At 48.0% G+C, this 57671-nt stretch carries 50 protein-coding genes, 1 tRNA gene and 1 riboswitch (1 of these 52 running past the window's edge); of the genes, 30 read left to right on the plus strand and 21 right to left on the minus strand.

Translation table 11 applies throughout. The features are described from left to right. Nucleotides 1–109 precede the first annotated feature (109 nt). The 3 genes from COW15_RS16105 to COW15_RS16115 form a co-directional block, all read right to left on the minus strand. Nucleotides 110–520, minus strand: a complete 411-nt coding sequence (locus tag COW15_RS16105) for a GFA family protein (protein WP_293633673.1) — start codon at nucleotides 518–520, stop codon at nucleotides 110–112. A gap of 36 nt (nucleotides 521–556) precedes the next feature. Continuing rightward, the gene (locus tag COW15_RS16110) at nucleotides 557–2158 is read right to left on the minus strand and encodes a GMC family oxidoreductase (protein WP_293633675.1); all 1602 of its coding nucleotides are present in this window, start codon (nucleotides 2156–2158) and stop codon (nucleotides 557–559) included. A 69-nt stretch (nucleotides 2159–2227) separates the two neighbouring features. Then, on the minus strand, nucleotides 2228–2734 hold the full coding sequence (locus tag COW15_RS16115) for a TAT leader-containing periplasmic protein (RefSeq protein WP_293633677.1): 507 nt from the start codon (nucleotides 2732–2734) through the stop codon (nucleotides 2228–2230). 110 nt (nucleotides 2735–2844) lie between these two features. Here COW15_RS16115 and COW15_RS16120 point away from each other — a divergent pair, with 110 nt between their 5' ends. The 3 genes from COW15_RS16120 (at nucleotide 2845) to COW15_RS16130 (ending at nucleotide 5051) form a co-directional block, all read left to right on the plus strand. Continuing rightward, the gene (locus COW15_RS16120) at nucleotides 2845–3816 is read left to right on the plus strand and encodes a hydrolase (RefSeq protein ID WP_293633679.1); all 972 of its coding nucleotides are present in this window, start codon (nucleotides 2845–2847) and stop codon (nucleotides 3814–3816) included. Between the two features lie 12 nt (nucleotides 3817–3828). Continuing rightward, nucleotides 3829–4074, plus strand: a complete 246-nt coding sequence (locus COW15_RS16125; RefSeq protein ID WP_293633681.1) for a YheU family protein — start codon at nucleotides 3829–3831, stop codon at nucleotides 4072–4074. Between the two features lie 89 nt (nucleotides 4075–4163). After that, a complete protein-coding gene (locus tag COW15_RS16130; protein WP_293633683.1) occupies nucleotides 4164–5051 on the plus strand; it encodes a phosphoribulokinase in 888 nt (295 codons plus the stop codon). 503 nt (nucleotides 5052–5554) lie between these two features. Here the strand turns inward: COW15_RS16130 and COW15_RS16135 are convergent. Further along, the gene (locus COW15_RS16135) at nucleotides 5555–6064 is read right to left on the minus strand and encodes a GNAT family N-acetyltransferase (protein WP_293633685.1); all 510 of its coding nucleotides are present in this window, start codon (nucleotides 6062–6064) and stop codon (nucleotides 5555–5557) included. A 170-nt stretch (nucleotides 6065–6234) separates the two neighbouring features. Continuing rightward, entirely contained in the window at nucleotides 6235–7527 is a 1293-nt protein-coding gene (gene pepB, locus COW15_RS16140) for an aminopeptidase PepB (protein WP_293633687.1), read from the minus strand. Between the two features lie 179 nt (nucleotides 7528–7706). Between pepB and sfsA the strand changes: the two genes are divergently transcribed. The 8 genes from sfsA to COW15_RS16180 all read left to right on the plus strand — a co-directional run bounded on the left by sfsA (nucleotide 7707) and on the right by COW15_RS16180 (nucleotide 14620). Then, complete coding sequence (gene sfsA, locus COW15_RS16145; protein ID WP_293633689.1) at nucleotides 7707–8411, plus strand: DNA/RNA nuclease SfsA; 705 nt, start codon at nucleotides 7707–7709, stop codon at nucleotides 8409–8411. A 163-nt stretch (nucleotides 8412–8574) separates the two neighbouring features. Next, on the plus strand, nucleotides 8575–9018 hold the full coding sequence (dksA, locus tag COW15_RS16150) for an RNA polymerase-binding protein DksA (protein ID WP_007644947.1): 444 nt from the start codon (nucleotides 8575–8577) through the stop codon (nucleotides 9016–9018). Nucleotides 9019–9190: 172 nt separating this feature from the next. Continuing rightward, nucleotides 9191–10090: a tRNA glutamyl-Q(34) synthetase GluQRS gene (gene gluQRS / locus COW15_RS16155; protein WP_293633715.1), complete on the plus strand. Its 900-nt coding sequence runs from the start codon at nucleotides 9191–9193 to the stop codon at nucleotides 10088–10090. Nucleotides 10091–10109: 19 nt separating this feature from the next. After that, nucleotides 10110–11606: a polynucleotide adenylyltransferase PcnB gene (locus tag COW15_RS16160; protein WP_293633717.1), complete on the plus strand. Its 1497-nt coding sequence runs from the start codon at nucleotides 10110–10112 to the stop codon at nucleotides 11604–11606. After that, entirely contained in the window at nucleotides 11606–12094 is a 489-nt protein-coding gene (gene folK, locus COW15_RS16165) for a 2-amino-4-hydroxy-6-hydroxymethyldihydropteridine diphosphokinase (RefSeq protein ID WP_293633719.1), read from the plus strand. The genes COW15_RS16160 and folK overlap by 1 nt, the downstream gene beginning before the upstream one ends. Nucleotides 12095–12150: 56 nt before the next feature. Beyond that, nucleotides 12151–12948: a 3-methyl-2-oxobutanoate hydroxymethyltransferase gene (gene panB, locus COW15_RS16170; protein ID WP_293633721.1), complete on the plus strand. Its 798-nt coding sequence runs from the start codon at nucleotides 12151–12153 to the stop codon at nucleotides 12946–12948. A 24-nt stretch (nucleotides 12949–12972) separates the two neighbouring features. Next, nucleotides 12973–13818: a pantoate--beta-alanine ligase gene (panC, locus tag COW15_RS16175; protein ID WP_293633723.1), complete on the plus strand. Its 846-nt coding sequence runs from the start codon at nucleotides 12973–12975 to the stop codon at nucleotides 13816–13818. A 298-nt stretch (nucleotides 13819–14116) separates the two neighbouring features. Continuing rightward, entirely contained in the window at nucleotides 14117–14620 is a 504-nt protein-coding gene (locus tag COW15_RS16180) for a DUF4124 domain-containing protein (protein ID WP_293633725.1), read from the plus strand. A 53-nt stretch (nucleotides 14621–14673) separates the two neighbouring features. Here COW15_RS16180 and COW15_RS16185 read toward each other — a convergent pair whose 3' ends face one another. Further along, nucleotides 14674–17181, minus strand: a complete 2508-nt coding sequence (locus tag COW15_RS16185; protein WP_293633727.1) for a S8 family serine peptidase — start codon at nucleotides 17179–17181, stop codon at nucleotides 14674–14676. 409 nt (nucleotides 17182–17590) lie between these two features. On the opposite strand from COW15_RS16185, the gene COW15_RS16190 reads away from it, so the two are divergent. Continuing rightward, nucleotides 17591–18010: a curlin gene (locus tag COW15_RS16190; protein ID WP_293633729.1), complete on the plus strand. Its 420-nt coding sequence runs from the start codon at nucleotides 17591–17593 to the stop codon at nucleotides 18008–18010. Between the two features lie 14 nt (nucleotides 18011–18024). After that, on the plus strand, nucleotides 18025–19533 hold the full coding sequence (locus tag COW15_RS16195) for a curlin (protein WP_293633731.1): 1509 nt from the start codon (nucleotides 18025–18027) through the stop codon (nucleotides 19531–19533). A gap of 146 nt (nucleotides 19534–19679) precedes the next feature. Here COW15_RS16195 and COW15_RS16200 read toward each other — a convergent pair whose 3' ends face one another. Together COW15_RS16200 and COW15_RS16205 are read right to left on the minus strand one after the other, a co-directional pair. Beyond that, complete coding sequence (locus COW15_RS16200) at nucleotides 19680–20345, minus strand: LuxR C-terminal-related transcriptional regulator (RefSeq protein ID WP_293633733.1); 666 nt, start codon at nucleotides 20343–20345, stop codon at nucleotides 19680–19682. Nucleotides 20346–20717: 372 nt separating this feature from the next. Further along, nucleotides 20718–21326 (minus strand): DUF2238 domain-containing protein, encoded by a 609-nt coding sequence (locus COW15_RS16205; protein ID WP_293633735.1) that lies wholly within the window; start codon nucleotides 21324–21326, stop codon nucleotides 20718–20720. Nucleotides 21327–21480: 154 nt separating this feature from the next. Here COW15_RS16205 and serA point away from each other — a divergent pair, with 154 nt between their 5' ends. Both serA and ygfZ read left to right on the plus strand, forming a co-directional pair. Then, nucleotides 21481–22710 carry a phosphoglycerate dehydrogenase gene (serA, locus tag COW15_RS16210; RefSeq protein ID WP_293633737.1) on the plus strand — a complete coding sequence of 410 codons (1230 nt, stop codon included), beginning with the start codon at nucleotides 21481–21483 and terminating at the stop codon, nucleotides 22708–22710. Between the two features lie 137 nt (nucleotides 22711–22847). Next, complete coding sequence (gene ygfZ, locus COW15_RS16215; protein WP_293633739.1) at nucleotides 22848–23804, plus strand: tRNA-modifying protein YgfZ; 957 nt, start codon at nucleotides 22848–22850, stop codon at nucleotides 23802–23804. Between the two features lie 61 nt (nucleotides 23805–23865). Here ygfZ and COW15_RS16220 read toward each other — a convergent pair whose 3' ends face one another. The 3 genes from COW15_RS16220 to COW15_RS16230 all read right to left on the minus strand — a co-directional run bounded on the left by COW15_RS16220 (nucleotide 23866) and on the right by COW15_RS16230 (nucleotide 31749). Then, the gene (locus tag COW15_RS16220) at nucleotides 23866–24882 is read right to left on the minus strand and encodes a two-component system response regulator (protein WP_293633741.1); all 1017 of its coding nucleotides are present in this window, start codon (nucleotides 24880–24882) and stop codon (nucleotides 23866–23868) included. 66 nt (nucleotides 24883–24948) lie between these two features. Further along, a complete protein-coding gene (locus COW15_RS16225) occupies nucleotides 24949–30261 on the minus strand; it encodes a PAS domain S-box protein (RefSeq protein WP_293633742.1) in 5313 nt (1770 codons plus the stop codon). Nucleotides 30262–30390: 129 nt separating this feature from the next. After that, the gene (locus COW15_RS16230) at nucleotides 30391–31749 is read right to left on the minus strand and encodes a sodium:alanine symporter family protein (protein WP_293633743.1); all 1359 of its coding nucleotides are present in this window, start codon (nucleotides 31747–31749) and stop codon (nucleotides 30391–30393) included. Between the two features lie 250 nt (nucleotides 31750–31999). Further along, nucleotides 32000–32138: riboswitch (glycine riboswitch) on the minus strand. Between the two features lie 435 nt (nucleotides 32139–32573). Between COW15_RS16230 and COW15_RS16235 the strand changes: the two genes are divergently transcribed. The 5 genes from COW15_RS16235 (at nucleotide 32574) to COW15_RS16255 (ending at nucleotide 38533) form a co-directional block, all read left to right on the plus strand. Beyond that, nucleotides 32574–33266, plus strand: a complete 693-nt coding sequence (locus COW15_RS16235; protein ID WP_293633744.1) for an ABC transporter ATP-binding protein — start codon at nucleotides 32574–32576, stop codon at nucleotides 33264–33266. Next, complete coding sequence (locus COW15_RS16240; protein ID WP_293633746.1) at nucleotides 33256–35955, plus strand: ABC transporter permease; 2700 nt, start codon at nucleotides 33256–33258, stop codon at nucleotides 35953–35955. Before COW15_RS16235 ends, COW15_RS16240 begins: the two co-directional genes overlap by 11 nt. Further along, nucleotides 35955–37160, plus strand: a complete 1206-nt coding sequence (locus COW15_RS16245) for a lipocalin-like domain-containing protein (protein ID WP_293633748.1) — start codon at nucleotides 35955–35957, stop codon at nucleotides 37158–37160. Before COW15_RS16240 ends, COW15_RS16245 begins: the two co-directional genes overlap by 1 nt. A 232-nt stretch (nucleotides 37161–37392) precedes the next feature. Further along, nucleotides 37393–37623, plus strand: a complete 231-nt coding sequence (locus COW15_RS16250) for a hypothetical protein (RefSeq protein WP_293633750.1) — start codon at nucleotides 37393–37395, stop codon at nucleotides 37621–37623. 208 nt (nucleotides 37624–37831) lie between these two features. Next, nucleotides 37832–38533 carry a DUF3581 domain-containing protein gene (locus COW15_RS16255; RefSeq protein WP_293633752.1) on the plus strand — a complete coding sequence of 234 codons (702 nt, stop codon included), beginning with the start codon at nucleotides 37832–37834 and terminating at the stop codon, nucleotides 38531–38533. A gap of 160 nt (nucleotides 38534–38693) precedes the next feature. Here the strand turns inward: COW15_RS16255 and COW15_RS16260 are convergent, their stop codons facing one another. Further along, on the minus strand, nucleotides 38694–39740 hold the full coding sequence (locus COW15_RS16260; protein WP_293633754.1) for a porin: 1047 nt from the start codon (nucleotides 39738–39740) through the stop codon (nucleotides 38694–38696). Between the two features lie 431 nt (nucleotides 39741–40171). After that, nucleotides 40172–41236 (minus strand): porin, encoded by a 1065-nt coding sequence (locus tag COW15_RS16265; RefSeq protein WP_293633756.1) that lies wholly within the window; start codon nucleotides 41234–41236, stop codon nucleotides 40172–40174. 427 nt (nucleotides 41237–41663) lie between these two features. On the opposite strand from COW15_RS16265, the gene tcdA reads away from it, so the two are divergent. Next, nucleotides 41664–42470 carry a tRNA cyclic N6-threonylcarbamoyladenosine(37) synthase TcdA gene (gene tcdA, locus COW15_RS16270; protein WP_293633758.1) on the plus strand — a complete coding sequence of 269 codons (807 nt, stop codon included), beginning with the start codon at nucleotides 41664–41666 and terminating at the stop codon, nucleotides 42468–42470. Nucleotides 42471–42582: 112 nt separating this feature from the next. On the opposite strand, the gene COW15_RS16275 is transcribed toward tcdA, so the two are convergent. After that, entirely contained in the window at nucleotides 42583–44196 is a 1614-nt protein-coding gene (locus COW15_RS16275; protein WP_293633760.1) for an ATP-binding protein, read from the minus strand. Nucleotides 44197–44365: 169 nt separating this feature from the next. Between COW15_RS16275 and COW15_RS16280 the strand changes: the two genes are divergently transcribed. Continuing rightward, nucleotides 44366–44977 (plus strand): superinfection exclusion B family protein, encoded by a 612-nt coding sequence (locus tag COW15_RS16280; protein WP_293633762.1) that lies wholly within the window; start codon nucleotides 44366–44368, stop codon nucleotides 44975–44977. Nucleotides 44978–45101: 124 nt separating this feature from the next. Here COW15_RS16280 and COW15_RS16285 read toward each other — a convergent pair whose 3' ends face one another. Beyond that, nucleotides 45102–45233: a DUF3149 domain-containing protein gene (locus COW15_RS16285; RefSeq protein WP_007644900.1), complete on the minus strand. Its 132-nt coding sequence runs from the start codon at nucleotides 45231–45233 to the stop codon at nucleotides 45102–45104. A 284-nt stretch (nucleotides 45234–45517) separates the two neighbouring features. Here COW15_RS16285 and COW15_RS16290 point away from each other — a divergent pair, with 284 nt between their 5' ends. Together COW15_RS16290 and COW15_RS16295 are read left to right on the plus strand one after the other, a co-directional pair. After that, the gene (locus COW15_RS16290) at nucleotides 45518–47107 is read left to right on the plus strand and encodes a bacteriohemerythrin (protein ID WP_293633764.1); all 1590 of its coding nucleotides are present in this window, start codon (nucleotides 45518–45520) and stop codon (nucleotides 47105–47107) included. A gap of 147 nt (nucleotides 47108–47254) precedes the next feature. Continuing rightward, nucleotides 47255–47341 (plus strand) — tRNA-Leu (locus COW15_RS16295). Between the two features lie 265 nt (nucleotides 47342–47606). On the opposite strand, the gene COW15_RS16300 is transcribed toward COW15_RS16295, so the two are convergent. From COW15_RS16300 to COW15_RS16315, 4 genes are all read right to left on the minus strand, one after another. Then, nucleotides 47607–48248, minus strand: a complete 642-nt coding sequence (locus COW15_RS16300; RefSeq protein WP_293633766.1) for a response regulator transcription factor — start codon at nucleotides 48246–48248, stop codon at nucleotides 47607–47609. Then, nucleotides 48241–49302 (minus strand): PAS domain S-box protein, encoded by a 1062-nt coding sequence (locus tag COW15_RS16305; RefSeq protein ID WP_293633768.1) that lies wholly within the window; start codon nucleotides 49300–49302, stop codon nucleotides 48241–48243. The genes COW15_RS16300 and COW15_RS16305 overlap by 8 nt, the downstream gene beginning before the upstream one ends. 327 nt (nucleotides 49303–49629) lie before the next feature. Then, a complete protein-coding gene (locus COW15_RS16310; protein ID WP_293633770.1) occupies nucleotides 49630–50079 on the minus strand; it encodes an Hsp20/alpha crystallin family protein in 450 nt (149 codons plus the stop codon). A gap of 28 nt (nucleotides 50080–50107) precedes the next feature. Continuing rightward, nucleotides 50108–50578 carry a CBS domain-containing protein gene (locus COW15_RS16315; protein ID WP_293633772.1) on the minus strand — a complete coding sequence of 157 codons (471 nt, stop codon included), beginning with the start codon at nucleotides 50576–50578 and terminating at the stop codon, nucleotides 50108–50110. A gap of 334 nt (nucleotides 50579–50912) precedes the next feature. Here COW15_RS16315 and COW15_RS16320 point away from each other — a divergent pair, with 334 nt between their 5' ends. From COW15_RS16320 to napB, 5 genes are read left to right on the plus strand one after another with little or no spacing between them, the layout of a single operon-like run. Further along, nucleotides 50913–51197 carry a chaperone NapD gene (locus COW15_RS16320; protein WP_293633774.1) on the plus strand — a complete coding sequence of 95 codons (285 nt, stop codon included), beginning with the start codon at nucleotides 50913–50915 and terminating at the stop codon, nucleotides 51195–51197. Beyond that, nucleotides 51194–53674: a nitrate reductase catalytic subunit NapA gene (napA, locus tag COW15_RS16325; RefSeq protein ID WP_293633776.1), complete on the plus strand. Its 2481-nt coding sequence runs from the start codon at nucleotides 51194–51196 to the stop codon at nucleotides 53672–53674. Before COW15_RS16320 ends, napA begins: the two co-directional genes overlap by 4 nt. A 50-nt stretch (nucleotides 53675–53724) precedes the next feature. Further along, nucleotides 53725–54459, plus strand: coding sequence for a ferredoxin-type protein NapG (napG, locus tag COW15_RS16330; protein WP_293633778.1), 735 nt, complete (start codon nucleotides 53725–53727; stop codon nucleotides 54457–54459). Nucleotides 54460–54470: 11 nt separating this feature from the next. Next, on the plus strand, nucleotides 54471–55445 hold the full coding sequence (gene napH, locus COW15_RS16335) for a quinol dehydrogenase ferredoxin subunit NapH (protein WP_293633780.1): 975 nt from the start codon (nucleotides 54471–54473) through the stop codon (nucleotides 55443–55445). Further along, a complete protein-coding gene (napB, locus tag COW15_RS16340; protein ID WP_293633782.1) occupies nucleotides 55442–55873 on the plus strand; it encodes a nitrate reductase cytochrome c-type subunit NapB in 432 nt (143 codons plus the stop codon). The genes napH and napB overlap by 4 nt, the downstream gene beginning before the upstream one ends. Nucleotides 55874–56048: 175 nt before the next feature. Here the strand turns inward: napB and COW15_RS16345 are convergent, their stop codons facing one another. Continuing rightward, entirely contained in the window at nucleotides 56049–56201 is a 153-nt protein-coding gene (locus COW15_RS16345; RefSeq protein WP_293633784.1) for a hypothetical protein, read from the minus strand. Nucleotides 56202–56295: 94 nt separating this feature from the next. Here COW15_RS16345 and COW15_RS16350 point away from each other — a divergent pair, with 94 nt between their 5' ends. After that, a complete protein-coding gene (locus tag COW15_RS16350; RefSeq protein WP_293633786.1) occupies nucleotides 56296–57177 on the plus strand; it encodes a LysR family transcriptional regulator in 882 nt (293 codons plus the stop codon). 130 nt (nucleotides 57178–57307) lie between these two features. Here the strand turns inward: COW15_RS16350 and fusA are convergent, their stop codons facing one another. Continuing rightward, nucleotides 57308–57671: the 3' portion of an elongation factor G gene (fusA, locus tag COW15_RS16355; protein WP_293633788.1), read on the minus strand. Its footprint extends 1703 nt past the window's final position; 364 of the gene's 2067 nt are visible here — the last part of the coding sequence; its start codon lies beyond the right edge, outside the window; the stop codon is at nucleotides 57308–57310.

The following is a 57671-nucleotide window of genomic DNA, read 5'->3' on the forward strand; positions in this document are numbered from 1 at the left end:
TGAGTTATCTAAGTTTATTTGGGCTGAGTGAAGGGGATGTGAAGCAACTCGGCCTGATCATCCCTTAGCTCGACACTTCTTGCGGTATATAGCACTCGCAATCCCAAGGTCAGGTGCTGCGGCCTTGGGGATAGCGTTTGCAGTCATCCTCAATCGTTAACCAACTCACCTGATTATCGGTATAAATATGGTAATTCGGCTTAATACTGCTCGGATTATCTAGGCTGGCAATAGTTAAAGTTAAATAGTCTGGATATTGGGTATGCCTGTAGGTGAGCGAGCAGCCACATTGCTGGCAAAATCCCCGCCTGACACAATCAGAGGAAGCAAACTCAGTCACTTTCCCCTTAAGCCAGATCACCTGCGGCACCTTAAAATCCATCCAGGCACCAAACACGGCGCCGGTGCTCTTTTGGCACATACGACAATGGCAATAATCGGCATCGAAGGGCGCGCCGTCAATCCGATAACGAATGGCACCACATAAACAGCCACCTTCTAAATCATGCTCTTGTTGCATATGTGCCTCTGCTGATTTATCTATGTTCTTCTTTAGTTATTTGTGCTCTCGACCGTCGGTTAGCCTTTGCGCCAATGCGGTGGCATTACGTGCCGTGATGCCGTAAATCGACAGTTGCGGGTTAGCGCCAAGGCTGGTGGGGAAAATAGAGCCATCCATCACCGACAGATTTTCAAGATAATGCGACTGGCCGTAACTATTAACCATAGAAAGCTTTTCATCTTCGCCAAAGGGACAACCGCCCATCACATGGGCCGAGGCAACTACGGTACGCAGTGGCGCCAGTGACATCTGGGCGATACTTTCCTTGGCATTCTGCCAAGAGGTGAGATACGGCATACCATCGCTGATCGGCAAGACTTTTAAGGCACCCGCAGAAAATTGTAATTCCGCCATGCTGGCATAGGCGCGCCGCGCCGCGCGCCAAAACGCATCGGTCAGTGGGTAATCCAAGGCAAAACCCGTCGAAGTCAAATGCACTTGTCCACCTTGGCTGTCGGGGTGATAGCCATCTCTCACTAAGGCAATAGTGACCTGCAATTGGTTAAATTGCGACATTAACTCGGCGTGGCTCGTGCCATAGCCCAAGGTTTTGGAAGCGATTAAGATGGGATGCACGGGTGGAACTTCGAGTTTGTACCCCAGTTCCCCCTCGGCGCCATCCCGCCATACAAATTCATCTGAGTAGATAGACTGGGGAGCGCCACTATGGGCGTTTATCGCATCGGCAAACACTCCACCAGATAACAAAGTAGGATGTAAGAAGGTGCGTTTGCCCAATAAACTATGGGGATCGGGCACTTGGGAGCGCATCATCAAGGTCGGTGTGTGAATCGCCCCAGCACTCAAAATATAATGCTTAGCTTTAAAAAGCAGCTCAACGTCAGTGGGCCTTAAATTCACATCCAGCGCCTGCGCCTTTAACGCAAATACTTGGCCATTATGGTGTTCAATCTTGACGACTCTTGCCCGACTGATCAGCTGCGCACCTTTATCCAATGCCGCCGGAATGGTGGTGATTAACATAGACTGTTTCGCATTGACTGGGCAGCCCATGCCGCAATATCCCGTATTCCAGCACCCCGCCACATTGCGTTTGATAACAGTGTAATCCCAACCTAGATTGATGCAGCCTTGTTTCAGTGCCCCGTTATTGCGGTTAGGTTCGTAATTCCACTCATGGATATTAAGTCGCTGCTCCATCTGCTCAAACCAGGGATCTAAACTCTCACGATTTAATCCTGTGACCGACTTATGTTGTTCCCAAAAGGCCAAAGCCTCAGTCGGGGTACGAATCGAGGTCGTCCAATTCACCGTTGTCGAACCACCCACGGCGCGGCCCTGAAAAATACCAATGGCCTTGTCGGCGGTTTTCATCGCCGCGGCTTGCTGGTACAAATTGGGATAGGCGGTTCGCTCTTCCATATTAAAATCGCTGGAGGATTTTAGCGGCCCCGCCTCAATCATGATCACGCTAAGCCCGGCTTGGGTGAGAATTTCCACCGCCACACCACCGCCAGCCCCGGTACCGACAATGATGATATCAGCTTCAAAACTTTGATTTTCTTGTAGTTGACTGGCATCGGTATGTAACCAACCCGAATTTAAACCATTCACTATGGGATCTATGATTGCCAAGTTTTGTGCTCCACTGTCGCGGGTAAGATGCTTATTCTTCGGTATTTGATTCTGTTAAAAACGGACTCGCTATTTAAACAGTTCTGGCTTGGCATAATGCAGACGACTCCAATGTTCGGGGCAAGCGTAATAACTTGCCATCACCAGTTCCCTCAAACCTAAATAAGCCGTTTGCAAGAGGGCAAAATAGCTGTGACGCCAACTTTCGAGCATTTGGGTTAACTCGGCAGGTGAGCGCAGCAGCAGTGGCGTCATACTCGAGGTCAACACCAATAGCCCCAAACGATTCTCGAGCATAGCTAAGAGTTCAAATAACTCGGCCTGCTGCTCATCCGGCAGCACAGCAATCGATTGGTTGATGGCATCTAAGGTACGGTTTTGCGCCGCCAGTTTGTGAGTCGCCACATCGGGGAGTGCCCCTTCAAGCATCACAGGCAAGAGCACGCTAAATAACAGACGATAATCTTTAGCCTCATCCTCATCGGGCACACTAAACTCCGGAGAATAGAGGTTGACCCCTAGGGCTAATGCCGCCGTTCCGGCAAACGTGCCCAATAAAAAGGTACGTCTATTCATCTCGTTCTCCTAAAACGTTTAGTGATAAACAATTGTGCTACAATAGCCGCGGATCTAAATTAAACATACGTTTTAATTTTCAGCAATAGTCGATACCAAGATAAAATCCCATGTTAAATACCTTTATGCCGCCTTGGTGGGCCAAGAGTCCCCATATACAAACGATTTTGCCCGTATTCACTAAAGTGGCCAAACCTGTGCTGCAAAGGCAACGCCTAGAGCTACCCGATGGGGATTTTATCGATCTAGATTGGCAAGGATCCCCACAGGAAGGCGCGCCAATTGTGGTGATCATCCATGGTTTAGAGGGAAGTTCCCAGTCACATTATGCCAGACGCATACTCCTCGCCTGCAAGGAGAAACAACTCACCGCGGTAGTGCATCACCATAGAAGTTGTTCCGGTGAAAGCAATCGCCTCGCCCGCAGTTACCACAGCGGAGATACGGATGATTTGCAGTTTAGCCTATTGAAACTGCAACAAACCTATCCGCAGTCACCTTTACTCGCCGTAGGTTACAGCTTAGGTGGCAATGTATTGACTAAATACCAGGGCGAATATCGAGACGATAGCCTATTGACCCGAGCCGTCGTCGTCTCGGCGCCGCTACAATTATCGGCCTGCGCCAAACGCTTAGAGAATGGCTTTTCAAAAGTGTACCAAAGCCATTTAATCAAACAGTTACAACACAAGATCAGTCAAAAATTAGCAGACCCAGATTTAGCCAGTACCCTTCCCCTAAGCCAGATGCAAGTCGCCCAACTGCATACCTTTTATGACTTCGACGACAAAGTCACCGCGCCGCTACACGGTTTTGCGGGTGTTGATGACTACTATGCCCGCGCCAGTGGTTTGCCCTTTGTTAGCCATATCACAAAACCCACACTGATACTGCATGCCAAGGACGATCCCTTTATGACAGACGATGTCATTCCGCATCCTAGTCAAGTGTCTGAACAGGTTGAATATGAATTACACGCCTATGGTGGCCATGTCGGCTTTATCGAAGGTGGCACCCCATGGAAACCCCGTTATTATCTCGAACGGCGCATTTTAGATTTTTTAATTGGCGATGGTCATTAACAAGGAAGCCCTATGCTTGTTCCCTATGAAACCCTTTTACAACTGCCAAATGAAACATTGATCAATTTGATCCGTGAATATCTGTTTGGCCAAGTGGAGGATGGCAGCTTTGCCAGCCTCGATGAGCAGGAATTATCCCAAGCGATAGTCCAATGTCAACAAGCACTTAAGCTAAGAAAGTTAGTGTTAGAATACAGTGAGGATGACGAATCCTTTGCGATACGCCCCGCTGATCAAATTACCAAGCGGCAAGATTGACCCACACTGCCACTGTACCGTATAAATAGAACTCGTGGTTTTATCGCTTGCCATAAGCGGCTCTTTTGGTTCCCAGCTAGGTAGAAAAAATGTCAGCAAAACATCCCATTATTGCAGTGACCGGCTCGTCCGGTGCTGGAACCACTACAACGACAACGGCCTTTAGCCATATTTTTCGCCAACTCGGGATCAATGCCGCCTTTGTCGAAGGGGACAGTTTTCACCATTACACCCGCGCCGAAATGGAAGTGATGATCCGTAAATCCCAGGCCGAAAATCGCAACCTCAGTTACTTCGGCCCTGAGGCCAATAACTTTGCCCGTTTAGAACAATGCTTTCGCGATTATAGCGCCACAGGCCAAGGTGAAACCCGCAGCTATTTACACACCTTTGACGAGGCGGTGCCCTTTAATCAAATGCCCGGCACTTTTACCCAATGGCGGCCGCTCCCAGAAAATACCGATATGCTCTATTACGAAGGTCTACACGGCGGCGTAGTGACGGCGGATGCCAATGTCGCCCAACATGTGGATTTGCTTATCGGCATGGTGCCCATAGTTAACTTAGAGTGGATCCAGAAGATCATTCGCGACACGTCGGAACGCGGCCATAGCCGCGAAAAGGTCATGGGCTCGATTGTCCGCAGTATGGACGATTATATTAAACACATGACGCCACAGTTCTCGCGCACCCATATCAACTTCCAACGGGTGCCGACGGTGGATACCTCTAACCCTTTCAGTGCAAAAGATATTCCTAGCCTAGACGAGAGCTTTGTGGTGATCCGTTTCCGCGGTATCAACAATGTCGATTTCCCCTATTACCTCAGTATGATCCAAGGCTCCTTTATGTCGCGGGTTAACACCTTAGTCGTCCCCGGCGGCAAAATGTCCCTCGCCATGGAGTTGATCCTCACACCTTTGATTAAGGATTTGATGGAGAAACGCCAACAACTCAACACCCCTGAAGCAAACTAAGGCCGTGGGGATTGTAGGTTGAGTTTGACTAAAGGCTAATGAAATAAAGTCTTTTTTAGCAATTGATTAAGCTTGATTTAAGCCATAGCAGCTAATCTTATCGGCATCGGGATTTCAGGCGAAAGAACGATAGTTGGCATACTCTTGGGAGTTAATTCCCCCATCTTGATCTGTTGATTCCCTTGAGTATGTCAGCAACCTTCAAAACAATTTTTAGCAGTTAATTCCACATCCATGCTTGATCTCTTGATTCCCTTGAGTATGTCAGCAACCTTCAAAACAATTTTTAGCAGTTAATTCCACTTCCATGCTTGATCTGTTGATTCCCTTGGGTATGTCAGCAACCTCCCACAAAATAGGTTCTAGGAAAACAGAACGTTCGTAAACTCACTCACAGAACGCTGCGCTCACCGTAAGGGCAAAGCCCATTCAGTAAACCGTGAGTCACAAAGTGACGTTCTGTAGCCGCAAAGCGGCGTGCCGTTATCCGTAGGCGCGGCGTTTTAGCAGGCCGAAGACCGTCCTAAATTCTTATACATCACCCAACACTCTAAGGCTATGCCTCGGGGTGAGCAGTAGATTGACTCCTCCTCCAAACCTTCACCACCAAAACCACAGTGGCGATAGAAATCCACCGCATTCAAGGTCGATTCTAATCTCAGCTGGGCAATACCTTGATTAAAAGCCATAGTTTCAATAAATTGCAGCAGCACTTTACCGACACCTAACCCCATAGCATCGGGGGAGACAAAAAGTGCTTCTAACTGGGCGTAGGGTTCATCTAACATGACCATACCGACCACTCTCTTAAGCGGCGGCTCGTCACTGGCGTGTTCTGCCACATAAAAATGCGCATCGACGATACGACTAAATTGCTCGGTCAGTTCGCCTGCGGTCCAAATATGCAGATCGCCCGCAGCATAGAATCCGGCGCAGCCTTTATTGATGGCGGCATTGCGGATATCCCAGCAGGCCTGAGCATCGGCTTTAGTCGCTTTTCGTATTGTTATCATCACGTTTCCTGATAAAACATCTCTGCCGTAACATGCCATGAAGCCGTATAAACGCCAAGTAAACGATTGGACTAGTATTTCTCCCAATAAAAAACCGCCCGTAGGCGGTTTTAATCCCGTCAGCAAAAACTTAATGGGCCTTAGCTAACACGCTAGGCCCAAAGCTAGGCTTAGCCTTTAATCAATTCACTAATGGTCAATACGCCGTGGGTGGTGGCGCCAGCGCCCCACAGTGCTGAAGCCGAATCTTCAAAAGCACCCGCTAAATCGACATGTAGCCATTGAGCTTCGGGTGACACGAAACGCCATAGGAAACCGGCGGCATTAGAAGCTCCGCCCGCACCGCCGCCTTTCATTGCGCGGCTGTTGGCTGTGTCAGCATAGGCAGATGGACACATTTCTTTGTGCCAAGGATCCAGCGGCAGCGGCCATACACGCTCGGCAACGCTAGTGGCCTTTTGCTGAGCCAGTTGCAACACATCAGTCTGTGGCGAGAAAATCGCGTTGTAGTTAGAACCCACCGCCATCACAGCGGCACCTGTCAGGGTCGCTGCATCGATAATAAAAGGTGCGCCCGTGGCAGAGGCCGCTTGTAGACCATCGGCCAACACTAAGCGCCCTTCCGCATCTGTGTTCACCACTTCAACTGTTACACCATTTTTGTAGGTCAGAATATCACCCAACTTATAGGCGCGGCCGCTGATCAAGTTTTCAGCACAACATAAGAAGAGTTTAACGCGTTTGTTGAGGCCAGATTTGATCGCTAAACCAAGTGCTGCGGTCACAGTCGCCGCGCCGCCCATATCGCATTTCATGCCTAACATGCCTTCGGAGGCTTTGATGCTGTAACCGCCGGAATCGAAGGTAATGCCTTTACCCACTAAGGCTACAGACACGGGTGCATCGGCGGCTAATGGGTTGAAGTCTAATTCTAACATTGCTGGTGGACGCTCACTGCCGCGGCCCACGGCATGGATACCAATCCACTGTTCTTCGAGCAGTGCTTCGCCTTCGACGATACGATAGCTCACCTGGTTACCACCGACTTCGGCCAACCATTTGGCCGCTTGTTGGGCCAGTTTCACTGGCGATAGGTTTTCAGGCGTATCGTTGATCAGTTGACGGGCAAAGGTGGCCACATCCAGTCGGCGCTGTAATTCGGCTTGTACAGACTCATCACCACACCAATGGATTTGATAGCCTGTTTTGGCCGTCGCGAAACCTTGGGCAAACACCCATTGACTGTTGAGATCCCAAAGTTGTCCTTCCAATGCAACGCTGCTAATACCTTGGCTACGCAGCTTACGCGCCGCCATTTGAATTTGGCGCAGCTCATCGCCGCCCGCTAAATGAATTTGCGCACCATCGACGCTAAAAGTCACATCGGCCTTGCCCCAGTGGGCTGCGGCGGTTTCTTTTGTGAGTCGCACTTTCATTATGTCGGTCACTTTTAGTTCACTCATTAGGGATCCTTATTTTTCGATTCGTTTTAGCACTATTTAGAACAAACTTTATCGCCGCAGTGTACTGCTAGCCGCCTGTGACGCAAAGCGATTGGCGAAAGTTACTCAGGTAAAATCTGTAAACATTTGCGAAATTTGCTAGTCTTTGGGGCTAATGGTTATCGAGATAGGTTAAGGGCATGCGCTTTACTCCAGCACTAGAGCAGGGAAAATTACTCAGGCGTTACAAGCGCTTTCTCGCCGATGTTCAACTTGAAAACGGAGATGAAATCACCGTCCACTGCCCCAATACGGGCTCGATGCGCAATTGCCTCTTTCCCGGCGAGCCAGTCTGGTTCTCCACCTCCGCCAATCCTAAACGCAAATATGCCCACACCTGGGAGCTGATGGGCACCCCAGAGGGTGGGCTCATTGGCATACATTCGGGGAATGCCAATGCGTTGGTGGAGGAAGCGATTAAAAAGGACATGATTAGCGAACTCTCGGGCTATGACAGCCTAAGGCGTGAAGTCAAATATGGTGATGAAAATAGTCGCATCGATCTCTTGCTCGAAGCTGCTCAAAAACCCACCTGTTATATAGAAGTCAAAAGTTGTACTTTGCTCGAAGGGGAACAGGGTTATTTCCCCGATGCGGTGAGCCTACGCGGCCAAAAACATTTGCGGGAATTGATGCAAATGGCCAGTCTTGGGCACAGAGCCGTGTTGCTTTTTGTGGTACAACACACTCAGATCGACAGTGTCGCCCCCGCGGAGCATATCGATCCTGAATATGCTAAGCTACTGAAAATGGCGGTTTTTGCAGGAGTTGAAATCTTGGCCTATCGCTGCGAAATATCCCCTACAGAGATACACCTAGCCCAAGCATGCACAGTCCGAGTATGATGTTAAGATCCAGTAAATTTAAAATTAAATTCAATTAGCGAACATAGTCATAAATTTCAGTGAAGGCGAACCGAAAAATTTGCCTCGTTGTAAAGATTCTGATATAGATAGCGGCCGTTCTTAAGGACGCCCTACAAACGCAAATGATTACAGGAGATGCGTTATGCCTGAAGGCACCAAAAAACTTGGCGTACTCGCTATCGCAGGTGTAAGTCCCTACCAGGAAAAGCCGGGTGAGGAGTATATGAACGCTAAGCAACTGGGTCACTTCAAGACAATTCTTGAAGCTTGGCGCAATCAGTTGCGTGAAGAGGTCGATCGTACTCTGAGTCACATGCAGGATGAGGCAGCAAACTTTCCCGATCCTGTTGACCGTGCAGCGCAGGAAGAAGAGTTCAGTCTCGAACTTCGTGCCCGCGACAGAGAACGTAAGCTGATCAAGAAGATCGAAAAAACACTGCAAAAAATCGAAGAAGACGATTTCGGCTTCTGTGATTCCTGTGGTATCGAAATCGGCATCCGCCGTCTCGAAGCGCGTCCAACGGCCGATCAATGTATCGACTGTAAAACCCTTGCAGAGATCAAAGAGAAACAAATGGCGGGTTAAGCTGCCGAACTGGGCGGGGACTCCCCGCCTACTTGTTGTTTCTAAAGACTAGGTCATTCATCTAGTTAAGCCACGTTCACTTCATTTTATTCCATAATTCGCTTTTATCTTTGTCTCCCTCTAAAATACCCGCACTTTTGCTAGCGCGATTCCGACACTCAGCCTAGATGTTATGCCTATGCCATTAACGCTTAATACTTCTAACCGACCCTATGTCGGCCGTTTTGCGCCCTCTCCCTCGGGTGCACTGCATTTTGGCTCACTGATCGCCGCCCTTGGTAGCTATTTACGGGCCCGTTCCCTCGGTGGCCAATGGCTTATTCGTATCGAAGATATTGATCCCCCACGGGAGATCAAAGGCGCTGCGGACGATATTTTACGCACCTTAGAAGCCTATGGTTTGGAATGGGATGGCGCCGTGCTATATCAAAGCCAGCGCACCGAAGCCTATCAAGCGCAAATCGATTCGCTGCTTGCCCAGAATAAAGCCTATTTCTGCCAATGTAGCCGCAAACAAATTCAAGCCATGGGCGGTATCTACGATGGCCGTTGTCACCGATTGCTACAAGCCCACACATTCGGCGCAGTGCGGATAGTCAATACGGCGCAAGTGCAAGAATTTGATGACAATCTAATGGGTCATATCTGTGTCGATACCCCATTTGCCGCGGAGGATTTTATCATTAAGCGCAGCGATGGCTTGTATGCCTATCAGCTCGCAGTAGTGCTAGATGACGCCTATCAAGGGATCACCGAAGTGGTGCGCGGATGTGATTTAATCGAGGCCAGTTGCCGCCAATTGAGCCTATATCAGACCTTTGGTTTAACGGCGCCCGAGTGGCTACACTTGCCACTCGCCTGCCTCACACCTGGATTTAAACTTTCAAAACAAAACCATGCACAGGCCATAGATAAACAACATCCCCAAGCCAGTCTAAATGCGGCGCTGGCATTTTTAGGGCAAAGGCGCGTTGAACAGCATGCTTGTGCGGCAAAAATGCTTGAGCAAGCCGTGGATCAGTTTCAATTATCCACTATACCGCAACAATCTGAGATACTGATCGAGCCCTGATATACTCATTAGGCCGCATTTGGTATATGATAGCCGCCAGATTTTTAATCACATAACAGATCACATTTCGAGGTGTCCCATTTTTCGCCGTATCAGCCAATTCTGCAAGCAGCTATTTGAAGACGCGCCTAAAACGACCGCTCCGACTCCAGCTCAGATTGAACCCCAAATCCCTGAAGTTTCTTCCGGTACCTTAAGCTTGGAGTTAGTGCCAAGAGATGCTCATTCCATCTCCCGCAAACAAATTAGCGAAAATGCACTTAAAGTATTGTACAGACTAAATAAATCTGGCTTTCAAGCCTATTTAGTCGGTGGCGGTGTGCGTGATTTACTCCTCGGGCTCGAGCCAAAGGATTTCGACGTTGTGACTAATGCAACGCCAGAGGAAATCAAAAAACTGTTTCGCAATTGCCGCGTCGTTGGCCGTCGTTTCCGCCTTGCCCATATCGTCTTTGGCCGCGATGTCATCGAAGTAGCGACTTTCCGTGGTCACCATGGCGAAAGTAATGAAAAAGTCTCTAAGGCCAATGCCGAAGGACGTTTGCTGCGGGATAACGTCTATGGCGAAATCGACGAAGATGCCGAGCGCCGCGACTTTACCGTCAATGCGCTCTATTACGATATCAGCGATTATTCGATTCGCAGCTACGGTGGTGGGATAAGCGATCTCAAAGAGGGCACATTAAGATTAATTGGCGATCCAGAAACCCGTTACCGTGAGGATCCCGTGCGTATGCTAAGGGCGGTGCGTTTCGCCACTAAACTCAGCATGGGTATCGAAGATGTGACCGCTAAGCCCATCAGACAGTTGGCCCCGCTGTTAAAGGACATTCCCGCCGCACGCATGTATGAAGAAGTGCTCAAGCTCTTCTTTGCAGGTAAAGCCCTGGCAAACTTCGACATGATGCAGGAATACAAGCTATTCGCACCGCTGTTTCCACAGGTCGATGCGGTACTCAAAGAAGATCCAAAGGGTCCAGCGATGAAGATGGTGCAGGCCATCATGAAGAGCACTGACACACGGGTAAACGAAGATAAACCCGTCACCCCCTCCTTCTTCTATGCCGCCATTCTCTGGTATCCACTGCGCCAACGCGCCGAAGATATTGCCGTTGAAAGCGGCCTGACGTTATACGATGCCTTTTTCGCCGCCATGGGCGATGTGATGGAGCAGCAATGCCAAACCATCAGTATTCCGCGCCGTTTTAGTACGCCAGCGAAAGACATTTGGCAGTTGCAGTTACGCTTTGAACGCAGCCAAGGCACTCGCGCCTTTAAATTGATGGAACATCCCAAATTTAGGGCCGCCTATGACTTGCTACTACTTAGGGGCGAAGCCGAGGGCGGTAATATCGCTAAGAGCGCCGCCTGGTGGCAACTGTTTGTCGAAGCCGATGAAACCGAGCGTTTAACCATTGCGCGCAGCGGTAACAAGGCGCCAGGGAATCGTAATCGTAACGCTACTCAGCGCCGTCGCCGTCGACCCAGCACACCTAAAGCGAAAGCCGCAGAATAATGACCCGAGTGTTTGTCGCCCTAGGGGCTAATCTTGAGGATCCCAAGACGCAATTGGACAACGCCACCGCTGCCTTGTCCGCCCTTGCACTGGGAAATAGCCTAAAGGTTTCCCCCTATTATCGCTCGGCGCCCATGGGGGATGTCGTCCAACCCGACTATGTCAATGCGGTCGCCAGTTTTGAAACGGATCTCGCACCGTTGGCCCTACTCGATGCCCTACAACAGATTGAAAACACACAGGGACGAGTGCGTAAGGAACGCTGGGGGCCGAGAACCTTAGATCTCGACTTACTATTATATGGCGATGAAATCATCGATGAGCCTAGGCTTAAAGTCCCCCATTACGGTATGAAGGAACGCAGTTTTGTGCTGGTTCCACTGGCCGCAATCGCTCCCGATCTTATCCTGCCCTGTAAGACGCCCCTTGCCAGTCTTATCAGTGAAAATATCTTGGCCGAGTTACAACAACTGGGCATTGATCATTGAAGTCCGTCCCCAGTTAGCTTATAACACCACTTCTATTTGGTTTGAAGATCATCCATATGTCTAAAATTACTAGCTCAACCCTGTTGAAGTACAAACAGGAAGGTAGAAAATTCACGGCACTGACAGCCTATGATGCCAGTTTTGCCAGCGCCTTCGATAGCGAAGGTGTCGATGTGCTGCTGGTCGGCGATTCTTTGGGAATGGTTCTCCAAGGCCATGATGATACCCTGCCCGTGACCACTGCCGATATCGCCTACCATACTCGCTGTGTTCGTCGCGGTATCGAACGTGCCCTGCTGATCGCCGATATGCCGTTTATGAGTTACGCCACACCAGAGCAAGCTATGGTGAACGCCACCGAGTTGATGCAAGCGGGCGCCAATATGGTCAAAGTCGAAGGTGGACACTGGTTACTCGAAACCGTCACTAAGCTCACCGAACGCGGTATTCCCGTGTGTGCTCACTTAGGCTTAACGCCTCAGTCAGTCCATGTGTTTGGTGGTTTTAAAGTCCAAGGCCGCGACGCCGAAAATGCCCAGCGCATCCTCGATGAAGCAAAAGCGTTAGAAGCGGCCGGTGCTCAACTTTTGGTTGTGGAATGCATTCCCGCGCCACTCGCCGCGGCGATCACTCAAGCCTTAACGATTCCTGTTATTGGGATTGGTGCCGGTGCATCGACCGATGGGCAAATTTTAGTGATGCATGATGTGTTAGGTATTTCAAGTGGTTATATTCCACGTTTCTCGAAAAACTACCTAAAACAAACCGGTGAAATTCGTTCGGCCGTGCGCGCCTATATCGACGAAGTTGCCCAAGGAACTTTTCCTGGCGAAGAACACACTTTTAACAAATAACCGATTTATGCAAGGTAAGGCTCAATGATCACTAGCACCCATATTGATGATATTCGCACCCAAGTGCGTGCATGGCGTGCCAAGGGCGAAACCGTCGCCTTCGTGCCCACCATGGGCAATCTCCATCAGGGACATATCACCTTAGTGAAGCAAGCGGCACAAAAGTGTGACCATGTGGTGGTATCGATTTTTGTCAATCCAATGCAATTTGGCCAGAACGAAGATCTCGATGCCTACCCACGCACACTGGAAGCCGACAGCCAAGCACTCAGCGCTGCGGGAGCGAAGCTGCTCTTCACGCCGACGCCTGCCATTATCTATCCCAAGGGATTGGCACAACAAACCTATGTCGAAGTACCAGGTATTTCCGATGTGCTCTGCGGCGCGAGTCGTCCTGGGCATTTCCGCGGTGTTGCCACTATCGTCTGTAAACTGTTTAACATAGTGCAGCCCGATGTGGCGCTATTCGGTAATAAAGATTATCAACAACTCTTGGTCATCAAAACTATGGTTGAGGATTTATCATTACCGATTGAAATCATAGGGGTTGATACCATACGGGAAGATTCTGGCCTCGCCATGAGTTCGCGCAATGGTTATTTAACCGCCGAAGAAAAAGCCGCTGCGCCCGCGCTTAAGAAAGCCATAGATACCATGGCGCAGGGGATTTTACAGGGTGAGACTATCGAGCATGTCATTAGCCTAGCGAAAGCCAGTCTAGTCGCGGCAGGCTTTACGCCGGATTACTTGGAAGTGCGCCACGCCGATACCTTAGCCAAAGCAGAACCCCAGGATAAAGCGCTGGTGATCTTAGCGGCAGCTTATTTAGGTAAGGCTCGCCTTATCGATAACTTAAGATTTGACCGTTAATGGTACAAACCCAGTGAAAAGGAGCTTCGGCTCCTTTTTTTATGCCTAAGCGCTGCATCCCAATTGGGTGCTCAATAAGGCTAACGTCAAAAAATATCCATAGTCAAAAAACTGGTGTTATTTTTAAACTTACGCCATAGTAATGGCAGATGTTAACACTAAGTAACAACTAAACCTGCTGTTATAGGCTCACGCCAACTATAGTGTTTCTTATAGTACAACGGCTCAAATTCCATCAACCACCATGCCGATACGATAAGTGAAGCTATCACCCAATATACAAAGGATTTGTAGTCGAATGGCTAGACTCATATTGACCCTTATTTGCGTAATGCTACCGACAGTGGCCCAGGCCAATACTGTCTATAAATGCCGTAAAGACGACAAGATTGTCTTTAGCCAAACCGCCTGCCCGCAGGAATATAGCCAACACAAACTTGAGTACCAGCTGGGTATAGTCACAGAAATCGATTCAGACAAACAAGAAAAGCCAGTCGTTCCGCTGCAAGCCCTGCTCAATAATCAAACCCTCTCCAGGGAAAAACTACTGCAATTACTCGACGGAGAACTCTATCGTCTTAAGCAGGAAAACAGCTACTTCGAGATACTTAAGATTAGCGAACTACAAAAGCTAGAGCGTCAACGCTATTGGCGTAACAAAGCAAAAGATGATCCGGACTATCTCAGCCAAGTGAATAATATTAATGACCACTTCAATGGCCTGATCCTCAACAACGATACAGTGATGCAACAATTATCCGCCCGGAAAACCCAAATCCTTACCGAGACGGAGCCCGAATAATCCCTGTAATAGAAAAGGCGACCCTAAGGTCGCCTTGCATTCAAAATTTGCCCTTAGAATTGAGCCACGATAGGGGCAGAACACAAAGTCCCTTCCGTTTCGCACACTTGGTAAGTCACACTGCTTGCTGTGGTTGTGAAACGATCGCGGTAGTTACCATCATTTTCAGTGGTCGCCACCCGTTCACCATCACGATAAATCGCAACGGTTTCACCTAAGGCACTGTCCCATACTATATCGACCATAGCGCTGCCACGGCGTGAGACTAACGCACGCGTGACCTCAGCATTGATGCTGTGTGCATAGACTTGCACTTCCATGGTGACAGTGTTGCTGTGCTCTTGCGCATCCGTCACAGTTAAAGCGACTGTGTAAGTGCCCGCTGCGGCAAACACATGGCTTGGATTCGTTTCTGTTGAACTTGAGCCATCACCAAAGTTCCAGCTATAACCCACGATGTCATCGTTTGCATCGGTACTAGTGTTAGTAAAACCAACGCTTAACCCTTCGACGGCAAACTCAAAACCTGCAACGGGTGCGGCAGGCGAAGCTTCGCCTAAACCACTGATAACAAGGCCCCAATTGTTGAGTGTTCCGGTATCGGCACCAGCATTATCATCCACAGCTAAGGACCAAGTCCCCTGTGCATTCTCACCGTCAAATGCACTTAAGTCCCAACTCTTAACGATATTGTCGGCACTACCACCATCACGGTTATGTAACACTACTTCAGTTCCCGCTGGAGAGGTTAACACCACTCGTAGATCACCAATCCATGTATGGCTGATATTCACATCGGCGGTGACAGCAAAAATCTGCACATCATCGGCCACTTCAATGGTGCTGACAATGCCATTGCTGTTGTTATCCGGAATGGCGACAGAGTTCTCATTGCCATAACTAAAGTCATTTAAGCCTTGCGGGAAGACGTTGAGGGAAACCACTTTAGATTTCTCAACCGTACCGTCATTGCCCGTTACCGTAATACTGTAATCACCCCAAGCCGTTTGTGCGCTTGTCGCAACGTCTAAGGTAAATGAACCACCCGCAGAAACGGTTGATGTCGATAAAGACACACCTTCGAGTGCAGGTGAAACACTGACAGTCAATGCAACGTTACCATCCCAACCGGCCACACTGCCCACACTGAAGTTGTAGCTTGCAGCGCTCCCCGCTTCGACCGATTGTGATGCCGGTGACACGGTAAACTTATAACTTGGTGAGGGATTAGCCTGCTCGAGGGCATTCGCCACATTGAGACGGGTTCCGGCGACGGTTTTACCGGTTAAATCGGCGTTGGCATCGCCGGAGGCCATCAACAGTGCTTTCATCTCCACTGGCGTTAAATCGGGGTTGAGTGACCACACGAGTGCCGCGGCACCAGTTACATGAGGCGTCGCCATGGATGTGCCTGAATAGGTAGCGTAAGCACCACCAGGAACCGTCGACAGGATCGCCGAGCCGGGCGCGCCCATATCCACACTCGTTAATCCCCACTGGGAGAAATCAGACATATGATCGTTGCGATCGGTACTGGCGATCGACAGCACAACATCGGAATCATAACTTGAGGGATAGTGTGGGCTTGCATCATTATCGACGGCATCGTTACCCGCCGCCGCCACGAACAGAATGCCCGCCTCACCGCCAGCATCGATGGCATCCTTCAAGGCTTGGCTAAAGCCGCCGCCACCCCAAGAGTTGTTGGTGGCTTTAATATCGACCCCATGATTCACTTTAAGATTGGTAAAATAATCAATACAAGCAATCGCTCCGGCAGTCGATCCAGAACCGCCCGCATCGAGGAATTGACAGGCGGCAATCTTGACGTCCCAGTTCACCCCCACCACACCGACACCGTTATTCCCCTTAGCACCAATAGTACCGGATACATGGGTGCCGTGGCCGTTGCCGTCCATGGGATTACCGTTATCATTCACGGCGCTGTAACCGTGAATATCATCAATCACACCGTTGCCGTCGTCATCCACGCCATTGCCTGCAATTTCGCCCATATTGACCCACATATTGGCTTGCAGATCTGTGTGGTTATAATCCACACCCGTGTCGATCACACCGACTACCACATCGGCACTCCCAGTGGTGATATCCCATGCTTCCACCGCATCGATATCGGCATCGGCGCTGCCACCACTCTGGCCGCTATTATTCATGCCCCAGAGGCTCGCAAAATTCGGGTCATCTGGGGTACCAATCGCCTTGAGAATGTAGTTAGGTTCGGCATATTTCACTGCGGGATGGCGGCTTATCACCTTAATGGCATCTTCAATATTGGCACCTTTACGCAGTGCCAAACGGGCCAATTTTCCGTTTAATAGGTGGCTGAACTTATCATCCACACCATCGGCATTAGCGTCGGTTAAGGTGCCGCGAATTAATCGCTGGGCAGCGGTTCGCTCCGCCTTGGTGGCATTGTCTTTGTACACCACAAGAATTGAGTCTTTTTCGTAGACAGGGGCATCCTTAGCCATCGCGGGTAACGCTGAAAACGTCATCGCACCCGCAATTGCTAGGGCCAGTGGTGAGAGTTTTATCGACATAACAAATTTCCTATAGTCCTTTACTTTGAGGTTCCGGCACCACAATCCCGCAGCGTCCTCCAATAACGTTAGGAAAAAGAGGGCTGACAGGGTAATAACCGATGTGTTTGCCCGTAAATTGTTGCCATAATGTTTCAACTTAAAAAAGACGCAGCTGAGTAAATACGACTTAACTACTAGACCTAGTTGGCTAGATAAAATCCCAAATCCCACCACAAACCCTACACAAATAATTTTAGATTCAATTGATTAGCCAGAGATAATCCCGCTGAGATTTAACTCTCACTTAGGTAAATAAATACCCTTTCGGCCGATTGTCTCTCCCCACTGGGGCTCGTACCTTGGTGCCTGAGTTGAAGGGGTTATATTCGACCCCTTCCCAACCACCTATGCATACAAGGGGTCTTTTGTGCCAAATCCATTTTCACGCTTTTTGGTACTGCTCATCTTGTTATGTAGTTGTATGACATTGTCCCATGCAACCGATGTCAGCGAATTGCCTATCACTCTACAAGCTCTTCTGGAACGTTCTGGACGCGATAATCTTATCGACCTAGTACAGCAAGGAACGGCTAATCAGAGTTTACTGTTCCAATCCGGCAGCGATAACGCTGCCTATGTGACACAAGTAGGCATAGATAACCATGCACTTGTGACTCAGATTGGTTCAAATAATGAAGTCCAACTACTGCAAGTCGGCACTCAAAATACGGCTTCGATTACCCAGATTGGCAACGACAATCTAGTGCAATTGAACCAACTAGGAAGCGGCAATTTTTCGATCGAGCAGATTGCAGACGGTGCTGCAATCACAATTACTCAATATTAAACAGGGAGAGTCACATGAAATCACAAGCTAAAAAGTCATTAATTGCTTTAGCGATCACGGCAGGTTTAAGCGGTCATGCACTGGCAGCGAGTGTCGTCAGCGACATAGGTGTTACCCAAACAGGCCAAAGCCAAGAGGCACTCGTCGCTCAAACGGGTCTGCTCAATGCCACTACAGTTGTACAAACCGGTAACGACCAAACTGCAACAGTGCTGCAGGATGGGGTATGGCATGAAGCCCAAGTTAACTCAACGGGCGATGCGAACGATGTGACTGTTAGCCAACAAACCGATTGGCATGTGGCAAGTGTTAATGTCACTGGCAATAACAACGAAGCCGAAGTGACCCAGGATGGTTTCTATAACCAAAGCAGCAACGATGTAACGGGTAGCGATAACCTCATTTCAGTAAGCCAATTAGGTGAAGTCAACGAAAGTTATGTTGAAATCACTGGCAACGAAAATAGTGCCTTTGTTGAGCAAGAGGGGGATACCAACTTAGCCGTATTCCGCGTTGAGGGTAATAACAACGACGGCGACATCAAGCAATACGGTGACAATAACCAAGCGGGTTTAATTGCACTCGATCTGACTGCTAACGTTGGCAACAACAACGATGTTTCCGTTGAACAGATTGGTAACAGCAACTTTGGCGCGGCTAAAGGGGTTGCGGGTAATAATAACAGTATCGATATCTACCAAAAGGGTGACAGCCATGTGGGCTTCGTTTACGCCCTCGCAGGCAGTGACAACGATATCACCATGAAACAAGAAGGTAACAGCAATACGGCTTACCTATCAATGACGACGGGGGATGATAACAGTGTCGATATCGCCCAAGACGGCGACAGCAATACCGTAGGCGATACCTTAGTGGCCGATATTCAAGGTAATGATAACGATATCAGCATCAAACAAAAGGGTGATAGCAACGGTACTGAGTTCCAAGTATGGGGTGATAGCAACGACGTTGACTTAAAACAGCGCGGCGATACTAACTTCGCCACCTTTGGTGCTTATGGCACCGACAACGACTTCGACTTATCTTCTAAGGGTGATAACAACGAACTCGTTGCCTTCGCAACCGGTGAAGACAACAGCATTGAAATCAGCCAAGAAGGCGATGTCAACTTTGCCTATGTCGATGCAACGGGTAACGACAACGAAGTCGATGTGGAGCAGGATGGCGGTCAAAACGAAACTATTATCACTGTGGCAGGTAACAACAATGCCGATGTGACCGCACTGCAACACAATGGCGATCTGAACCTTATCGATTTAATTATCGAAGGCGATGAAAACTCAGCGCAAATCACTCAATCAGGCAGTGGTAACTGGGTGGGTGGCGATAGCGGTAGTTCATTCGCGGCCAGCTCATTTGCAGTGAGTGGCGATAACAACAGCCTACTCATCAGCCAAACGGGTAATGACAACTTAGTGTTAGGCTCTCAAGCGGGAGATAACAACAGCATCAGCGTGACCCAATCGGGTGATATGAACGTTGCGACTATCGTGCAATACTAATCTTTATCGATAAACCGCCTTTACGTTAAAGGCGGTCAATAAAAATGGGAACATTTATAATGTTCCCATTTTTATTTATGTATGAGTTAATCGCTTATCTTTTAACTATAACTGCGGGATTATGCCCATAACGGCAAAAGCTCGTCCTAACTGCAAAACTCAAAATGGGTTTGATAGGTCTGCGCCCAACGTAACAACTCAACACGGTTACGGGATTGGGTCTTGCGGAAAATAGAAGAGATATGCGCTTTCACTGTATGTTCGCTAATGCACAATCTGTGGGCGATTTCTTTATTTCTTGCTCCACTGGAAACGAATTGAATAATGGTCCGCTCACGGGATGTTAGCATTTGCAGCATAGCCACAGTATCGGCGGGCATCTCATTGTTACCATCTAACTTTTGTACGACGCGGCGAAACATTTTGCTCAGTAGGGTTCTATCGTACCAAAGCTCATCGGCCACCATTTTACGTAGCCCTGTCAACATCAAATCCATCCGCTGATCAGCAAATAAAAGACCGCGAATGCCGAGTAACATCGCAGACTCTTGATCTAAGGAATTGCGCTCAACTTGATAGAGTGCAACGGGAAAATGGGGGACTAAGCGGGACGCCAACAGAGGAATACCTTTGTTGTCTAATGCAGCCCCTTTTTGCGCGATAAGGCAAAAACTGTGTGGGCTCTGCTCTAAATTCAATTCAGCAGCGTGTTTAACTATCCGTGTTTTTAGTCCCATGGACTCTGCAAGTATCGCTAAATGGCAAGGTGCAGCCACTTGATGTAAGAAAACCAACTCATTGATTGTGCTCACTTTACTCTTCTCCCTGAAAAGTACTTATTTCTCTTTTGCATGAGACTTATTGAAATTGCCTGCAACGCATCATTAAACATTTCATTAACCTAGCCATTCTGACTAGTTACCCAATGAATGCCATAGCCCAAATGTACTAATAATCACTATTTATATGTAGTACGTTCGACTAACTCACTAAGATATACAGCCTATAGAGTGATAAATACTAAACCGTGACAAAGAAGATATCAGCCACTACACCTTAGTCTATATAAACACCACTCGAAAGTTGACACAAAACTTTAACATTGAGTTTTGTAATCTGGAGGATGAAAATGCCCTTAACGTCAGCGCTTTGAGGGCATTGATTCCCATATTAGCAATATCTTTTTAGGAGTGTGCCAAAATCCTTGCGATTTGCTTATCCTGCTGGCGAGATAACAGCAGCAACGCCACTACCGCACCTATTAATGCTAAAAACATATCGGATTGGGTATCCCATATATAACCTTGGGTGCCTAAAAAGGCCTCGGCGCCCTCACCCGTTGCTGCTGCGACCCACCATTCGATCAACTCATAGAAAGCTGAAAATGCTAATACAAAACAAGTCACCAAAAATGCACACCAAGCACCAGGCTTAACAGCTTGATTACGTAGCATAATTTCACGCGCCAACAGTGCAGGGATAAAGCCTTGGGCAAAATGACCTACCTTGTCGTAATTATTGCGCTCCGATCCCATCCACTGGGCAATAGTGTCGAATAAAGGCACCTCGGCATAGGTGTAATGGGCGCCCACAAATAAAACACTGCAATGTACTAGGATTAGAAAATAGACTAAGGGTGTGAGTGGAAAGCGTTTACGAGTAAAAAATAAAATGGGTACTGCCACTAATGCGGGCAAGGCTTCGAGCCACCAGGTAAAAGGATCTGCGGGTTTGATCGCCGACCAGACAAGAACTGAGAGGTAAATACCGCACCAAGCAATTTTGTTATTCAATGTTTTTTCCTCTTATGCGATATTGTTCTAAATTTAGAATATTAACTTTAGCCATCTAGCCCTCCACACTGAGCAAAAAAAGTGCTACTTTGGTGGCGGAAGGCTGTCAGCATATCATAAGAAACATTTCTATTAATTAGAGGGTACCCATATCATGGCGAAACATTCGCTGGACAAGGATAAGATCAAGATCCTGCTGTTGGAAGGCGTCCACCAATCTGCGGTCGATGTACTTGAGCGTGCGGGATACACCAACATCGAATACCACAAAGCCTCATTAGGTGATGAAGCATTGATTGAATCCATCAAGGATGCGCATTTCGTGGGACTTCGTTCGCGTACCCAATTAACTGCCGAAGTGCTAAAACGTGCCGAGAAGTTAATCGCGATTGGCTGCTTCTGTATTGGTACTAACCAAGTTGATCTTGCCACTGCCGAATCCCTGGGTATCCCAGTGTTTAACGCACCATTTTCTAACACTCGCAGTGTTGCCGAGTTAGTGATTGGCGAGATCATTATGCTGATGCGTGGGATCCCTGAGCGTAACGCCATCGCCCACCGCGGCGGCTGGATGAAGACCGCCGCGGGCAGCTACGAAGTACGTGGTAAAACCTTAGGTGTGATTGGCTACGGCCATATCGGTACTCAACTGGGTATTCTGGCTGAGACTTTGGGCATGCGCGTGGTGTTCTTCGATATCGAAGATAAGTTGCCGCTGGGTAATGCCCAGCAAATCCATTCCATGGAACAACTACTCGCGCAGGCTGACGTCGTGAGCTTACACGTACCTGAAACCCCACAAACTAAAGACATGATAGGTGCAGCCGAATTTGCGGCTATGCGTAAGGGCAGTATCTTTATCAATGCCTCACGGGGTACTGTGGTCGATATCGATGCCTTAACGGTCGCCTTAAAAGAGCATCACCTCTCGGGCGCCGCAATTGATGTATTCCCCGTAGAGCCGCAATCGAATGACGATGAATTTATCAGCCCACTGCGCGGCTTAGATAATGTGCTGCTGACACCGCATGTGGGTGGTAGTACTGCTGAAGCCCAAGAAAACATTGGTATCGAAGTCGCAGGCAAGTTAGCTAAATATTCAGACAACGGTTCGACCGTATCAGCGGTTAACTTCCCTGAAGTATCACTGCCTATGCATAAAGGTACCTCTCGCTTACTGCATATTCACCAAAACCGCCCAGGCGTGCTGATCAAAATTAACCAAGCCTTCTCGGAAAAAGGCATCAACATTGCCGCACAATATCTGCAAACCACCGCAGAGATTGGTTATGTGGTGATGGAAGTCGACACTCATCAAGCAGAAGAGGCCTTGGTAGAGTTGAAGGCCATTGAAGGCACATTGCGTACCCGCGTGCTTTTCTAACGCGTAACCTCGCTCGCAACTAGGTTCACCTAAGGCGCACATTTCATTCTAAGATATGTGCGCCTTATGCTTTTGAGCCAACTGGAATTCCGTTACAATCTAGCCTCTCACATCGTCTTCATTTTCAGGATCTCGCTATGACTATTTCAGTTTCTACACCCCATTGGGATCTGGACGCTTCTTTGCCTCCACTCATACTTGCCAACCTATCCCATATGGGCCTTATCAGAGTGGTTGGGGAACAGGGCCGCAGTTTTATCCATGGCCAAGTGACCACAGATATCAGCTCATTAGCCGCTGACCAATGGCGCTGGGGCGCCCATTGCGACCCTAAGGGTAAAATGCTGGCCAGTTTCAGAACCTTTGCCATCCAAGATGCACTCTTTATGCTGATGCCAAGGGATGCCATCGAAGTCGATTTACCCCAGTTACAAAAATATGCCGTATTTAGCAAGGCGACCTTAAGTAATGCATCCGCTGAATGGACTCTGCTCGGTGTTGCTGGCGAACAGGCAAGCCAATTTGTAAGCGAGCATTTTGGTGAGGTGACCCAAGAGCTGACCTTGGTGGAGCAGGGGGCGATATTAAAAGACGCTGATCGTTTTATCTTAGTATTAACCCCAGAAGCCGCAAACGCCCTCGTTGCCGAACACACAGTATTTGATGCCAGTGCTTGGCAGGCGTTAGAAATCGTCGCGGGCTATCCAAATATTACCGCTAGCCATGCCAGCCAATACGTACCACAGATGTGCAATCTACAAGCGGTCAACGGTATTAGCTTCAACAAGGGCTGTTACATGGGGCAAGAAACCATAGCGCGGATGAAGTATCGCGGTGGTAATAAACGCGCCCTGTATATCTTGCGTGGCCATACTGATCAGCAAATCAGCCTAGAGTCGGGCCTTGAAATCGCGATGGAAGAGGGTTTTCGCCGTGGCGGCCAGATTATCGAATTTGTACAACGTGGCAACCAAGTCCTATTGACCGCAGTGCTCGCCAACGACACAGAGAATACCGCTAAGTTGCGTTTTGCCGATGATGAAGAGTCCAGCTTAACAATCCAAGCCTTACCCTATTCATTAGATGAAGCCTAATGCTTTAAGATGCGCATTATCCCCATAATAAAGGCGCCAACGGCGCCTTTATTATGGGGTGTTAGTGTTCAAGATAAGTATTTCTAATTGCGATCACCTCTGGCAAGATTTGCTTAAACTCCTCCACCAACTTAGGGTCAAAATGCAGCCCTGCTTGGCTTTCAAGCAATTCCATTGTCGCTTCGATCGTCCAAGGTTGTTTGTAGGGCCGCTGGGATGTGAGCGCATCAAACACATCCGCGATAGCGATGATACGTCCCTCAATGGGGATCTCCTCCCCCACTAACCCATCGGGATAACCTGAACCATCCCACTTTTCATGGTGCGTCAAGGCGATACGGCGGGCCATTTGTAATAAGGGATCGCTGTGCTCACCGATGATTTCAGCACCTATGGCCGCATGTTGCTGCATAATTTTCCATTCTTCCCCATCCAGCTTACCGGGCTTTTTAAGCACCGCATCTGGGGTGCCGATTTTGCCAATATCGTGCATCGGCGCCGCATTATAAAGTATGTCGCAGAAGGTGCTCGGCAGGCCCAGTTTGATGGCGAGTAAACGTGCATAGTGACTCATGCGTACCACATGTAGACCTGTCTCGTTATCTTTATACTCGGCGGCGCGACCTAAACGGCGAATAATCTCGAATCGAGTATCCTCCAGCTCCTGGGTGCGTTCTTTTACCTGTTGTTCAAGAAGACGTTTTTGATCGTACAGTGCAAGATGGGTTTTCACCCTTGCCTTCACTATTGGAGCACTCACAGGCTTAGTGATGTAGTCCACTGCGCCCAATGCAAAGCCTTGGGTTTCGTCAGCTGTCTCGGATAGGGCGGTCACAAAAATCACTGGTATATGGCAGGTCAGCGGCTCCTGTTTCAACCGTTTGCACACCTCGTAGCCATTCATTCCCGGCATCATGACATCGAGTAATATCAGATCCGGCTGTGCTTTTGCCACCAACGCCAACGCCCTTGGCCCATCGATAGCTACTTTGACTTTATAGTCGTCCCCGAGTATTCCCACTAAGATATCGATGTTCTCAGGGGTATCATCGACGACTAAGATCGTTGCCTTTTCCATGTTCAACTTCACCTCACTCTACGTTCCTATCAAGACCCATGTGCTGCAGGCTTCATCCGTAAACAGCTACTCTAATTCAGCGATAACCTCATCAATCAAATCGACCGCTTCATCGAACTGATATTGATTGATCATAGTCAGTGCTGGGCTTAATTGCCGCCATAACTGGGTACTCACTTGGGGCTTTAATGCATCAATTTGCACTACGGCCTGCGCATCCGCATCCTCTAAACTCTGGCGCAATCGTTTTAGCGCCGCGATCAAAGACGCTTGAGGTAAGAGATCCGTTTCGCCCGTTGCCGTATCTTGAGACTCAGAATCTGACTTCACTTTCTCTATGGCCTCACAAATCGATGCCACGAGTACTTGAATTTGCTCAAGCTCGGCCTGATATGGGCTAGCTTCACTCAGATGCAATTCTAATTGACGGGCAAGATCGGCTAATTTAGTCGAACTTAAATTGCCGGCTAATCCTTTAAGGGTATGGGCAATCCTAACGGCCTCTTCGGGTTTATTGGCGGCAATTGCCCTGTTAATCGCCTCGACGACATGACGTTGCCCGCTCAAAAATCGTTCAAAAATCCGTTGATACAAACGACTGGAGTTTTGTACTAACTGTAATCCCCTATCGATATCCAATTCGGGATGCTCTGGCCACTTCACTACTGATGCTAAGTCGGTATTGATGGCTTTAGCTTCGCCTCCCTGTACTTGGGTATCAGCGATAACGGCGGGGCTATCCACCGCCAGATACTTAAGCAGAGTCTGGTAGAGAATGTTCACTTCGATAGGTTTGGCGATATGATCGTTCATTCCAGAACGAATGCACATTTCCCTGTCACCCGCCATCGCGTTTGCCGTCATAGCAATCACGGGCAGTTTGGCCAGTTCAGGGCGTTGTCTCAATGCCTTAGTAGCCTGATAACCGTCCATAACGGGCATTTGGCAGTCCATCAGCACTAAATCAAAACTCTGCTGTGCTAATTTGTCTAAGGCAATTTGACCATTGGTTGCTATGGATAAAATAATCCCGACCTGTTCCAAGAACTCAGTCGCCACCTCGAGATTCATCTCATTATCTTCGACCAAGAGGATACGCTTACCCTTAAGCGGCAATAGGATATGAGGATCGAGCGCCTCATTGTGCCGCCTGACTGGCAGAATTCCAGCACGACCGAGTGCGTTCATAATGCCATCGAGCAGTCGTGAGGCGCTAATAGGCTTGCTGATATATCCCGCTAAACCAAGCTGCTCTATCTGGGTTAAAAACTCTTGATTCGCATGGGCTGAAACCATCAAGATCCGAGGCGGTGTTTTTGGCTGTTGTAGGATTTGCCGAGCCGTATCTAAACCATCTAAATGCGGCATTTTCCAGTCGATTAACGCCACCGCATAGTCCTGTTGAGCACAGCGATTAACGGCTTCTTCCCCCGAGCGCACTGTGTCCACCAAAAAGCCCATCCCCTCGAGGGTGGTACGCATTATGTCCCTTGCGGTGGCATTATCGTCGACCACCAGCACAGACATACCTTCAAGCTCTTGACCTACAGCTAATTTTTGACCGCTCGAGATTTGTAATTTCACCGTGAAGTAGAAGGTGCTGCCATGTCCAAACTGACTCTCAATCCCAATACTGCCTCCCATCAACTCGACTAACTGCTTGCAGATGGCCAAACCTAGGCCCGTACCACCGTATTTACGCGTAGTGGAAGTATCCGCTTGGGTAAAAGATTGAAATAATTTTGCTTGCTGCTCAGCGGTTAAACCTATCCCGCTATCCCGTACACTAAAGCGCAGGGTCACATCGTCGTTTTGCTGCTCGACTAAGTTTAACGACAGCAACACTTCGCCACGCTCAGTAAACTTAATGGCATTACTCATCAAGTTAATCAGTACTTGACCTAAACGTAGTGAGTCACCAAAGAGGTGCCGTGGCACATTGGGGGCGACGGCAAACAACAACTCCAGCTGCTTATTGGCAGCTTTTTCGGAAAACATATCACTGAGATCCTCCAGCATAGTGTCGAGCTGGAATGGCACAGATTCTATATCGAGCTTACCCGCTTCTATCTTAGAGAAATCCAGAATATCATTGATAATCGACAATAAAGATTTCGAAGCCCGCTCGATTTTTTCCACATAATTTTTCTGTTTTTTATCTAATTCGGTCTGCAAGCAAAGCTGGGACATGCCAATAATGGCATTCATGGGTGTGCGAATTTCGTGGGACATATTGGCAAGGAAATCCCCCTTCGCCTTACTCGCCGCATCGGCCTCCTCCTTAGCGATAAGTAATTCGTCCGACAGCAATTTAAGCTCAGTCATATCGACCATGCTCATGACCGCAGAACCAAACTGGCCCTGACGATCCAAGAGTGCCGACACATTGACCGTCATCCATAAAGGTTTACCCGAGGGATGAATAAAACGGCGTTCACCACGGTAATGATCTATCTTGCCCTCTGCCAACGTCTTAAACTGAGCCTTAGCAATCTCTTTGTCCTGTGGATCCAACACCTCGAAAATAGGCGTATTACGCAACTCATCTCGGCTTTGGCCTATATCCTCACAGAATTGATCATTGCAATCGAGGATCACGCCTTTAGCATTCACGTTTACTATGCCAATGGTCGCCCCATCGAACAGCGCCTTAAAGTGCGCCTCACTGACAGCAAGCTCTTCTTCAATCGTTTTACGCTCGGTAATGTCCATCAAATAACCATTCCAGATGATGGTTCCATCATCTGTCATATGGCCGCTAGCCCCCGCTTCCATCCAACGGGTACTGCCATTAGGGTGACGATAGCGAAACTCACGTAACCATTGCAGCTTATCGTCACTCTTTCCCGCCAGTGCCCGCACAACATCGGGACGCTCTTCATCAAAGATCCGCTCGGCGATAATATCGAAGTCATTCATCAAATCATCGCGATGCAGCCCCAACATATGGATAGCGGCGGCGGACAGAAAGGTAAATGCGCGGTCCGACGGCGAACTCCACCGCAGTTGGTACACAGTGCAAGGAATAGACTCAGTGATGTTGGTCAGTTGCTGACGCGATGCTTCGAGTTCGACTAAGGCGAGTTTACTCTCGGTAATATCATCGATACTGCCGTCAAACCAAAGGGGAAAGCCGTCTTCGGTATAACTCGCCTTACCTTTCTCATGCACCCAACGGATGCTGCCATCGCGGTGGCGAATACGGTATTCCACCTCGAAGGTTTCCTGTTGTGCCAGCGCCCTGTCGATATGGCTATGGCATAGGGCAAGATCTTCCTCCAAAATCAGCGAAGCAAAGCTGCGTTGGCGATTCTCAATAAATTGATTTGCAGCGTAACCGGTAATCTCGGCGATATTGTCGCTGATATATTCCATGACCCATACATCCCCGATACGAGTCCGATAAACGGCGCCGGGAATATTAGCCACTAGCCCACGAAAACGCTGTTCGCTATCACGGATCTTCTGCTCAACGGCCAGTTTTTGTGTCATATCGCGTATTGAAGCCGCGACTTGCCTTTGTCCATCAAAGGCGGTGGGAAGAATACTCAGCGCGATTTCCGCAATAAATTCATTACCATCGGCCTTTAGCGCCCGCACATGACGGGCATTTGCCATACTTCTATCACGGCCTTCGCGCAGGAAGGTTTGCCGCTCAAGTACATGCCCGTTTCCTAACTCTTGCGGCAATAACGCCTCAACCTGCAAGCCCAGCATAGCGCCCGTTTCGTATCCAAAGAGCTGCTGACAGCGACTGTTAGTGAACACGATTTGCCCTAGCTCATCGACAATTAGCATGGCCTCGGGTGCGGCTTCTAGTACGGCATTTGACCAGACCGCCGCCGAAAACTGCTCTGTCACATCGGTAAATAACATCTCCACCGACATTAACTCATCGGTGTCAGACATTAATGGCTGCATAAACACATCGAGCCTTCTTAAATGCCCTCGATCATCCAGCATTTCCACTTGATGCGAAGGCACATTTTGGCCTTTCAATGCTAAATCGGTGTATTGCCAGTTTTGCTCATTGAGGGGATTGGCGGAAAAAAGTCGTTGGTACTTACGCTTAAGTAAGTCCGGTGTAATACCCAGCACCTTAGTCACGCCTTCGCTTACTTGCGCCAGTTGGCCATCGGGATCGAGGGAACAATAGAAAGACTTATCGCTCATGCCATCGATCAGACGAGCAAAACGATTACCACGGGAATCGAGTATTGTCTGTTCGCGTTCGGCGAGTAATTCCGCCATTTGGTTAAAGGTGCGACTCAAAGTCACTATTTCACTGACGGCGCCAGAGGGAATAACAAGCTGCTGCGCTTTACCTTGTCCAAAGGCCAAGATACCGGATTCAAGCAACTCTAATGGGCGGGTCAGGCGTTTGGCAGCAATATAACAGGTCAATAAAAGTAACAGCGTTAACAGGCTGAGGTTAAGAATGATAGAGGCGATATTATCGTGCAGGGAGGTAAATAATTCCTGCTGCGGCACCATAACGAGCACATGCCATTGAAGCTTAGGCACAGTAGCCAGACTGGCAAGGTAGACTATGCCTTTGTCATCAATAAAGCTTGCTTGCCCATTGAGGCTTTTTTCCAGCAGTGTCCAAAACTCTTTATTTTCCTTAGCGTTCTTATCGAGCCAGCGAGCCGATGTGGCCTCAAGGATTTTATCCTTATCCATATGGAAAACCAGTCGATTTTGCTCGTCGAATACCACAAGTCTCTCGGGTGCAATCCCTAACTGGTTGGGCAGATGATCTAGGGCTAAATCGACCGTTACGACCCCAGAATAATCCTCTGCATTCCCGAAGGGGGTCGAGTAAGTTACCATCAGGGTATTTCCTGCACCCTCATCGAAATACGCCTTTGACCAGTGGCCCGCCGTTTGATTGATGGCATCGTTCCACCAGTCCCAAGTGCCATCGGTATAATCGTAACCCTCGGCGCCAATATCGAGATAATGCAGCTCACTGCTATCACTGGTGTCGCGGTAAACATAGGGAGCAAAGAGTTTTCGGTTAGAAAAAGTATTAGGTTTAAACGCGACGGCAGTTCCGAAGAAATCAGGGTTATGCTCCAATCGTTTCATCAATACCTGTTTTAATCTTTCAGCATCGTTAATTTCATCTTTACTCGATAAAAACCCAATAAAATCAGACAAACTCTGAGTGTTGGCTTGAGCGTGCTCCAGCAGAAACTGCAGGCGATAAGCTAAATGATCCGCTTCCTGCTTCAGATTTCCGTAGAGGTGCCTTTCAGCTGAAACATAATTAAACCAAGCGCTTACACCATATACCGCCGTCATGATTAAAATCAAAGGCAAGGCAATATGCGATAAGATTTTGCTGCGAAAGGTACGAAGTTTACTTCTGTCCATGGCGTCGCCCTAAAGTCCTCGATTTTATATGCACTATTTTTTAAATAGTGCATATAAAGTAAACGAAGAATCCAGTGACGACAATGTCAAAGTTAAAATAATGTGTAGTAATTTATTGTTTTAACAACACTAATAAGCCGTCTCTAAGGTTTGATTCGGTAACAGACGGGCAAAATAGCTTTGGGTTTCGGCAATAATGATATGCCTCAAACCCACAATCGCGATCAAGTTTGGAATCGCCATCAAGCCATTAACCGTGTCCGCAAGCAGCCAAATCATATCGAGCTTAATAAAAGCGCCACCCGCGATCAACACCAAAAACACCACTTGATACAAGCGTAAACCGCGCTCGCCGACTAAGTAGTACCAACAGCGCTCGCCGTAATAATGCCAGCCTAGAATCGTCGTGAATGCAAAACACACCAGCGCAATGGTCACCAGATACTGGCCCACAACCGCAGAACCACCGAGGGCGAACGCCGCACTCGTCATCGCCGCGCCCGCGGTTTCACCACTCCATACTCCTGTGATGATCAGCACTAAGCCCGTCATAGTACAGATGATAATGGTATCGAAGAAGGTGCCCGTCATGCTGACCAAACCTTGCTCAACGGGTTCATTGGTCTTAGCGGCGGCCGCGGCAATGGGTGCGCTACCCAGGCCAGACTCATTGGAGAACACCCCGCGGGCGATACCGATTTGAATCGCCTGGGCAACCGTCGCACCTAAAAAACCTCCCACTGCCGAGAGTGGCGTAAAGGCCGATTCAATCACTAGACCCAAGGCGGGTAAAATTTGCTCAAAAAATCCCACTAAGATCCATGCACAGGCCAGCACATAACCAATCGACATGGCAGGCACGAGCTTTTGCGCCACATTCGAAATGCGCTTAACGCCACCCAGAGTGACGGCGGCAACGAGCACTGTTAACACGGTCGCGGTCAACCAAGTCGGCACCTCAAAGGCAATCGTCAGCGCATCGCTGATGGCGTTAACCTGCGCAAAAGTACCAATACCGAAAAAGGCCACACCAACCCCGAAGAGAGCGAACAATTTCGCCATCCAAGGCAGACCTAAGCCGCGCTCGATATAGTACATAGGGCCACCGGCAATCTGCCCGCGGGCATCGGTGGTGCGGTATTTTACCGCGAGCATACACTCGGCATATTTAGTCGCCATACCGAAAAACGCCGCCAACCACATCCAAAATAACGCCCCAGGGCCACCCATTTTGATCGCGGTCGCCACGCCGACAATATTGCCCGTACCTATGGTGGCGGACAGCGCAGTACAGAGCGCGACGAAGGAAGATAAATCCCCATGACCTTTTGCCGGTTTGAATAGCAATCCCAGCGCCATAGGCAGACGGATAACTTGGATAAGCTTGAGACGCGCGGTGAGATAAATCCCTGTGCCCACCAGCAAACAGAGGGTGATTGGGCCCCAGACGATGCCATTGATGCTGGCAAGTAAAGCTTGAAAACTCATGATATTCCTCGAATATTAAACAACAAAATTAATAAACGGAGGAGGAAAAGAAATGGCTGTGACGCGCCGCAGTCGGACGCGATGACAAACTATTTCTAGCCTGTTCTCGACTGAGACTCGCCCAAGCTGAACGCGAAATACGTAGCAAGCGAATACTCTATACGAGTGCTTTCGATAGATGCAAAAGTGCGCCATCTTAAGCAAAGGGTAAAAATAGCCCACGACGACAAACGACAGGGACTGTGCAGTCATCCTCTCCTCTGTCCTTTTGCCTGAGCGTTTCGCGTCGCTTCAATAACACCACGACACTTTCGCCTTCGGCGCCACCTGATCACACTTTAAGTTAAATTAAGTTAAGTGCAATTGGCAGTCTCTCCAGAGGCTCGTCCAGTAACAGTCCACGCCTTACGGCACCTGAAAGAGTGCTTTGTTTTTATGGGAAGATTCGATTCAATAAAACCGTCGCTTCACTAAAACCAAAGTTGCCTCGTCGGTGTGAGGTTAAATCCCCACTCTCCTGCTACCTTCATCCGAACGGATTGCTAGCTTGAGACTGACTCCCAAGCTAACAGGACGCACAGAATGCAATAAACGCGGCGTCAGCTCAAGCCGTTTGCTCACAGTTCATGAAGGATTTCATTCAATTGATGTTTTTTGCAACAGATGCTGGGCTGTGTTTTGCTATCTCCTTAATGATCCCATTCGGAATGAAATCAGTATCTCTATGAATAAAAAATGCTTTATCTTAGGCATTCGGTGACAGCCACTCAATTTGGCTTAGTCAACATGCCACTAGTTACCAATGGATATAAAGGAGTTGCTCAATGGTCGACGTCGCCACACTAAATCCTGTCGCTAAGCTTAACCAAGTCAGCAAGGGCTTTCGCGATGGCGAGCAATATCATCGAGTGCTGCAAACGGTCGATCTGCAGATCCATAGGGGCGAAACCGTCGCGCTCACGGGTCCCAGCGGCAGCGGTAAGAGCACCTTGCTCAATCTCATTGCCGGTTTTGAAATGCCAGACTCGGGCGAAATCCTACTAGAACAAGCATCCACCTCAACTTGGCAAGATAAAGAGTGGAGCCGTTTCAGGCGCAATGCCTTAGGCGTCGTGTTCCAGCAATTTAACTTACTCACGCCACTCAACGTGAAAGACAATATCGCCTTCTCCTTAAGTTTAACCGCGCAGCCGTGGTCAGCTTGGTGTGACTATCTGGTTGAAAAACTTGGGCTGATGCCACTACTTCACCGCCCAGTTGAAGCCCTGTCCGGCGGTCAACAACAGCGGGTTGCCATCGCCCGCGCCTTGGCCCATAAACCGACCTTACTGCTGGCCGACGAACCTACGGGTAATTTAGATGATGTGTCGGGTAAGCAAGTCATGGCATTACTGTGCGAACTGGCAAGGGAAAGCCAAACCAGTATCTTGATGGTCACCCACAGCGAAGAATGCGCTGCCTTTATGCAAAAACGTTGGCACTTATCCCAAGGTGCAGTCGCTATCTATGAACAATAAACCGCTCACTAAGGCGACACCCACAACGCTTAAACAAACAGAACTTAAGCCAACAGAACTGAAGCAGACGGGACTTAAACAAACTGGGCATAAGTTAACTTGGCTGAGGCTGGCGTGGCTTAGGTTAACGTGGATCAGCCTAAAGGTGTTTATCGCCCATTATCGCCATGCGCCCATACAAGCAGGTGCCATCCTGCTCGGTATCGCCTTGGCCGTGACGCTACTGATTGGGGTTAAAGCGACCAACGACAATGCCGTGCGCAGTTATAGCGATGCCACTGAGCTTTTGAGCCAGCGCGCCGATGTGTTACTCACGCCGCCCCTTGGACAAAACACCTTAGATGAATCTGTCTATTTCGCCTTAAGACGAGCCGGATTGAGTCAGAGTCTCGCCGTGGTGAATGGCAAAATCTCCGGTAAGAATGGTCAGTTTTGGCAACTGGAAGGCAGCGATCTGATTGCCGCATTAACGCTACAAAAATCGAGACATAGCGATTCGAGTAACACGCAGTCAGCCACCTCGCCGCAGATGAAAGACCTGCCGCTTGCGGATCTGCTCAGCGGTGCAGCCACAGTAATAATGAGCCGCAGCCTAGCCGCCAAAGTGGCACCTGACGGTAAACTTGTTTTAGAAAATAGCACCTTAGATGTTATTGCAATTGATGACAGTTTTGGCCTCGGCAGCGCCATCTTGGCCGATATTTCCCTCGCCCAGCAATTGCTGAATATGCAGGGTCGATTAAGCTATATCGCCATATTCAGCGAGCGGGAAAACTTACCTAAGCTAAAATCCCAACTCGGCACTCTGGGTATCACGCCGCAAAAGGCCAGCTTTAGTCAGCAGGATCAAGGTCAAGCGCTAATAGCGTTGACCCGCAGTTTTCACCTTAATCTCAATGCCATGAGCATGTTAGCCTTCGTTGTCGGCCTCTTTATCGCCTATAACGGTGTGCGTTACAGCCTGATGAAACGGCAAAAACTGTTAGTGCAATTATTACAACAGGGAATCGAGCGCCGCGCCTTGATGACAGCGCTGATGTTCGAATTAATCTTGCTGGTGATCATAGGCTCAAGTCTGGGCTTTATCAGTGGTTTACAACTCAGCCACTGGCTGCAACCTATGGTTGCCATGACCCTAGAGCAAATGTATGGCGCCCACTTGCTCCCCGGAATTTGGCAATGGACTTGGCTTTTTGAGGCGATAGCTCTCACCTTAATCGCCGCGCTCGGGGCTTGCTTGCCCTTGTATTTAGATCTTACCCGCCAAGCATTGGCCCAAGGGGCGAATCGTTATCAGCAAATGCAGGCGCACCGCAAAACCCATAATATTCAATTTGCCTTAGCCTGCGGCTTATTGGCCTTAGCGGCGCTGCTGTTTCCCTTCAGCCAAAGCTATAACATCAGCCTAGTGTTGCTCGGTATCGTCGCCATCGCGATTCCCTTGTTGTTGCCGCAATTATTGCATTGGGGCGTCAGTGCCTTAATGCCCTTGGCGCGTCCCGGACTTTGGCAATATCTGCTCGCCGAAACCCGCGAGCTTATCGCACCACTCTCCCTCGCTATGATGGCGATCTTACTGGCACTCAGTGCCAATGTGTCGATGAACACCCTAGTGGGGAGCTTCGAGCAAACCCTGCGCACTTGGCTAGAAACCCGCTTGCATGCCGATCTCTATATTCGCCCACCGAGCCAGCGCATCGACACGATTCAAACCCAGCTGATGCAGGATCCGAGAGTCAGCGGTCTTTATCAGCAGTGGCAGATTGAAGCCCAGCTTTCACTCCCAGCATCGACGGATAATCCGAGCGAACAGGCGATTCCAATAAGCCTACTCAGCCGTGATGACTATTCGATTCGCCACACCAGTGTACTGAAGGAAAGCCTGCCTACTCTGTGGCAATCCTACTTTAATGCGCCCGTTATCTTAGTGAGCGAACCCCTCGCCATCAAATATCAATTGCAACTTGGCGATAGCGTGTCCTTGGATGTGCTAGAAAAAACGGGTAACAACCAAGCTATCATCGGTGGCATTTATTATGACCACGGCAATACCCGCAACGAGGTGATTATCAGTCAACCGCTATGGCAACAAGCACAATTACCTGTGCTGCCAGTCAGCTTGGCGGCGAGTTTTCATGGTGACGCGCAGGGCAGCAAGATAAGTGAAGCACAGCTCGATGAACTGCAAATCCAACTGGCAAGCGAATTAGGTTTATCCCAAGCGCAAATCTACAGCCAAACTAAGATTAAAACCCAAGCTATCGCCATGTTTAAGCGGACTTTTTCGATTACCTTAGTGTTAAATAGTTTGACGCTGATTGTCGCCGCGATTGGCCTCTTTAGTGCCTGTTTAATGTTGACTCAGGCAAGGCAGGCGCCACTGGCACGGCTGTATTCCCTAGGTGTGAGTCGTAATGCGCTGCGCGGCATGGTGTTTATGCAGATGCTGATTGTGGTGCTGATCACTTGCCTGCTCGCTATGCCAACGGGCGCGCTGCTAGGTTACCTGCTCATCAACAAGATCACCTTGCAAGCCTTTGGCTGGACGATAAAAATGATTTGGGATTGGCAAGCTTACGGTAATGCCATACTGATTGCCTTAATCACCTGCACCTTAGCCGTGCTTTTGCCGCTATATTGGCAAACCCGTAAACCTCTGGTCGCCAGTCTGCAGCAGGAGACACTGTGATGAAAACATTCAATCTGAACAGTATTATGTGGGCAGTGGTGGGCTTAATGCTTCTCGGCGGCTGCGATAAAACGCCATCGACCCAAAATACTCAATCCAAATCTATGGCTAATGTGGTGGGGAAAACCTCTACTAATCAAGATGATTTGGCCTTTGCCCCTGTTGTTCCCGGTTATCGATTTACATTCCCACGGGATCACTTAGCGCACAATCACTTTCGTCAAGAATGGTGGTATCTGACCGCCAATTTAACCACAGAAACAGGTGAGCAACTCGGCGCCCAGTGGACGCAGTTTAGAGTTGCCCTTAATCCCACAGATTTGCAAACAATAGTTCCGCAAACAACTGCTGCAACGCCCAAAAGTGAATCCAGTTGGGCGACTCAGCAGCTTTATTTGGCCCACAGCGCATTAACCTCGAGTAATGCTCACCTCGCCCACGAAAAATGGTCGCGCCGCCATAGCGAGTTTGCCGAGGTTAAGTTAAACCCCTATCAAATCCGCCTCGATAACTGGCGCTGGCAGAGCGAAACCAATGCCCTCTTTCCCGCCACCTTAACGGTGGAGAACCCTGATTTTAGCTACCGGCTTAAGCTGAATAGCCAAGCGCCACTTCAATACCAAGGCGTTAACGGCTATAGCCTTAAAAGTCGCGATGGCCAAGTGGCCTCCTACTATTACAGCCAACCCTTTATTGAAATCTCAGGTGAAATCAACCGTAATGGCAAAGTGGAGCGAGTCACAGGCCAAGGCTGGCTCGACAGGGAATGGAGTTCGCAATTTCTCACTAAAACGCAACAGGGGTGGGATTGGTTCGCCCTCAGGTTAAACGATAGCTCGACGCTGATGTTATTTCAGTTACGGGATCAGTCGCCAGCAGAGTCCACAAAGAATACGCCTATCTCGGCCTTTTATAGCGCCAGAAGAATGTTTGCCGATGGCACGGGGCGTAATATCAGTTCCACTGGCAATTTCCATGACAAGCCCAATGGCATTCAGATGATGCCTCTTAAATGGCAACACACAGTCAATGGCGACTATCCCGTCAGCTGGCAAGTTAAGATCCCCAGCGAGAATATCGATCTCACTATCACCCCGCTCAATCCAAATAGCGCCATGCCATTATCGACGCCCTACTGGGAAGGCCCAGTGCAACTCTCTGGCAGCCATACTGGTACGGGTTATATGGAGCTAACTGGATATTAATGTCTGCTATCAAATACATTTTACCCATTCGCGCTCGACTAATAAGATGTCTGTATTGTGAGTGTTATCCGTAAAACCAACTGGCAAGGTATTGGAGAGGGAAATGCTTAGCCAAACCTAGTGACTTTTGTCACTGGTGGATTAACCTTAACTTAAGCATACTTATTTCCATGCTCTGATTGTCATTCAGACTCAGCGATAACAACGACCTAATAAATAAAGGAACCCTATTATGAATCCAGGAACGCTTGCCTTACTTATTCCCATACTCGCCATTGTCGGTGGCTATATAGTGGCAATTATGAAAATTCGTGAGAAGCAAAGCATCGCAAATAGTGCGCAAGCCGTAGAAAACCAAGTATTAAGGGCCGAGTTAGAAAACCTACGTCGTCGAGTTGAAGTGCTAGAACAATTAGTGACGGACGATGGTTTTCAATTGAAGCGTGAATTCAATAGGGTTTAGAAACGCCCCTTGCGGCACTGCCTAGTGGTGATATGAAGGGGAATAAACGGAACCTATACCCGATTAGCTTTACAAATATCACCATAATGTTACTTTGTACGGCCTCCTTGTGCTCAAGTCATCGGGTGAGTTAAATACCTAAATTAAGGTAGACTCGTGATAAAATTGTTATCACCCCTTATATTGAGCCATTCAAAATAGAGTTTATATGTTTCTAGCGCCTTATTTTTCCAAGCAAAATCAAGCTATTTCCGTTTCAGCCCAACAAGCCAGTGACTTCGCGAAGAAAATTGCGCAGGACTTTAATCCCATTCACGACGTAGGCGCTAAGCGTTTTTGTGTTCCGGGTGATTTGTTGTTTGCCTTAGTGTTAACCCAGTATGGCTTAAGCCAAAGCATGAAATTTAGCTTTGCGGGCATGGTAGGGGATGGTGTCGAGCTACAATTCCCAGAACAAGTGAATGGGCATTTTTCGATTTGTGATAGCCGAGAGAAAACCTATCTCAATGTGACCCGACAAGGTGATGTCAGCTGCTGCGATGCGCAGACCGAATCCTTTATCCGCAGTTATGTGGCGTTTTCTGGGCACAACTTTATCGATATCTTGATCCCCCTGATGAAACAACATCAAGTGATGATCAATCCAGAACGTCCCTTAGTGATTTACGAAAGCATGTCCTTCGACCTCAGCACCCTCGATTTTGTAGAAGTCACCCTCTCCCTCGTAGGCCAAGATCTGCAGATCGATGGCAAACGTGGTGATGTGACTCTGCACTTTGAATTGCACAGTGGTGATACCTTAGTAGGTACAGGCATTAAGACATTAGTGATGAGCGGCCTACGCCCCTATGATGAGGTTCTGGCTCAGCAAATGTGTGCAACCTATGAAGGTCGTAAGACTGAATTCTAATTGCGCAGGATTAAGCTAGGTTCTTTCAGCAAGACTCTTCCAGTAAGTTACTTTTAATAACTCACTTCCGATCAAAAACAACCCATAAAAATGCCATTCGCCCTTAAGCGAATGGCATAACATCAATATTGGTTTACTTCTATCAATGTCCTAGGGGACATTAGAAGTCGTAACGTACACCGAAAGAAACTACGTTGTCGTCTTTCAGATCAACAGTTGCGCCGCCCACATCTTTATAATCGCCTGTATACATAGCGTATTGGCCATAGACCATAGTTGATTTAGATAAACGGTAGTCAGCACCGATGTTGAAGTTTTGAACGTTGATGTCATCGGCACCCTTTACGCCACCGAGGTTTTTGTAGTAGCTACCAAAACCAGCTTCGTCAACACCGTATTCGGCCTTCAAATTTACACCGTTTAGATCATAGGCAACGTTCACGAAGTAAGTATTGCCGTCAATGTCATTGTTAACGATGTCTTCAGATTGTTGAAATAAACCGCCGACTTTAAATTGGCCGAATTTAACTTGAGCCACACCACGGTAGGCATCAACGCCTGCAATGCCTTTGTTATAGGCTACTGCAACATAGTAGTTTTGATCTTTAAAGCCTTTATCACCTAATGTCGCACTTAATGCATATAAGCTTTCAGAGGTTTTTGCAGTAGTGTCGTTATCATCGAATAGATAAGTCGCGTTCAGTGTGACTAAGCCTGCGATTTTTGGTGAGTAGTACCATACGCCGTCAGCGCTACGGGTTTGTGCACTAACTAGACGGTCGATATCGGCGTTGGTATTGCCGAATAAATCGACGTTACCTTCGGCTTGTTTAAATACGGTATCGTTACGGCCGACTAACACAGTACCTGCGTTAGTTTTTAAGCCTAAATAAGTATTACGGGCTTTGAAAACATCGCCAGTACCTGAAGTGTTTTCAACTTGGAATTCCATTTGATAGATAGCTTCGAAGCCATCGGCAATTTTTTCTGTGCCTTTAACACCTAATAGAGAAAAGTTGTTTTCTAAATAAGTGCCGCTTTCGCCCAGATCAACACCGTTAGTACCACCTTGTAGAGTCGCACCGGTTTCAGTATTGGTGACAGCAAGCTCTAAACGACCATAGAAGCTTGGGCCTTCGGCTAGCGCACCGAATGAAGCCAATGCCAGTACTGATGCAACTGATGCAGAGATGAATGTCTTTTTCATGTTTTGTGCTCCCTCGAACCTAAGTTCTTATCCATTTTTCATGGTTTTTGTGTGGTTTAAAACATTTGCTACTGAAATCGGTAACAAAGTTGCCGCCGATTTTTACAGTTTTACGACTCGCAGGCTGTGGTGCAGATCATATTTTTGGCTCTCCTTGTCCGCATTCGGGCTTTTTTAGGATATTTCCGTATATCTCGACCGCAAATTGACGTGAAAGTGGTAAAACGGCGTGTTTCACTTACTACTAAAGAGGTAGATAAGGCGCCAAGGCCCAAGTGAGTCGGCGAGGCTAACTGTAGCATATACTAATGTTGTAGCAAGTTTGCCATATAGGGGCTCAATGAGTGGGATTTGCAAAGCTGCGCATAAAAAAAAGCGGCATAAGCCGCTTTTTTATCAAAATTTATTTCGGTTTAAACTAATTAATCTATTTAAAAATCAACACGTAAACCAACAGTGAAGATATTGTCATCTAAGTCTTGCAAAGTACCATCTAACATAAGGTCACCATCAAAGCGAGTGTAATGACCATAGACCATAGTCTTAGTGCTAAGTCGATAATCGGCACCCACACTGAACTGTTGCAGGTCAACATCACTCACTTGTTCTAATCCTGCATTGTTCTGATCGCCCACATAACGACTCACATATTTACCTAAACCAGAGTCATCTTTGCCGTACATCATTTTCAATTTAAGGTCGCCAATCAGGTAGGCAGCGTTAACAAAGTAGGTGTCACCGGACAGATTAGCGAATTTATCATCCACATGTTCACTGTGCTGATATAACGCCCCTAAGATCAAATCACCAAACTTGACTTGAGCGACTCCGCGATAGGCTTCTACGTTCTCAATGCCATCATTGTATGCGGCGGCAACATAGTAGTTTTGTGTTTTAAGACTTTTATCCCCTAAAGTGGCGCTCAGGGCGTACATTTGATCTTTGCTGTAGACATCATTGCCATTGCTATCTACTTGATCATAGTTATCACTCATCAGATAAGTCGCGTTTAGGGTGATCAAGTCGGCAATTTGGGGAGAGTAGTAAGAAATGCCATCGGCCGAACGTGTTTGACCTGCAACCAACAAATCGATATCGGCATTGGTGTTACCGAAAAGATCGAAGCTACCTTCCGCCGCCTTAAAGACTGTGTCATTACGGCCGACTAACGCCGTACCCGCTACGCTTCTTACCCCGAGGAAAGTATTACGAGCATTAAAGGTTTTATTTGAGTTATCAAAGTTTTCAACACCAAACTCCATTTGGTAAATGATGTCAAAATACGGGCTTAGGGTTTCGGCCCCCCTTACACCTACCCAGGAGAAGTTGTTTTCAAGCACAGTGCCATCTTTTTGATTTTGAGTGGCATAACCCTTTTCTGAGTCGGTAATACTCAAATCGGCATGGCCATAAAACTCTGGACCGTCTGCGAGCGCAGTGAATGAGCAAAATGCGAGGCAAGAGGTGATGGCTGTCGTGAGCAGATTCTTTTTCATCTTCAGTTTCCTGTTCTTATGTCGCTGTTTTATGCGCGGTTAAACCAGGTTATCCGCAGCAAGTGGTTGAGCTTTTGTGCTGCGAAGTGTGCACAGGCTTTTGAATGAAAAGTGTGATCAAGATCAACTTCCACAAAAAGACGGTGTATTTCAACATATTGTTTTACAAAGAAAAAACAATGAAATAATGATTTTTCACTAGAATAACCCGAGTGCTATGCAGCCTATCTTCATTTATTACATTTGCGCGGTATTCGTATCGCTATGCATCTTTAGTGTGGATTTGGGAGATTGATTTCGATTTTCACGCTAAATCGTTTAGAATTCACGGCGCTTTTTAGTGTGCCCTAGTGTTTTTAGGTCCTAGCCCCAAGGTGAGTAAGAGTGGGTTTCTTTGCTGTTGTTGGTCGATATAAGGTACGCATTTATGACTGAAGCCTATCAAAATCGCTTTAGTGGAATTGGCCGTTTGTACGGGCAAAAGGCGTTAGCAAAATTTGCCCAGTCCCATGTAGTAGTGATTGGTATCGGTGGTGTAGGTACTTGGGCCACTGAAGCCTTAGCGCGTAGCGGCATAGGTCAACTGACTCTGATTGATTTAGATGATATTTGTGTCACTAATACCAATCGTCAAATCCATGCGCTGACTTCAACCATTGGTGAATCGAAAGTGGCTGTGATGGCGCAGCGGATCCGAGAGATCAACCCAGATTGTCAAGTCAATGAAATTGAAGATTTTATTACCATAGACAACCTAGGTGACTATTTGCTCGGCACCAAGGCGGGGGGCAATATTGATTATGTTGTTGACTGCATTGATGCGGTTAAACAAAAAGCAGCACTGATCGCTTGGTGCAAGCGTCAAAAAATTAAAATCGTTACCGTTGGCGGTGCGGGCGGCCAAACGGATCCCACCCAAATCCAGCTAACCGATCTTGCTAAAACCTATCAAGATCCATTGCTTGCAAAAGTTCGCAATATTCTACGCCGCGAATATAATTTTTCAAAAAATGTGCAGCGCCGTTTCGCCGTCGATGCCGTATTTTCCAGTGAACAATTAGTGTATCCCCAAGCCGACGGAACTGTGTGTAGCACTAAGGCGACGGCCGATGGCACTATGCGTATGGACTGCGCCTCAGGTTTTGGCGCTGTAACTATGGTAACGGGTACCTTTGGATTTGTAGCCGCGAGCCGCGTGCTGGCGCGATTGGCACAAATGGCCAATGAGTCTTAGCACTATCCTAAGAAGAGAGTATTGAAAGAAGAGTGTATTGACATCCACGGCCAACTGCCGTGGATGTTTGTTTTAGGGTAATCCTCAAGCGGGTACCTATGACTAAATAGTGCTAGGTCGCCAATTGCACAAACTCACAGGGTACTAAGGGAAAACGGATATTGAATTGTGCGCCACCAAGGGCCGAATCGGCTTGATAACTCATAGTGCCTTTCAATAAGGTGGCGGCATTAAAGGCTGCCGATAAACCTAACCCTGTACCGCCTTTATTCCTATTGGTGGTAAAAAAGGGTTCGAACATATGTTCCGCAACGTCGGCAGGAATTACTAATCCATTGTTTTGAATGCTTATATTGACATAATTGTCATCAATACTCGCGCTGATTTCAACGAGATTATCTTCCCTATTTTGAAATGCATGGGTGAAAGCATTGGATAAAATATTACTAACAATTTGATTAAGAAGACTAATATTTGTTTTAATTTCCAGAGAAGGTTCCGCTAAGATATGTGTTTTGGCATTGATATTGGGGTACATGATCAAAGTCGATTCTAAAATCTCATTTAACTGTTCCTTTAGATTGATGCATTGATGTTCTTCGTGGCTGCGATCGATAGCAATCGTTTTGAATTTTTGGATTAAGCCGCTGGCTTTAGTGATATTGCGGACGATAAGCTCACAGCTTTCCTGATACTCATCCAAAATAGCATTGATCTCATCGAGTGTGGCTTGGTCGCTATGAATAAGCTCTATCAGTTCTTCGATATGGCTTAACTGAGTGCTCGCAGCCGTCAAACATATGCCGATTGGTGTGTTAATTTCATGGGCAACCCCAGAGACTAACCCGCCCAAGGCCGCCATTTTTTCTTGCTCGACTAATACCTGCTGGGCACGCTTCAATGCCGTGAGAGACTGTTCTAATTCCAGAGTCCTTTCTTTGACTTGCCGTGCTAACTCTTCTTTATAACTGCGCTCCAACTTGAGTAAGCGTTCCCTGTCTTCTAAGGCAGTTTGTAACTCAGATTTAGAATTTTTAAGATCATCAAAAGAGCTACGCAGCTGGTGTTGCATGCTGTTGATGGCATCGGCCACCTGTTTAAACTCATCGGCCTTTTCTTTACGCTCAAATTGGAGTGGTTGATAGTCAGTGTCAAGATTAATGCGTTTACAATAATTACTGAGTGTATCCAAGTGCTTAGTGATGTTATACCAGACCAAGAAGAGGATAAACCCAGCAACTAAGAAGGTTTTTATACCATTGGATAGCAAGATCAGCATCGCCTTATCGTACAGGCGTTGATAAATCGCATCCATATCGGCCTGCACTTCTAGCGTACCCACGTTAATGCTTTCTGTTGGGGATTTATAGACTAAGGGAAAGCGCTTATCGAGTGCGTGATCCTGCTTTAATTGACCCGAATTCCAAGATTGGCCACTGTCGTCTTTTATTGAAATGTAATTAATATCAGGTAGTTGAATCAAACCATTCAGTTGAGTATTGATTAGCCTCTCGTCTATCACCCAAATACTCGCCGCCAGCACATCGAGGTTGGCCTTTTCGATATTCGAAAAAACTCGATCGATACGGCTAACGTCACCGCGGTAATCATTCACCAGTTGATAAGCCGTAGTCATTAACGTGATTAATGAGCTAAAGAGGATAATAGACAAGGTGAGATGTCTGCCTATGGGACTTTTAATAAATTGGCTAAAGAATGTCAGCATCTTAAATTTTCTATACACAATAGCGGCTTGAGATGCCTATAAGCATAGACTCCATGACTCAAATTGTGCATTTTCTCAATATGAAATATCCCAAAAGTCTTAATTAAGTTGTGGCACTAAATTTGCTTACTCATCAACAGGTTCAATTTTTTGTCACTAGGATAACACTATGTTTAAACTCAAGCTGGATTCAGTTAAGTTTTTTAGCCCTAAGAAAATGATGTTTAGAATCATGCTCTGGCTAATGGTGAGCTGTGCTGTCTTATTATCGCTTCCATCCAATGCGTTAGCTATTCTGGCCCTCGATAAATTTGTGCCGGAACACGCCCACTTTATCGGCCTAGGTCTGATTATTGCTATCGCGTATTTCCTCAGCCAATTGTTAAATCTGGGCTTAGACGAATCGATCCGTCACTTGAGTGATAAGCGTATCACAGAGACCATTGAAGCCAAAGTTAACCTTCTTGACCGTGCGGAACGGGCGTTACTGCGTGAATTCTTTTTACAGGGCGCCACCATTTTGACTCTGCCGCAAAATGAACCCGCGGTGAAGAGCTTACTCAATGCTTGTATTTTGGAACACCTTGGCAATGAGCGTCATTACGCAATTCAAGGCCCTACAGCCGATTACAAAATTGCGATGAAGGCACGTATATATCTCAATCGTGATGTTTTACGTTTGCCAGCGGGTGAGCCAAGCCAAGAAGAAATGCAGCATCTTATTAAGGCGCGTCCACAGTTTTTGAATGGATTAGTACAGAACCGTAAACATGCAGCTTAGTCAAAAAATTGGTTAAGCAATTAATATAGTTTGTAAAATTTAAATATAAAAAATGGGGGTATCTAGACCCCCATAATAATGTGCAATTTTTACAAAGAACAGAATAAACAAATGGAAGCAAAAACTACGGCTGTTGTGCCGACTTCACAATAAACATCCAAGTGATATATGAGACTATCCCTATTGTGCTAAAGATAACGATCATTGAGAGTAAACCTATAGGGTTACCAAACATTAAATCTAACCAAAATGCCATGATTGAAATCCTCTTTCCTGTGAAGTCCCCTCTAAACTAGCTGCCTTCAGGGATGGAAATACTGATCCTGATCAATAAAAATTCGACGCTACCAAACAAAATTGCAACTCCCGCTTAACTATGTGACGAGTGTCAAATTTAGGGTCTAGTGAATTTAGGGGGAGTTCAAGGAATTTAACTTTGTTCCGTATTGAGTTAGCAGCTAGGATTACATATCAATCGCAATATGATTCTAAGATCTGTGCCTATGCTTAAGCCCGTGCACATGTTTGAAGGAGCCCCAAATGGCCAATACCCGAATACAAAAGGGAACGATGGGATACAGTTCCATTTTTGCACCACTGATATTACTGGCTTATCCTCTTTACTGTTTAGTTATCAGCCAAGATATTGTTGCCCTCCTGTGCTTGCTCGTGCTGGCTGTTATTCTAATTGTTAACATCAATAAACTCATCCACAGCCTAGGTTTACTCGAACATGCCGCCCGCCATTTAGGTGATGGCGACTTAAGCTATCAGCTAGATGAAAAAGAGGCGGGGGTGTTTATTAGTGTCGTGCATAGCATTAATAGAATGGGAGAAGACGTGAGTCGCACCATTTTATCGCTGGTAGACACCTGCGAATGGATGAAAAAGGTCGCTTCCGATATCAAACAGATCAGTGAACAAGCCAAACAGGGTGTGCTAGAGCAGGAACGTCAGACTGAACTTGCCGCAACGGCAATGACGCAGATGGTTTCAACGGTACAAGAAGTGTCACAAAATGCGCTAAGCACAGCAAAAGCGGCCGATATAGCACAAAGCTCAGCAAAACACGGCGATCGGATAATGGGTACTATCGTCCATAAAATCAAAGATATGACCCAACAAATTCACCAAACTAAAAACGTTATTGAACACCTAGCGGCCGATAGCAATAACATCAGTAGCATCATAGAAACCATCTCCCAAGTCGCCGAACAAACTAATCTACTCGCCTTGAATGCGGCGATAGAGAGTGCTAGAGCCGGTGAACATGGCCGTGGATTTGCGGTTGTCGCAGATGAAGTCCGTAATCTCGCCAAACGGACATCCGAAGCCACAATCGAAATCCAACAACAAATTGCCGCCTTGCAGAAGGGTGCCAACCAAGGCGTTGAAGTGATGCTAAAAAATGTCACAATTGCCGATGAAACCGCACTCATGGTTGGGCAAGCCCACACCGCCCTCGGTGATATAGTCACCCAGGTCGAAGCCATTACCGATATGTCCCATCAAATTGCCACAGCCTCAGAGCAACAACATGCGGTAGCAGAGGAAATTAACAAAAATATCAGTGTAATGGCCGAGTTAGCGTTAAAAAATGCCCATCATACCAACGACACTAATCTATCGAGTCTGAAGATTTATAATATGTCGCAGGAGATTGGTTCCCTCTTACATCGATTCCATGTAGATGCCCACTTATTTAACTCCAGCCAAGCACAGAGCAAACTCTTTGTAAAATGGGGACCCGAGCTTGATATCGGCATGCCTGAAATTAACCGTCAGCACCTGCGTTTAGTCTCACTGATTAACGAACTACATCGCACCCTAAGTGAAGCCTATGGTCTTGAGGCGATAAAACGCATAGTTCAAGGGCTGGTGGATTACACCGCAAACCATTTTTCCTATGAGGAAGAGTTATTTGCTCGTTTCGGTTATCCCCAAACCGCGAGTCATAAAGAGAAGCACGGGCAACTTGTCGGTCAAGTGCTTGATTTCCAGAAGCGGGTTGGCCGAGGAGAAGATGTTGCCGATGAACTGATGGCCTTCTTGAAGTCCTGGCTGGTTAACCATATTCAGAAAAGCGATAAGGAATACACGCAGTTTTTGCTTTCCCATGGCGCGGAGTAAATTCAAGAGTCTGATTTTTGAGCGGTTAAATATAATTTGCATACATGTCACCCTAAAAGAGCTTGCCATTGTCACGGGCAAAGGTATAATTCCCAGCACTTAGAGCCAGCCAGTTGTTTTTGTTGAATCTAAGTGCAATTTAGCAATGCCAGTGTGGTGAAATCGGTAGACACAGCGGATTCAAAATCCGCCGCCCTTAAAAGCGTGCCAGTTCGAGTCTGGCCACTGGTACCATCTCTTTAAGAGATACAAACCGACCTTAGCGTCGGTTTTTTTGTCTCTAAAATAATCCCCCTATCTGCTCATGCTGACGCAATTCAGCTTATAAAAACATTCCAATAGAAATACTAGCTAATCTGCTTCATACATTACTGCGGCATAGATAATTGAATGTAAATATAGGAGCAAAATGGCAGCGAGAATATAGGGTCATTTCCTATCCAGAACAACATCTGCTAAATAGTGGACTAATGTCGGGGTCTGGCTTGCCATTCGGGGATCATATTTCCATCACCCAGGCCATGGCGTGTCGGATCAGACTGTTGTTGTCGGCGATGCAGAGTTTTTCCTTAATATGTTCCTTGTGGGAGTCTACCGTCTTAGTGCTCAGATGTAGCTCTACGGCGATCCGCTTAGTGGCATAACCCTGTCCCAGCATCATGTAAACTTCCATCTCGCGATCCGACAGTCTAGATTCACAGGGGGAGTTCACGTCGCTTTGCCCCTGCAATTGACTGCGAAGCAACTGCTCAGCCATCACAGTGCTGAGATACAACTTCCCCTTCAGTACTTGGCGGATGGCGGGCACAATATTGGTGACAGCTTCAGCCTTGTTGATGTAGCCGTTAGCGCCGGCCCTGATCACCCGTTCGGCAAACAGGTTTTCTTCATACATGGAAATCACTAGGATGGGTGTGTGGATGTCCTGGGCGCGGACACTTTTGATCAGTTGCAGACCACAGCCTTCCCCCAAGTTGAGATCCACCACCAGCACATCGGGTTTAAGCTCATGCACCAAGCGCTGCGCTTCAGACACAGATTCTGCTTCACCGCATAATTGCAGATCCGCCTCTACCTCTATCAGTGAAGCCATACCGCGGCGATAAACCGGGTGATCATCGATCAGCAATATTCTATTCATACCCTTGTCCTGTGTTGTCACTGTGCTGTGGCTTAGTATAGAGGCACTGGATGTGGGTGCCTCGATTGACGGCGGACTCAATGTTCAATCTGGCGCCTATCATATGGGCACGGAAGTGGATATTGCGTAATCCTTGACCATTTTTGATCAATCGGCCATCGCGGATCGTTAACGTCGGTGACAGACCCTTGCCATCGTCTTGGATATCCAGACAGAGATGTTCGGCCGTTTGCTCGAGCCGCAGTTCTATGAGGCTAGCCTCGGCATGTTTCAAGGCGTTATACACAGCTTCACGGGCGATCCTATACAACTGAACCTCTACACCATAATCCCCCACGGCCCACTTCCCGTTGGATATCATCCGCACTTGCGTTTCACCATAACCGTCGCATGTGTCGATAAAGCGCCTAAGCGCCACGTCTAGCCCTTGTTCCTCCAGGTCCACCGTGGCCAACTCGTTGATCACATTTCTAATACTTCTCACATTCTGCTGTAATGCTTCGCTCAAATTCAGCAATGGCTGCCATAGGACATGACCGTCTTTTTGCAACTGATTGGCCAATCCTCGCGCCAACATGGCTTGCCCTGTGAGATTTTGACCAAGATCGTCGTGCAGTTCGCGGCTGATACGATTGCGCTCTATCTCGCAGGATTGCAGGGCTTCCCTTTCCAATAGCACCTGTTCGGACATGTCGCGGATAATGCCGACAAACCGAGGAAAGCCCTCGACCCTACTGACCAACAGGTTAATGGGAAACAGGCTGCCGCCTTTGCGTCTCGCCAGCAATTCCCGATTGATACCTATGACTCTAGCTTCGTTTGTCTGCAGATAGCGGTCAATATAGCCATCATGCTCTTTGGCGTATGGCTCAGGCATCAACAGCGAGATATTCTGCCCGATTAACTCCTGTGGTTTGTAGTCGAACAAGCTCTGAAGCGCCGAGTTGACATGCAGAACTGTGCCTCGATAGTCAATAATAACAATAACATCGGCCGCAGCCTGTAAAATGGCCCGCAATTCCTCGCTGTTTTCCTCCAGCAGAGTCTGATTCATATCACCAACCATGCTGTGCCCTTCGAAACCCAAGGTTAGTATAGAGAGTTAGTAATTATAGAAGATCCGATGGCATAAGCATTGACGTTAACGACTTATCCGGCATTATCTGCACTAAATAGCGGTGCTGAATTGCCAAGTTGGCCGTAGGTGGTTAGATGGCAAGGTAATCGGGGGGACGGTGAGGGGAATAACCCCTAGCCAAACATCAATCCGGCGCTCAAGGGGGTGAAACTGCTTTGTCATACCTAGTGGCATAACGTCTTATCCATCAATAAGATGCCATGCTTTAAGCATGGCATCTTAGGATTAATAACCACAAAAGCCTCAATTGATGCTAATGGTTTTAACTTCTTTTTTCATACCAGGTATTTTGTTCAGATGGACCTGTAACAGACCATCCTTACATTCGGCCTTGATATGACCTTGGTCGACATAATCGGGTAAACGGAAACTGCGCAGGAAACTACCGTAGCCTCTTTCGAGGCGCACATAGTTGTCACCCTTGTCTTCTTTTTCATGCTTGCGCTCGCCGCGAATAACGAGTGCACCGTCATCAATTTCAACGCTCAGATCCTTGCGTTCCATGCCGGGTACATCCATTTTCACTAGGATTTCCTGCTCGTTTTCCAACACATCCATGGAGGGGCTCCAACGTACTTCCATAGGAAATGCCGAGCCGCCATTGAACAAACTGTCATAGAAGGAGCCCATATCATTGAAGGGGTCCCAGCGGGACAATTGACTACCAGTACCGAGAGTGGGAAACAGGTTCATAATCTTTCTCCTATATAGGGTTAAGGGATCAGGCGATGGGTGAAGCCTTCGCCAGAGTTCTGTGGGTACAAACGGACGCTAAGGTATCGGCCACCTCATTGGCTTTGATGATCTTACCGCTGTCGGCCTTGTAAGCCCGAGCTATATCATTAAGGGATAGGATACCGACCTGCCGCTGTTTGCTATCTAACACAGGAAGGCGTCTCAACTGCTTGGATTGCATTAGTTCTTCTGCTACTGAGAGTTCGTCGTTGATGCCGATACTGACCAAAGACTGAGACATGGCTTCATTGACCAAGATGTCCCGTAAAGGTCGCCCCTGAATGAATCCCGCCATGGCGATATCACGGTCGGTAACCATACCTATGACTTGCAACTCATTGTTAAGAACGGGTAATGCACCACAATCGGCCTCCCACATGATTTTTGCGGCTTGCAGAAGAGATTCCTCAGCCTTGATGCATCTGACATCGGGTGTCATACAGGATTGGACTTTCATACTCGTCCTCCTTTTTGTTAATCCTGATACATCATAGCCCTAGCAAGCTAAGACGAAATTCGGAGAACCCCCTGTTTTCGACTAGGGAATTTCCCTATTAGCACACGGGTCAGTAGGTAATCTTGGTTCTGCATCAAAGAAATTAGCTGCTTAAATTTCAAACTGAGAGTTAGATCACGCGTAAAACTTTGATCAGGATCGACTATCCCTTTCAATACCTCTTCGGAGGTATACCCACAATTTTTATCAGGTCTAGACTCGCTTGTATCTGCACTCGGCTGCCCCACTTTTTATCTCCAGCAACTGAGTGAACACCACTTAAAGGTCACCCGCTATGAGTCAGGAATACCATGTTACCAGCCTTGTGGTACATGCAGCCCCCAATGCCTTACAACAGGTTGAGACCGATATTGCCGCATTAAAGGGTTGCGATATCCACGCCATTTCCCCAGAAGGTAAGTTGGTCATCACCCTCGAAGGGAATAGCCAAAAAGCCATTCTCGACAATGTTGAAGCCATCAATGCCCTGTCCGGCGTGTTATCCGCCAGTTTGATTTACCACCAAGTAGAACCCCTAGAACAAGAACTGTTAGAAAAAGAGAGTGAGGAAACACTATGAGCATTAGCCGCCGCGAGTTTCTCAAGGCTAACGCAGCGGTTGCCGCTGCCACGGCCGTTGGCGTCACGCTTCCCGTGAAGATGGTCGAAGCCGCCGAGTCAGATAATATTAAGTGGGATAAAGCTCCCTGCCGTTTTTGCGGTGTGGGTTGTAGCGTATTAGTCGGTACCAAAGCGGGTAAAGTCGTTGCCACTAAGGGCGATCCCGAAAGCCCTGTTAACCGTGGTTTGAACTGTATTAAGGGTTACTTCCTGTCGAAAATCATGTATGGCAAGGACAGATTAACCGCACCGCTGCTGCGGATGAAAGACGGCAAATACCACAAAGAAGGCGAGTTTACCCCAGTAAGCTGGGATGTCGCCTTCGATACTATGGCCGCTCAATGGAAACACAGCATCGCCACTAAGGGCCCAACCTCAGTCGGTATGTTTGGCTCGGGCCAATGGACCATCTGGGAAGGTTATGCCGCCTCTAAATTACATAAGGCCGGATTCTTAACCAACAATATCGACCCTAACGCCCGCCACTGTATGGCATCGGCCGTAGGTGGCTTTATGCGTACCTTCGGTATCGACGAGCCGATGGGTTGTTACGATGACTTAGAAGCCGCCGATCACTTTGTGCTCTGGGGTGCCAATATGGCCGAGATGCACCCGATCCTGTGGGCACGTTTATCCGACCGCCGCTTAAGCCACAAAGACTGCCGCGTACATGTGCTATCCACCTTCGAGAACCGCAGTTTCGACTTAGCAGACAACCCTATGGTGTTCCGTCCACAGTCAGACTTAGTGATCCTCAACTTTATCGCTAACTACATCATCCAACACAAAGCCGTGAATACCGATTTTGTGACTAAACATACTAAGTTTGCCCTCGGTGTGGATGATATCGGTTATGGTCTGCGTCCAGATCATCCGTTAGAGAAGAAAGCCAAAAACCCAGGCAATGGTAAGTCTAGCCCTATCAGCTTCGAAGAATATGCTAAGTTTGTCAGCACTTATACGCTGGAATATGCGGCGAAAATGAGTGGTGTCGAACCCGAAAAATTAGAAACCTTAGCTAAGGCCTATGCCGATCCTAAGGTCAAAGTCATGAGTCTGTGGACCATGGGGATCAACCAGCACGTTCGTGGGGTGTGGGCAAACAACATGCTCTACAACATCCACTTACTCACAGGCAAAATCGCCACCCCAGGTAACAGCCCATTCTCATTAACGGGTCAACCTTCGGCCTGTGGTACTGCCCGTGAAGTCGGCACCTTCGCCCACCGCTTACCCGCAGATATGGAAGTGGCCAACGATAAACACCGCGCCATCACAGAAAAAGTGTGGCAGGTACCAGAGGGCACCATTCCGCCAAAACCCGGCTTCCATGCCGTGCTGCAAAGCCGCATGCTCAAAGACGGTAAACTCAACTGCTATTGGACCATGTGTACCAACAATATGCAGGCGGGTCCGAATATCAACGATGAAATTTACCCCGGTTTCCGTAACCCAGAAAACTTTATCGTGGTATCCGATCCATACCCAACCGTCACCGCCATGGCCGCCGACTTAATTCTGCCCACCGCCATGTGGGTTGAGAAAGAAGGTGCCTACGGTAACGCCGAGCGCCGCACCCATATGTGGCATCAACAGGTCAAAGCGCCAGAAGGGGCTAAATCGGATCTGTGGCAATTAGTCGAGTTCTCAAAACGCTTTAAAGTGTCTGAAGTGTGGCCCGCTGAGCTTATCGCCAAGCAACCTGAATACGCTGACAAAACGCTTTATGAAGTGCTGTTTGCCAACGGCGTCATCAACAAGTTCCCAACCACAGATTGTAAGGGTGACTTAAACGATGAAAGCGCGCACTTTGGCTTCTATCTACAGAAAGGCATCTTCGAAGAATACGCCGCCTTCGGTCGCGGCCATGGCCATGACTTAGCCGACTTTGACCGTTACCACGAAACCCGCGGCCTACGCTGGCCAGTAGTTGAGGGCAAAGAAACCCTGCGCCGCTTCGTTGAAGGTAGCGATCCCTATGTGAAGGCGGGTGAAGGCTACAAGTTCTACGGCAAACCCGATGGCAAAGCGGTGATTTTCGCCCTGCCCTACGAGCCTGCAGCAGAAGAGCCAAATGAAGAATACGATCTGTGGATGTCTACCGGCCGTGTGCTCGAACATTGGCATACAGGTTCGATGACCGCCCGTGTACCTGAGCTATACCGCGCCTATCCCGATGCTCAAATCTTTATGCATCCTGAAGACGCTAAGGCCCGTGGTCTGCAACGTGGAGATGAAGTGATAGTGGCATCTCCCCGTGGTGAGGTCAAAACCCGTGTCGAAACCAAAGGCCGTAACAAACCGCCACGCGGCGTCGCGTTTATGCCCTTCTTCGATGCGCGTCAGTTAGTCAACAAGTTGATTCTGGATGCGACCGATCCACTGTCAAAAGAAACTGACTTTAAGAAGTGTCCCGTAAAAGTGATGAAGGCCTAAGCCTCATTTGATAGCGATAAGCGTATTTGAAAGCGATTAAGGAGTCTAAGGTGAGTCAGCAAGTTAAGCGTCCATTCACAGTCAAGCAAGTCAACCGTCGCCAGTTTTTGGCAACGACGGCTAAGGCTGGCTGCGTGATGGGGCTCGTGGGATTAGGCTTGACGGCCACGGCAAAAAGCCAAGGCCAACTCGCCCCCCAAGCTTGCAGACCGCCGGGCGCCCTTGAAGAAAGCGATTTTCTCTCCGCCTGTGTGCGTTGCGGTTTGTGTGTCGAAGCTTGTCCCTACGACACTCTATCACTGGCACGCTGGTTTGATGGCGCCGCCACTGGCACGCCATTCTTTACCGCAAGACGCATTCCATGCGAAATGTGTGAGGATATTCCCTGCATCAAAGCCTGCCCTTCGGGCGCGCTTGACCCTCAACTTGAGCAAATTAGCGATGCTAAGATGGGTGTTGCGGTACTGATAGATGAGAAAAACTGCCTAAACTTTAAGGGATTACGTTGTGACGTCTGTTATCGGGTTTGTCCGTTAATCGACAATGCCATCACCTTAGAACGCCAACGCAATCAACATAGCGATCACCACGCCATGTTTTTACCCACAGTCAACAGCGATACCTGTACGGGTTGCGGTAAATGCGAGCATGCCTGCGTGCTCGACACGGCCGCGATTAAGGTGTTACCTACCGCTCTGGCGCTCGGTAAAGCGGCGGCGCATGACACTTATATCAACACCGAGGAAACCACCTTAGAGATGTTGAATAAGGGGCTGATGTTATGAGCAATCAGTTTATGAGTACAAAAACAGTGAACTCAAAAGCAAAATCCCAAATGCAGGGTGAACATGCCGCAGCCATAGCAGAACTCGGATGGTTTGGCGCACACAAATATTTGCTGCTACGCCGCGCGGTGCAATTAGGGCTTTTAGGCCTATTTGCACTGGGGCCACTTTTGGGAGTTTGGCTATTTAAGGGTAATTTATCGGCCAGTTTACTGCTCGATACCATTCCCTTTGCCGACCCACTGGTGAGCTTACAAATGCTGGCAAGCGGGCATATTCCCGAGCTTAACCTACTGATAGGTGCCGCCTTGGTCATACTGTTTTATGCCCTCGCCGGTGGCAGGGTGTTTTGTAGCTGGGTGTGTCCAGTCAATCTGGTTACCGACACCGCAAGCTGGCTCAGACGTAAATTGAACCTTCCTCGCACCAGCGAGTTACCGCGTAATTTACGTTATTACCTGCTGGCACTCGTGTTGTTATTGCCACTGCTCACGGGCAACTTGATTTGGGAATGGGTTAACCCTGTGCCCTTAGTCTATCGCGCCGTACTATTTGGCAGTCTCAGTGGTTTATGGATCTTAGCGGCAATATTTCTGCTGGATCTGTTTATCGCCGAGCGTGCTTGGTGTGGTCACTTGTGTCCAACAGGCGCCCTGTTCGGTTTAATCGGCAAATGGAGCCCCATCAAGATCGTTGCCAGTAAGGCCAGTGTCTGTGATAACTGCATGGACTGCTTTGCCGTCTGCCCCGAACGCCAGGTATTAAAACCCGCATTAAAGGGGCCAAACCCGGTGATATCAAACCCTGACTGCACCCAATGCGGCCGCTGTATCGATGTCTGCGCACAACGCGTATTTCGCTATCAAACTCGTTTTACTGCCACTCAGGCGCAACTTAGTACAAGCGATTCGACCGATTGTCAGTCGCCATCAACCACTTCACCAATTCGTCAACACATTGCCCCCAAGGCGGAGAAGGACCAATGAAAAAAATACTCACCTTAGCTGCGATTGTATTAGCCATCGGCGGCTGCTCAGGCCAACAAGCAGACACTCAAGCCACACCCGTAAACATTAAATCCCTTGCCGGCGATAGCACGGTAACGGATATTCGCCCCGCCGATGCAATGCCCGTCTACCCAAGCCGCGGCAAGGCGTTAGAGCGCAGCTTTACCGATCAACCACCGCTCATTCCCCATAAGGATGATTACAAAATCACCTTAGATAAGAATGGCTGTTTAACATGCCATAGCTGGGATAAAGCCCCACGCATGAAAGCCACTCCAGTGGCGAAATCCCACGTTATCGACGATAAAGGCACGCTCAATGGCCATAACTATTTCTGTACTCAGTGCCACGTTGCACAGGCAGAAAACAAGGCGCCTCTAGTCGATAATAAGTTCTCAACGCAATAAAACTGCACTCCCCTACCCACAAAAGCCACTGCTCGCCCAATGGCTTTTGACTTTCTAACCCCTCGGGAAAATGAGGTTTTAGAATTAAATGCCGGGAAGGTCTGGAAATCAAAAAGCTAAAATACGATCAGGAAAGAGCCAAAAGCGCGAAGAATGCAGAAAGTAAAAACCCAGCCTAGGCTGGGTTTACTTGTTGTTTTGCTTTATGCAAATCACCCGCCGGAGCCGTTAATCTGGTTCGCGTTGCCTTTGCTGTTTGCACATTCTTTGTTTCAGGTATAGCCGCCTGCCACAAAGCACCAACCCATAAACTTGATGTTGACTTCATTGGTAAATCTCCTGTTCTGTTAACAAGCTCAAAGTAATACTTAGGCCATCATCAGTAAAATGAATTAACGCCATACAATGGATTCCATTTGAGCATGAACATTCCAATCAAGACCTTGCAATGCTTTCTGATCTTAGTCGAAACGGAAAACTTCACCCGCGCCGCTCAAAAATGCTTTATCACTCAGCCGACACTCAGCAAGATCATCCAAAGGCTTGAGGAAAGCCTGGGAGAAACCCTACTGATCCGTAACAATCAAAAGGTGGAGCTAACCCAAGCGGGACAGCTATTTGAACACAGTGCCCGGGAAATCCTCGGTCAATGGCATAGATTGCAGGAGGATATGAGTAATTTAAGCGGCCTAAAATCGGGGCGGCTTAGACTGGGGGTATGCCCTATGATGAGCAGCTTAATTATTGGATTGCTGACGAGCTATCGTAAGCGTTATCCGGGAGTTGAAGTGCAAATGTATGAATACGGCGGCTTTGGCTGTGAGCAGGCGCTGCTGAATAACAGTTTAGATATCGCCTTTACCGCACTGCCAACCACCCATGAGACTGAGCTAGTCAACCAGCCGCTGACAAAATATCCCCTCTTAGCTTGCTTGCCCGATAGTCACCCGCTTGCCACTAAGTCGCATCTCAGCTGGCAGGATTTTGAACCCTATCCCTTTATTCTCTATAACGAGGACTTCTCCCTCGCCAAGTTAATCAATCGCCTGAGTCGTAAGGCTGGAGTGCAACTCAATATCGCCTTTCGCAGTGGCCAATGGGACTTTCTTGCGGCTATGGTCGAAGCCGATATGGGACTCGCTATATTACCCGAACCTATTTGCCAAAAACTCAGCAACAGCAAGCTTATCTTTAGACCAATGCAACCGGCGCTGACTTGGGATTTAGCCTTAATTTGGCGGCAGAACTTACCTTTAACTCCCGCAGCAAATGCTCTGCTGGAATTGAGCAAACAGAAAGCGTAAATGGTGAACTCTTGGACCGTCAACCGTCAACCGTCAACCGTCAACCGTCAACCAAAGTATTCCCCCATAAAAAAACCGCTGTTAGCCTAGGGGCCGACAGCGGTTTTTATTAGCTAAGGTAAGTTAAGAATTACTTCTTAGCTTCAGCAGCTTTACGTTCTTTAACTTGAGCAACTACTTTTTCAGATACGCTGTTTGGACATGGTGTGTAGTGTGAGAACTCCATAGAGAACTGACCACGACCAGAAGTCATTGTACGTAGTGAACCGATGTAACCGAACATTTCTGATAACGGTACGTCAGCCTTGATACGAACACCAGTCACGCCTGCGATTTGGTCTTTGATCATGCCGCGACGACGGTTTAAGTCACCGATCACGTCACCCACGTTGTCTTCTGGGCTGAACACGTCAACTTTCATGATTGGCTCAAGAAGTTGTGGCTTAGCTTTAGCGATAGACTGACGGAATGCCGCTTTAGCAGCGATTTCGAAC

Origin of the sequence: Shewanella sp. CG12_big_fil_rev_8_21_14_0_65_47_15 (assembly GCF_002783505.1) — a bacterium.
Taxonomy (GTDB): Bacteria; Pseudomonadota; Gammaproteobacteria; order Enterobacterales; family Shewanellaceae; genus Shewanella.

What these genes read in the sequence shown, in the direction of transcription:
- COW15_RS16125 (WP_293633681.1), top strand. Translation starts at nt 3,829, where the DNA reads ATGCTTGTTCCCTATGAAACCCTTTTACAACTGCCAAATGAAACATTG.
- COW15_RS16310 (WP_293633770.1), bottom strand. Translation starts at nt 50,079, where the DNA reads ATGAACCTGTTTCCCACTCTCGGTACTGGTAGTCAATTGTCCCGCTGG.
- panB (WP_293633721.1), top strand. Translation starts at nt 12,151, where the DNA reads ATGTCTAAAATTACTAGCTCAACCCTGTTGAAGTACAAACAGGAAGGT.
- COW15_RS16320 (WP_293633774.1), top strand. Translation starts at nt 50,913, where the DNA reads ATGAGTCAGGAATACCATGTTACCAGCCTTGTGGTACATGCAGCCCCC.
- COW15_RS16350 (WP_293633786.1), top strand. Translation starts at nt 56,296, where the DNA reads ATGAACATTCCAATCAAGACCTTGCAATGCTTTCTGATCTTAGTCGAA.
- napB (WP_293633782.1), top strand. Translation starts at nt 55,442, where the DNA reads ATGAAAAAAATACTCACCTTAGCTGCGATTGTATTAGCCATCGGCGGC.
- COW15_RS16120 (WP_293633679.1), top strand. Translation starts at nt 2,845, where the DNA reads ATGTTAAATACCTTTATGCCGCCTTGGTGGGCCAAGAGTCCCCATATA.
- COW15_RS16135 (WP_293633685.1), bottom strand. Translation starts at nt 6,064, where the DNA reads ATGATAACAATACGAAAAGCGACTAAAGCCGATGCTCAGGCCTGCTGG.
- COW15_RS16275 (WP_293633760.1), bottom strand. Translation starts at nt 44,196, where the DNA reads ATGCTGACATTCTTTAGCCAATTTATTAAAAGTCCCATAGGCAGACAT.
- serA (WP_293633737.1), top strand. Translation starts at nt 21,481, where the DNA reads ATGGCGAAACATTCGCTGGACAAGGATAAGATCAAGATCCTGCTGTTG.
- COW15_RS16260 (WP_293633754.1), bottom strand. Translation starts at nt 39,740, where the DNA reads ATGAAAAAGACATTCATCTCTGCATCAGTTGCATCAGTACTGGCATTG.
- COW15_RS16290 (WP_293633764.1), top strand. Translation starts at nt 45,518, where the DNA reads ATGGCCAATACCCGAATACAAAAGGGAACGATGGGATACAGTTCCATT.
- COW15_RS16345 (WP_293633784.1), bottom strand. Translation starts at nt 56,201, where the DNA reads ATGAAGTCAACATCAAGTTTATGGGTTGGTGCTTTGTGGCAGGCGGCT.
- COW15_RS16235 (WP_293633744.1), top strand. Translation starts at nt 32,574, where the DNA reads ATGGTCGACGTCGCCACACTAAATCCTGTCGCTAAGCTTAACCAAGTC.
- tcdA (WP_293633758.1), top strand. Translation starts at nt 41,664, where the DNA reads ATGACTGAAGCCTATCAAAATCGCTTTAGTGGAATTGGCCGTTTGTAC.
- COW15_RS16185 (WP_293633727.1), bottom strand. Translation starts at nt 17,181, where the DNA reads ATGTCGATAAAACTCTCACCACTGGCCCTAGCAATTGCGGGTGCGATG.
- pepB (WP_293633687.1), bottom strand. Translation starts at nt 7,527, where the DNA reads ATGAGTGAACTAAAAGTGACCGACATAATGAAAGTGCGACTCACAAAA.
- COW15_RS16315 (WP_293633772.1), bottom strand. Translation starts at nt 50,578, where the DNA reads ATGAAAGTCCAATCCTGTATGACACCCGATGTCAGATGCATCAAGGCT.
- COW15_RS16245 (WP_293633748.1), top strand. Translation starts at nt 35,955, where the DNA reads ATGAAAACATTCAATCTGAACAGTATTATGTGGGCAGTGGTGGGCTTA.
- COW15_RS16195 (WP_293633731.1), top strand. Translation starts at nt 18,025, where the DNA reads ATGAAATCACAAGCTAAAAAGTCATTAATTGCTTTAGCGATCACGGCA.
- COW15_RS16250 (WP_293633750.1), top strand. Translation starts at nt 37,393, where the DNA reads ATGAATCCAGGAACGCTTGCCTTACTTATTCCCATACTCGCCATTGTC.
- ygfZ (WP_293633739.1), top strand. Translation starts at nt 22,848, where the DNA reads ATGACTATTTCAGTTTCTACACCCCATTGGGATCTGGACGCTTCTTTG.
- panC (WP_293633723.1), top strand. Translation starts at nt 12,973, where the DNA reads ATGATCACTAGCACCCATATTGATGATATTCGCACCCAAGTGCGTGCA.
- COW15_RS16130 (WP_293633683.1), top strand. Translation starts at nt 4,164, where the DNA reads ATGTCAGCAAAACATCCCATTATTGCAGTGACCGGCTCGTCCGGTGCT.
- COW15_RS16230 (WP_293633743.1), bottom strand. Translation starts at nt 31,749, where the DNA reads ATGAGTTTTCAAGCTTTACTTGCCAGCATCAATGGCATCGTCTGGGGC.
- gluQRS (WP_293633715.1), top strand. Translation starts at nt 9,191, where the DNA reads ATGCCTATGCCATTAACGCTTAATACTTCTAACCGACCCTATGTCGGC.
- napH (WP_293633780.1), top strand. Translation starts at nt 54,471, where the DNA reads ATGAGTACAAAAACAGTGAACTCAAAAGCAAAATCCCAAATGCAGGGT.
- COW15_RS16225 (WP_293633742.1), bottom strand. Translation starts at nt 30,261, where the DNA reads ATGGACAGAAGTAAACTTCGTACCTTTCGCAGCAAAATCTTATCGCAT.
- COW15_RS16240 (WP_293633746.1), top strand. Translation starts at nt 33,256, where the DNA reads ATGAACAATAAACCGCTCACTAAGGCGACACCCACAACGCTTAAACAA.
- COW15_RS16280 (WP_293633762.1), top strand. Translation starts at nt 44,366, where the DNA reads ATGTTTAAACTCAAGCTGGATTCAGTTAAGTTTTTTAGCCCTAAGAAA.
- folK (WP_293633719.1), top strand. Translation starts at nt 11,606, where the DNA reads ATGACCCGAGTGTTTGTCGCCCTAGGGGCTAATCTTGAGGATCCCAAG.
- COW15_RS16285 (WP_007644900.1), bottom strand. Translation starts at nt 45,233, where the DNA reads ATGGCATTTTGGTTAGATTTAATGTTTGGTAACCCTATAGGTTTACTC.
- COW15_RS16180 (WP_293633725.1), top strand. Translation starts at nt 14,117, where the DNA reads ATGGCTAGACTCATATTGACCCTTATTTGCGTAATGCTACCGACAGTG.
- napA (WP_293633776.1), top strand. Translation starts at nt 51,194, where the DNA reads ATGAGCATTAGCCGCCGCGAGTTTCTCAAGGCTAACGCAGCGGTTGCC.
- sfsA (WP_293633689.1), top strand. Translation starts at nt 7,707, where the DNA reads ATGCGCTTTACTCCAGCACTAGAGCAGGGAAAATTACTCAGGCGTTAC.
- COW15_RS16105 (WP_293633673.1), bottom strand. Translation starts at nt 520, where the DNA reads ATGCAACAAGAGCATGATTTAGAAGGTGGCTGTTTATGTGGTGCCATT.
- COW15_RS16220 (WP_293633741.1), bottom strand. Translation starts at nt 24,882, where the DNA reads ATGGAAAAGGCAACGATCTTAGTCGTCGATGATACCCCTGAGAACATC.
- COW15_RS16305 (WP_293633768.1), bottom strand. Translation starts at nt 49,302, where the DNA reads ATGAATCAGACTCTGCTGGAGGAAAACAGCGAGGAATTGCGGGCCATT.
- COW15_RS16255 (WP_293633752.1), top strand. Translation starts at nt 37,832, where the DNA reads ATGTTTCTAGCGCCTTATTTTTCCAAGCAAAATCAAGCTATTTCCGTT.
- COW15_RS16300 (WP_293633766.1), bottom strand. Translation starts at nt 48,248, where the DNA reads ATGAATAGAATATTGCTGATCGATGATCACCCGGTTTATCGCCGCGGT.
- COW15_RS16115 (WP_293633677.1), bottom strand. Translation starts at nt 2,734, where the DNA reads ATGAATAGACGTACCTTTTTATTGGGCACGTTTGCCGGAACGGCGGCA.
- COW15_RS16265 (WP_293633756.1), bottom strand. Translation starts at nt 41,236, where the DNA reads ATGAAAAAGAATCTGCTCACGACAGCCATCACCTCTTGCCTCGCATTT.
- dksA (WP_007644947.1), top strand. Translation starts at nt 8,575, where the DNA reads ATGCCTGAAGGCACCAAAAAACTTGGCGTACTCGCTATCGCAGGTGTA.